Origin of the sequence: Maridesulfovibrio ferrireducens, assembly GCF_900101105.1 — a bacterium.
Taxonomy (GTDB): Bacteria; Desulfobacterota; Desulfovibrionia; order Desulfovibrionales; family Desulfovibrionaceae; genus Maridesulfovibrio; species Maridesulfovibrio ferrireducens.
Genome location: NZ_FNGA01000002.1, coordinates 115,344 through 173,014, shown reverse-complemented (window position 1 = coordinate 173,014; position 57,671 = coordinate 115,344). Strand labels below are relative to the sequence as shown.

Annotated in this window: 54 protein-coding genes (2 of these 54 cut by a window edge); 34 read left to right on the top strand and 20 right to left on the bottom strand. The window is 42.5% G+C overall.

Features of this window, described 5'->3' with window-relative positions; translation table 11 throughout:
- Nucleotides 1-944, top strand: partial view of a methyl-accepting chemotaxis protein gene (locus BLT41_RS05570; protein ID WP_092159165.1) — the 3' portion only. 1,195 nt of this gene lie to the left of the window's left edge; 944 of the gene's 2,139 nt are visible here — the last part of the coding sequence; the start codon falls outside the window, past its left edge; the stop codon is at nt 942-944.
- A 10-nt stretch (nt 945-954) separates the two neighbouring features.
- Here BLT41_RS05570 and BLT41_RS05565 read toward each other — a convergent pair whose 3' ends face one another.
- The 13 genes from BLT41_RS05565 to BLT41_RS05505 form a co-directional block, all read right to left on the bottom strand.
- Nucleotides 955-1,791 carry a hypothetical protein gene (locus BLT41_RS05565; protein WP_092159163.1) on the bottom strand — a complete coding sequence of 279 codons (837 nt, stop codon included), beginning with the start codon at nt 1,789-1,791 and terminating at the stop codon, nt 955-957.
- Nucleotides 1,792-1,799: 8 nt separating this feature from the next.
- Complete coding sequence (locus BLT41_RS05560; protein WP_092159161.1) at nt 1,800-2,210, bottom strand: hypothetical protein; 411 nt, start codon at nt 2,208-2,210, stop codon at nt 1,800-1,802.
- 44 nt (nt 2,211-2,254) lie between these two features.
- A complete protein-coding gene (locus tag BLT41_RS05555; protein WP_244512200.1) occupies nt 2,255-2,479 on the bottom strand; it encodes a hypothetical protein in 225 nt (74 codons plus the stop codon).
- A gap of 106 nt (nt 2,480-2,585) precedes the next feature.
- Entirely contained in the window at nt 2,586-3,275 is a 690-nt protein-coding gene (locus BLT41_RS05550; protein WP_092159157.1) for a flagellar basal body-associated FliL family protein, read from the bottom strand.
- Nucleotides 3,276-3,383: 108 nt separating this feature from the next.
- Complete coding sequence (locus tag BLT41_RS05545; RefSeq protein ID WP_092159155.1) at nt 3,384-3,773, bottom strand: chemotaxis response regulator CheY; 390 nt, start codon at nt 3,771-3,773, stop codon at nt 3,384-3,386.
- A 10-nt stretch (nt 3,774-3,783) separates the two neighbouring features.
- Nucleotides 3,784-4,575 carry a FliA/WhiG family RNA polymerase sigma factor gene (locus BLT41_RS05540; protein WP_092159153.1) on the bottom strand — a complete coding sequence of 264 codons (792 nt, stop codon included), beginning with the start codon at nt 4,573-4,575 and terminating at the stop codon, nt 3,784-3,786.
- Nucleotides 4,517-5,344: a MinD/ParA family protein gene (locus BLT41_RS05535; RefSeq protein WP_092159151.1), complete on the bottom strand. Its 828-nt coding sequence runs from the start codon at nt 5,342-5,344 to the stop codon at nt 4,517-4,519. Before BLT41_RS05535 ends, BLT41_RS05540 begins: the two co-directional genes overlap by 59 nt.
- A gap of 113 nt (nt 5,345-5,457) precedes the next feature.
- Nucleotides 5,458-6,546, bottom strand: coding sequence for a flagellar biosynthesis protein FlhF (locus BLT41_RS05530; protein WP_092159149.1), 1,089 nt, complete (start codon nt 6,544-6,546; stop codon nt 5,458-5,460).
- A gap of 13 nt (nt 6,547-6,559) precedes the next feature.
- On the bottom strand, nt 6,560-8,659 hold the full coding sequence (gene flhA / locus BLT41_RS05525) for a flagellar biosynthesis protein FlhA (protein WP_092159142.1): 2,100 nt from the start codon (nt 8,657-8,659) through the stop codon (nt 6,560-6,562).
- A gap of 69 nt (nt 8,660-8,728) precedes the next feature.
- Nucleotides 8,729-9,790, bottom strand: coding sequence for a flagellar biosynthesis protein FlhB (gene flhB, locus BLT41_RS05520; protein WP_092159141.1), 1,062 nt, complete (start codon nt 9,788-9,790; stop codon nt 8,729-8,731).
- A 6-nt stretch (nt 9,791-9,796) separates the two neighbouring features.
- A complete protein-coding gene (gene fliR / locus BLT41_RS05515; RefSeq protein WP_092159139.1) occupies nt 9,797-10,600 on the bottom strand; it encodes a flagellar biosynthetic protein FliR in 804 nt (267 codons plus the stop codon).
- A 185-nt stretch (nt 10,601-10,785) separates the two neighbouring features.
- Nucleotides 10,786-11,691, bottom strand: a complete 906-nt coding sequence (locus BLT41_RS05510; RefSeq protein ID WP_092159137.1) for a M23 family metallopeptidase — start codon at nt 11,689-11,691, stop codon at nt 10,786-10,788.
- Between the two features lie 72 nt (nt 11,692-11,763).
- On the bottom strand, nt 11,764-12,513 hold the full coding sequence (locus BLT41_RS05505; protein WP_092159135.1) for a tRNA lysidine(34) synthetase: 750 nt from the start codon (nt 12,511-12,513) through the stop codon (nt 11,764-11,766).
- Nucleotides 12,514-12,727: 214 nt separating this feature from the next.
- On the opposite strand from BLT41_RS05505, the gene BLT41_RS05500 reads away from it, so the two are divergent.
- From BLT41_RS05500 to moaC, 4 genes are read left to right on the top strand one after another with little or no spacing between them, the layout of a single operon-like run.
- Nucleotides 12,728-14,038 carry a DUF4340 domain-containing protein gene (locus BLT41_RS05500; protein ID WP_244512199.1) on the top strand — a complete coding sequence of 437 codons (1,311 nt, stop codon included), beginning with the start codon at nt 12,728-12,730 and terminating at the stop codon, nt 14,036-14,038.
- A gap of 48 nt (nt 14,039-14,086) precedes the next feature.
- Entirely contained in the window at nt 14,087-14,308 is a 222-nt protein-coding gene (rpoZ, locus tag BLT41_RS05495) for a DNA-directed RNA polymerase subunit omega (RefSeq protein WP_092159133.1), read from the top strand.
- 2 nt (nt 14,309-14,310) lie between these two features.
- Nucleotides 14,311-15,420, top strand: a complete 1,110-nt coding sequence (dnaJ, locus tag BLT41_RS05490; protein ID WP_092159131.1) for a molecular chaperone DnaJ — start codon at nt 14,311-14,313, stop codon at nt 15,418-15,420.
- Nucleotides 15,421-15,423: 3 nt separating this feature from the next.
- Nucleotides 15,424-15,900 (top strand): cyclic pyranopterin monophosphate synthase MoaC, encoded by a 477-nt coding sequence (gene moaC, locus BLT41_RS05485; protein WP_092159129.1) that lies wholly within the window; start codon nt 15,424-15,426, stop codon nt 15,898-15,900.
- Nucleotides 15,901-15,958: 58 nt separating this feature from the next.
- Here the strand turns inward: moaC and BLT41_RS05480 are convergent, their stop codons facing one another.
- Nucleotides 15,959-16,906, bottom strand: a complete 948-nt coding sequence (locus BLT41_RS05480; RefSeq protein ID WP_092159127.1) for a UDP-glucuronic acid decarboxylase family protein — start codon at nt 16,904-16,906, stop codon at nt 15,959-15,961.
- Between the two features lie 149 nt (nt 16,907-17,055).
- Here BLT41_RS05480 and BLT41_RS05475 point away from each other — a divergent pair, with 149 nt between their 5' ends.
- From BLT41_RS05475 to BLT41_RS05405, 15 genes are all read left to right on the top strand, one after another.
- Nucleotides 17,056-18,393: a GGDEF domain-containing response regulator gene (locus tag BLT41_RS05475; RefSeq protein ID WP_092159125.1), complete on the top strand. Its 1,338-nt coding sequence runs from the start codon at nt 17,056-17,058 to the stop codon at nt 18,391-18,393.
- 555 nt (nt 18,394-18,948) lie between these two features.
- Complete coding sequence (locus BLT41_RS05470; RefSeq protein ID WP_092159123.1) at nt 18,949-19,326, top strand: NADH-quinone oxidoreductase subunit A; 378 nt, start codon at nt 18,949-18,951, stop codon at nt 19,324-19,326.
- The gene (locus tag BLT41_RS05465) at nt 19,305-19,841 is read left to right on the top strand and encodes an NADH-quinone oxidoreductase subunit B (RefSeq protein ID WP_092159121.1); all 537 of its coding nucleotides are present in this window, start codon (nt 19,305-19,307) and stop codon (nt 19,839-19,841) included. The genes BLT41_RS05470 and BLT41_RS05465 overlap by 22 nt, the downstream gene beginning before the upstream one ends.
- Nucleotides 19,841-20,371 (top strand): NADH-quinone oxidoreductase subunit C, encoded by a 531-nt coding sequence (locus BLT41_RS05460; protein ID WP_092159119.1) that lies wholly within the window; start codon nt 19,841-19,843, stop codon nt 20,369-20,371. Before BLT41_RS05465 ends, BLT41_RS05460 begins: the two co-directional genes overlap by 1 nt.
- Before the next feature lie 11 nt (nt 20,372-20,382).
- Nucleotides 20,383-21,534: an NADH-quinone oxidoreductase subunit D gene (locus BLT41_RS05455; protein ID WP_092159117.1), complete on the top strand. Its 1,152-nt coding sequence runs from the start codon at nt 20,383-20,385 to the stop codon at nt 21,532-21,534.
- Between the two features lie 17 nt (nt 21,535-21,551).
- Nucleotides 21,552-22,523, top strand: coding sequence for an NADH-quinone oxidoreductase subunit NuoH (nuoH, locus tag BLT41_RS05450; protein WP_092159115.1), 972 nt, complete (start codon nt 21,552-21,554; stop codon nt 22,521-22,523).
- 16 nt (nt 22,524-22,539) lie between these two features.
- Complete coding sequence (locus BLT41_RS05445) at nt 22,540-23,109, top strand: 4Fe-4S dicluster domain-containing protein (RefSeq protein ID WP_092159113.1); 570 nt, start codon at nt 22,540-22,542, stop codon at nt 23,107-23,109.
- A gap of 2 nt (nt 23,110-23,111) precedes the next feature.
- Nucleotides 23,112-23,627 carry an NADH-quinone oxidoreductase subunit J family protein gene (locus tag BLT41_RS05440; protein WP_092159111.1) on the top strand — a complete coding sequence of 172 codons (516 nt, stop codon included), beginning with the start codon at nt 23,112-23,114 and terminating at the stop codon, nt 23,625-23,627.
- On the top strand, nt 23,624-23,932 hold the full coding sequence (gene nuoK, locus BLT41_RS05435) for an NADH-quinone oxidoreductase subunit NuoK (RefSeq protein ID WP_092159109.1): 309 nt from the start codon (nt 23,624-23,626) through the stop codon (nt 23,930-23,932). Before BLT41_RS05440 ends, nuoK begins: the two co-directional genes overlap by 4 nt.
- A 4-nt stretch (nt 23,933-23,936) precedes the next feature.
- On the top strand, nt 23,937-25,430 hold the full coding sequence (locus tag BLT41_RS05430) for a monovalent cation/H+ antiporter subunit D family protein (RefSeq protein WP_092159107.1): 1,494 nt from the start codon (nt 23,937-23,939) through the stop codon (nt 25,428-25,430).
- A gap of 12 nt (nt 25,431-25,442) precedes the next feature.
- Nucleotides 25,443-25,703 carry a hypothetical protein gene (locus tag BLT41_RS05425; protein WP_092159105.1) on the top strand — a complete coding sequence of 87 codons (261 nt, stop codon included), beginning with the start codon at nt 25,443-25,445 and terminating at the stop codon, nt 25,701-25,703.
- Nucleotides 25,693-27,465, top strand: a complete 1,773-nt coding sequence (locus tag BLT41_RS05420) for a Na(+)/H(+) antiporter subunit D (protein WP_092159103.1) — start codon at nt 25,693-25,695, stop codon at nt 27,463-27,465. Before BLT41_RS05425 ends, BLT41_RS05420 begins: the two co-directional genes overlap by 11 nt.
- 15 nt (nt 27,466-27,480) lie before the next feature.
- Entirely contained in the window at nt 27,481-29,016 is a 1,536-nt protein-coding gene (locus tag BLT41_RS05415) for a complex I subunit 4 family protein (protein ID WP_092159101.1), read from the top strand.
- Between the two features lie 18 nt (nt 29,017-29,034).
- Nucleotides 29,035-30,459: an NADH-quinone oxidoreductase subunit N gene (locus BLT41_RS05410; RefSeq protein ID WP_092159099.1), complete on the top strand. Its 1,425-nt coding sequence runs from the start codon at nt 29,035-29,037 to the stop codon at nt 30,457-30,459.
- A 163-nt stretch (nt 30,460-30,622) separates the two neighbouring features.
- Complete coding sequence (locus BLT41_RS05405; protein ID WP_211477651.1) at nt 30,623-32,101, top strand: MFS transporter; 1,479 nt, start codon at nt 30,623-30,625, stop codon at nt 32,099-32,101.
- A 43-nt stretch (nt 32,102-32,144) separates the two neighbouring features.
- Here BLT41_RS05405 and BLT41_RS05400 read toward each other — a convergent pair whose 3' ends face one another.
- On the bottom strand, nt 32,145-32,597 hold the full coding sequence (locus tag BLT41_RS05400; protein ID WP_092159097.1) for a MarR family winged helix-turn-helix transcriptional regulator: 453 nt from the start codon (nt 32,595-32,597) through the stop codon (nt 32,145-32,147).
- Between the two features lies 1 nt (nt 32,598).
- On the bottom strand, nt 32,599-33,093 hold the full coding sequence (locus tag BLT41_RS05395) for a methyltransferase family protein (protein ID WP_092159095.1): 495 nt from the start codon (nt 33,091-33,093) through the stop codon (nt 32,599-32,601).
- Nucleotides 33,094-33,336: 243 nt separating this feature from the next.
- Between BLT41_RS05395 and BLT41_RS05390 the strand changes: the two genes are divergently transcribed.
- Nucleotides 33,337-33,945, top strand: a complete 609-nt coding sequence (locus tag BLT41_RS05390) for a type I restriction enzyme HsdR N-terminal domain-containing protein (protein ID WP_092159093.1) — start codon at nt 33,337-33,339, stop codon at nt 33,943-33,945.
- Between the two features lie 104 nt (nt 33,946-34,049).
- On the opposite strand, the gene BLT41_RS05385 is transcribed toward BLT41_RS05390, so the two are convergent.
- Together BLT41_RS05385 and BLT41_RS17410 are read right to left on the bottom strand one after the other, a co-directional pair.
- Nucleotides 34,050-35,648 carry a sodium:solute symporter family protein gene (locus tag BLT41_RS05385; protein ID WP_092159091.1) on the bottom strand — a complete coding sequence of 533 codons (1,599 nt, stop codon included), beginning with the start codon at nt 35,646-35,648 and terminating at the stop codon, nt 34,050-34,052.
- Nucleotides 35,649-35,804 carry a symporter small accessory protein gene (locus BLT41_RS17410; protein WP_170830311.1) on the bottom strand — a complete coding sequence of 52 codons (156 nt, stop codon included), beginning with the start codon at nt 35,802-35,804 and terminating at the stop codon, nt 35,649-35,651.
- Between the two features lie 576 nt (nt 35,805-36,380).
- Here BLT41_RS17410 and gdhA point away from each other — a divergent pair.
- Both gdhA and BLT41_RS05375 read left to right on the top strand, forming a co-directional pair.
- Nucleotides 36,381-37,727 (top strand): NADP-specific glutamate dehydrogenase, encoded by a 1,347-nt coding sequence (gene gdhA, locus BLT41_RS05380; RefSeq protein ID WP_092159089.1) that lies wholly within the window; start codon nt 36,381-36,383, stop codon nt 37,725-37,727.
- 101 nt (nt 37,728-37,828) lie between these two features.
- On the top strand, nt 37,829-40,813 hold the full coding sequence (locus BLT41_RS05375) for a PEP/pyruvate-binding domain-containing protein (RefSeq protein ID WP_092159087.1): 2,985 nt from the start codon (nt 37,829-37,831) through the stop codon (nt 40,811-40,813).
- Nucleotides 40,814-40,911: 98 nt separating this feature from the next.
- On the opposite strand, the gene BLT41_RS05370 is transcribed toward BLT41_RS05375, so the two are convergent.
- Both BLT41_RS05370 and BLT41_RS05365 read right to left on the bottom strand, forming a co-directional pair.
- Nucleotides 40,912-43,998 (bottom strand): efflux RND transporter permease subunit, encoded by a 3,087-nt coding sequence (locus BLT41_RS05370; RefSeq protein ID WP_092159085.1) that lies wholly within the window; start codon nt 43,996-43,998, stop codon nt 40,912-40,914.
- Nucleotides 43,999-44,000: 2 nt separating this feature from the next.
- Complete coding sequence (locus tag BLT41_RS05365) at nt 44,001-45,218, bottom strand: efflux RND transporter periplasmic adaptor subunit (RefSeq protein WP_092159083.1); 1,218 nt, start codon at nt 45,216-45,218, stop codon at nt 44,001-44,003.
- Between the two features lie 244 nt (nt 45,219-45,462).
- On the opposite strand from BLT41_RS05365, the gene BLT41_RS05360 reads away from it, so the two are divergent.
- The 11 genes from BLT41_RS05360 to BLT41_RS05310 all read left to right on the top strand — a co-directional run.
- Nucleotides 45,463-47,265 carry a DAK2 domain-containing protein gene (locus tag BLT41_RS05360; protein ID WP_092159081.1) on the top strand — a complete coding sequence of 601 codons (1,803 nt, stop codon included), beginning with the start codon at nt 45,463-45,465 and terminating at the stop codon, nt 47,263-47,265.
- Between the two features lie 611 nt (nt 47,266-47,876).
- A complete protein-coding gene (locus tag BLT41_RS05355; protein WP_092159079.1) occupies nt 47,877-48,605 on the top strand; it encodes an amino acid ABC transporter ATP-binding protein in 729 nt (242 codons plus the stop codon).
- Between the two features lie 56 nt (nt 48,606-48,661).
- Nucleotides 48,662-49,477, top strand: a complete 816-nt coding sequence (locus BLT41_RS05350) for an ABC transporter substrate-binding protein (RefSeq protein WP_092159077.1) — start codon at nt 48,662-48,664, stop codon at nt 49,475-49,477.
- Between the two features lie 85 nt (nt 49,478-49,562).
- Nucleotides 49,563-50,264, top strand: coding sequence for an amino acid ABC transporter permease (locus tag BLT41_RS05345; protein WP_092159075.1), 702 nt, complete (start codon nt 49,563-49,565; stop codon nt 50,262-50,264).
- Between the two features lie 11 nt (nt 50,265-50,275).
- Complete coding sequence (locus BLT41_RS05340; RefSeq protein WP_092159073.1) at nt 50,276-50,971, top strand: amino acid ABC transporter permease; 696 nt, start codon at nt 50,276-50,278, stop codon at nt 50,969-50,971.
- A gap of 217 nt (nt 50,972-51,188) precedes the next feature.
- Nucleotides 51,189-51,854, top strand: a complete 666-nt coding sequence (gene deoC, locus BLT41_RS05335; protein ID WP_092159071.1) for a deoxyribose-phosphate aldolase — start codon at nt 51,189-51,191, stop codon at nt 51,852-51,854.
- Entirely contained in the window at nt 51,847-52,524 is a 678-nt protein-coding gene (locus tag BLT41_RS05330) for a precorrin-8X methylmutase (protein ID WP_092159069.1), read from the top strand. The genes deoC and BLT41_RS05330 overlap by 8 nt, the downstream gene beginning before the upstream one ends.
- 234 nt (nt 52,525-52,758) lie before the next feature.
- Nucleotides 52,759-55,575: an EAL domain-containing protein gene (locus tag BLT41_RS05325; protein WP_092159067.1), complete on the top strand. Its 2,817-nt coding sequence runs from the start codon at nt 52,759-52,761 to the stop codon at nt 55,573-55,575.
- A gap of 464 nt (nt 55,576-56,039) precedes the next feature.
- Nucleotides 56,040-56,345, top strand: coding sequence for a 4Fe-4S dicluster domain-containing protein (locus BLT41_RS05320; protein WP_092159066.1), 306 nt, complete (start codon nt 56,040-56,042; stop codon nt 56,343-56,345).
- A 10-nt stretch (nt 56,346-56,355) separates the two neighbouring features.
- The gene (locus tag BLT41_RS05315; RefSeq protein ID WP_092159065.1) at nt 56,356-57,507 is read left to right on the top strand and encodes a 2-oxoacid:acceptor oxidoreductase subunit alpha; all 1,152 of its coding nucleotides are present in this window, start codon (nt 56,356-56,358) and stop codon (nt 57,505-57,507) included.
- 2 nt (nt 57,508-57,509) lie between these two features.
- Nucleotides 57,510-57,671: the beginning of a 2-oxoacid:ferredoxin oxidoreductase subunit beta gene (locus BLT41_RS05310; RefSeq protein ID WP_092159056.1), read on the top strand. 675 nt of this gene lie beyond the right edge of the window; the window shows 162 of its 837 coding nt (coding positions 1-162); its start codon is at nt 57,510-57,512; its stop codon lies beyond the right edge, outside the window.

Sequence of the window (57,671 nt, the reverse complement as noted above, 5' to 3'; positions counted from 1 at the left end):
CTGAGAATCTTGAGGGCGGAGATAAAAAGTTTGATGAAGTTGACCATCTTGTAAAATCTTTTCATACAATGCTTATAACTCTTAATTCGCTTGTAAGTCAGGTTCAACGGTCAGGTGAAATGGTTACAGGATCGGCACTAAAGCTTGGTTCTGCAATTGGACAGCTTGAAGTTGCTGTTGAAAACCAGGCTGCGGCTACTCAGGAGCTTGGAAGTACCTCCCGTGAAATATCTGCAACGTCTCAGGAACTTGCCCACACAATGAATGAATCTACGGAAGTTGCGGTTTCCACAGGAAATCTGGCAGATCAGGGATTATTGGATCTCGATGTCATGAGTCAAAGTATGGAAACCATGCGCGATGCTTCCGGAGGAATTTTTTCTAAGCTCTCAGTAATTAATTCTAAGGCCGCGAATATCAGTTCTGTAGTTACTTCTATTTCTAAAATATCAGAACAGATAAATCTGCTTTCCCTTAATGCTGCAATTGAAGCCGAAAAAGCCGGCGAATTTGGTCAGGGTTTTTCAGTAGTTGCACGCGAAATTAGAAAGCTTGCAGATCAAACAGCCATGTCTACTCTTGATATTGAGAAGATTGTTGCTGAAATGCTTTCAGCTGTTTCATCCGGTGTTATGGAAATGGATAAATTCCGTCAGCAGGTTGAAACGGGGGTTAGTAATGTTGAAGTGCTTGGTCGCGGAATTACTGGAGTTGTGGATCAGGTCCGTTCACTTACTCCGCAGTTTGCTTTTGTTAATGAAGGAATGCAGAACCAAAGCGAAGGAGCTGAGCAAATTAGTAGTGCAATGCTTCAGTTAAGTGAAACATCGATTCAGACTAAGGATGCTCTTGAAGAGTTTGTAAGTATTACTGAGCAACTTTCAAATTCTGTTGACACTTTGGAAGAGGGCGTGGCTGTATTCCGGGTAGAAAAAGAGTCGTAAGTCAAGTTAGTTAGGAAGATCCTAGTAGCTCTGACAAGAAGCCTCCGGCAAAGTATGCCGGAATCTTTTCAATACCCAGATATTCAGGAAAAGATTCTTTTAATTTCGAAGACAGTAACAAGCTTGTACCCTGAGAATCTGCAAGAAGTTTAAAGCCGCACTGCGGTTTTTTATACATAATCTTGAATCTCATTGGTGACGAAGGGGAAAGGTCAAAGGCGTAAAACAGTTCATAGAACGAATTGTCAGGGTTTTGATCGTCTTTTTTTATTTTGAGGACGATTTCCTGATTTAACGCAATAGGCATCAGCCAAGGCATGTAATGAAGAGTTGCTGTTTTTAAAGATGAATTAAGTAGCGAGACACATTTAAGTGTTTCAAAAAGAAGAATAGTGCTTTGAGTGTCCGATTCAATAATTTTTAAAAATGATTCAGCTTTGTCCGGGCAAGTTGCTTCAGCCTGTCTATAAAATTTATTAATAACAGTTCGCGATTGAGCTTCAAAAGCCGCTCTTTTAGTCACAAATTGTCTTGTTATGTCAACAGGGTTGAGAAATAGTCCCTCGGAACTTATATCATTGGGATCGATTTCTTTAAGGATTATATCGGGGTAGAGCTGGTGGACTATAAAAGCCAGAGTGTCTCCCGGAACAGGTGACGAAGAAATATCGGCCAGTAATGTTTGAGAATTAATTTCAACCCAGCCTAATGTCTGCCGTTCCCATTTCAAGAGTTTGCCTTTTAAAATTTCTCCTACGCGATATTTATTTCGAAAAGATGTGGCTCTGGAGGATGATCTAGAGTTATCTTTTCCGTATTGTCCGCTGCCGTATTTTGAAATTTTCATGAGAGCTGTCAGTTGTATTGATCTAATATAAGTTCAACTTCTTCCGTAGATAAACCTGTTGCTTTAGCTAAGCGGCTTACAGGTTTGCCTTCTTTGTGTCCTGTAATAATTATCTGACGTAGGAATTGGGGCGAACGGGAGAATTCCTCAGCTTGAGCAAGAATTCTTTTAAGTTTCTTGGTCTTATTGTCAAGCAAGAGATCAAGCTGAGCCAGTTCAAGCTGTCTTTGCTCAAAAGTGGAAACAATTTCATTTTCAAGCTGAGCATTGAAATGAAGTTTGTTTATGAATTCTTCTTGTTTGGATTGCAGTTGATTCAGCAACGATTCAGATTTTTTGAGACGTAAAAAGAAGAAGATAATAGCAATGAGCAGAATTATCTCGGTAAGTGAGAAGAATATGAGTAGAAAGATAGTCATTAGTAATCAGCTTTTTTGTAATCCGCAGTTGTTAGTACGATTAATCATATTTTAACGTTTATAATGTTACCAGACCATTGAGAGCCCTTAGGAGTTTCTTCTTCCGGTTCTGGATCAGGTTCTTTATTTTTTCTTTTTTGTGACCTAGCTTCCTGTCGAGTATTTTTTCCACCCTCATCTTGAATCGCACTAGACCCTTCGTCTTTATCTATTTTTTGTATTTGTTTTTGCGATTCTTTATTTTTTTCCTGTTCGGCTGGATTGATCATCAACATTTGCTGCAATTCCGACTTGCTGATTTCGGAATTGGAAATTTTTTGAACGTTCGCAAGTTGCGATATGATCAGAGGCATGTCCATAGGGCCGGGCATAAAATTACCTCACGAGGTATTTTTCAAACAGAATTGTGTCGAACTGGCCTGCAACTAGATATTGGTTTATAACCATAAGCAGGTCTTTTTTTAATCTCTCCGCATTATTCTTATCGGATAAAAACTGTAAATCTTTATTTTTAAGGTAGTAGTATACCGCGTCCCTTAGGATCAGAGTCTTTCGACCATATTCACCGACAATTCGTTCATCGGTAGTTGTCATCGCAAACCTGGCTACTAGAAAACGGATGTGTCCTTTATCATCTTTCTGTTCAACCCAGAAAGGGTCCATTCTAAGTAACGTTACACCCGGTTCTTCCGGAGGTGGAGGAGGCGCTTCTGTTACTTCAGGGATTTCTACTACTTTTTCAACAACCGGAGCTGGTTCTTCTGCGGGGGGTGGAGTACTGAAAAAAAATACTTTAACAAGAATTAGAGATAAAAGCAGAATTACGATACCAATTCCGAGATAAATAAATTTTTTGGAACCGGAGCTTTTTTCTTTAGTTGTCTCTTCTTCCAGAGCTTCCAGTTCTTGTGGTTCTTCGTCTGGAAGATCGTCTTCGTCTTCATCTTCTAGAAAAGGAGCATCATCAAGATCCAGATCAACTTTTTGGGTTGCCTTGCTCGGGGTTTCTGGTGACTGAGTTTCCTCCTCGGAATCGTCAATATCATCTATAGCGAGGAAGATCATGCGTGCAACCCTTTGCTAAAGTCTTTGCGCTTAAGAATGATTTTTCTACCAGTTTCAATGAAAAAACAATTATTCAGCGGATACATAAATATATCCGCTGAATAAAAATTATAATTTTTCAAAAATTTTATTAATTTTTTGACCGAGAGTGTCAGGGGTAAAGGGTTTAACTATGTAGTTTGAAACCTTTGCCTGAACAGCCTCAATGATGTTTTCCTGTTGTGCTTCAGCTGTAACCATCAGGAAGGGTAGGTCAGCAAATTCTTCGCTGGCTCTGACTTTACGTAAAAATTCAATTCCGGTCATCTGTGGCATATTCCAATCTGAAACGATGAACTGAATGCTATCATCCTTATTCAGCATTTCCCATGCGGTTGTGCCGTCATCAGCTTCAACTATATTGGTAAAACCGATCTGACGAAGGATATTTTTAATAATGCGGCGCATGGTCGCGAAGTCATCCACAACTAGAACTTTCATAGAGTAATCAATGGCCATTTGTTTCTCCTTAGGGTTCCGTACTATATTTTTCCTGGAACATTTTTCTTAATTTTGTCAAGGCTTGGGAGTGAAGCTGAGAAACTCTGCCTTCCGTAATTTCCATTACTTCAGAAGTTTCTTTCATGTTCAGTTCCTCTCCGTAATATAAAGATAATACCAACTTTTCTCTTGGCGTCAAATTATCAATTAGATTTGCAACCTTGTCCACTGTTTCTTCAAAAACAGCTGACTGATAAGGCTCATTGTCAAACTGAGCATCATGACTGCTGGGAATATTATCATTAAATGCGTCAAGGCTTATGCAAAATTGAGTTTGTAGAGCTTCCAAGCCCTGCTGAACCTCTTTTGCCGAAAACCCTGTAGCTTCTTCAATTTGTTCACTAGTCGGTTTTTCACCGGTTTCGTGTTCAAGGTTTCTTATACTGCTTTCAATGGTTTTAACTTTTTGGCGAAGGCCGCGTGAAAACCAGTCCAATCGTCTGAGTTCATCAAGCATTGCCCCTTTTATGCGGCTTTCAGCATAAGTTTCAAACTTGATTTTAAGTTCAGGACGAAATTTTCCAAGTGATTCAACAAGCCCCATGCTTCCGGCACTGATGAGCTCACCAAGTTCCACGTTTTGTGGTAGCTTGGCTTTCATTCTGAGTGCAATGATACGGATCTTCGGAGAATAATGCCGTACTATTGCCTCGCGATCAGAGGACGAAAAATCTTCCCAGCCAGTAGCCCCGGACTCAAGTTTAAGCCACGGACTGTTCTTGGAAGAGAAGCTTTTTCCAGAAGAACTTAATGTTTCCATCTAATTCAGAGGTTGATTTCCATGTTGTAATTTTTTTAGCAGCTTCCCCGATTTTTATGCATGCGGGGCTGGAAGGAGACAGCTTGCACAGAGGAGTCTGGTTAATGACAGCTTCACGCATTTTAGGGTCGCGGGGAATTACTCCCGTTAGTTCCAAAGAAACACCGCTTAGGAAGTGATCGCATGCCATATAGAGCTTTTTGAAAATATCTTTAGCTGTGACCATATCAGGAGCCATGTTTACCAAAATTTTAAACTTGTCAACTCCGTGGTTCAGTTTCATCACCTTAATAAGTGCGTAGGCATCGGTAAGAGATGTTGGTTCCGGTGTCAGCACCAGAAGTCGTTCCTGAACTGCGAGGTTGAAGTATAATACGTTTTCATTGATACCGGCTCCGGTGTCAACAATAAGATAGTCAATTTCTTCTTCCAGATGGTCCATTGCTTCCAACAGATCAAGCTTTTGTCCTGTTGAAAGAGAAACCATATCACTGACTCCTGAAGAGGCAGGAAGGATATCAAAACCGAATTCTGTTTTATATAAAACGTCTCTGATGCTGGTTCCTTCGTGAAAAAGGTGGAACAGGTTGTACTTAGGAGCTATTCCGAGAAGTACATCCACATTTGCCAGTCCCAGATCGGCATCCAAGACTAAAACCTTCTTGCCCATGCGGCTGAGATGGCAGGCCAAGTTTACAGAAATATTTGTCTTGCCTACGCCTCCCTTACCGGAGGTGACCGAAAAGACCATGGGAAGATTAGAACTCATTTGCATCACCTGTTTATATTTAATCTTTACTGTTTACGTTGCTAGCGACATTTATGCAACGAGTATCACACCCAAAATCGTTCAAAAATAGCTGATTTATCAAAACTTACTGGTTAAATTGCTTTAGCGAATACAGCTTCATCCTTTTCTGGCAACTGGTGTTTGAAGATAAGTCTCCAGAAATCTTTTTCAACAGCACCTTTCAGGCTGTTTCGCAGTCCTGATCCGTATGACAGCAGGGATACTGGCAGTCCACTTTCAAAAGAGGTGTTAACCAGTGCACCGTAAGAGCAGGATTCATCAAGTTTGGTCCAGATAAGACTTTTGAGTTTTGAAGATCTATATTTTTTTAAAAATGCTGTATATTGCGCTGAGGCAAAGTAAGGATTCATTACAAGGTGGACAGCTATATCGCATGTGCCGGTCAGTCCGCAGACTGCAAGCCAGGTTTCAAGTTCAGAATTTCCGGAAAGTCCGGGCAGGTCGATAAATATTCTGTCAAACTTATGACTTTCGCCTATAAGTGTTGCAAAATCTTCCCTTGTTGCAAGATCTTTAAATTCAAGTCCGGAAAGGTCTGCGTAATGGCGCAGCACGAGTCGTCCTTTGCCTTGTCCCTGATCCGCAGAAGCTACACAGATGCGTGCTCCGGGATTGTTTTTCTTTTCTTTAAGAGCAAGTCTTATGATTGTAGATGTCTTTCCTACTCCGTGCGGGCCTGCGAGTGCATGAAATTTTTGAGGCCAACGTCCTCCGTCAAAAGAGCAGACAGGGGCGATGTTTTCAAGGACAGGTAGAATCGCTTTTGACGGGTCTTGTCTAAGCTCGTGAAATAAACTCATGATGACCTTGCTTTCAACTCCTTCACGCTCAAGATATTCAAGAGCAAGGCGTTGGCGGGGGGCAAGGAGATTCAGGTTCATTTGCGGTTTTAAAAGAGCCATCATATGCCCCTTTATCTGATTCCATTCTTGATTCCATTCGGGGATATTATTCATGGCATCCCCAAGTACGTCGTCTCTGGTGGACCGTGTCTGGGCAGGAGCTTCCTGACCTTCGACACCGACCATGATTTCGTGGATTTTACGTCCACTTTCCTCAACTGATTTATTACTGAGGATTACAGCGCTGTCGCCGAATTCTGCTTTGATTTCGGCGAAGACTGTTGCAGTGCTGCTTCCTCTGAATGTTTTTACCCGCATATTACCAACCTTTTTAGAACTCTACAGTACCGGCAGACATGATTCTTACACTGGCAGGAATCTCAGCTTGTGATATTATAGGGATTGTAGGCAAGAACCGTACCATCAGTTGTGCCAAGTGACTTCGCATCTGAGGTGCACAGAGCAGGACGGGTTGACCGTCAGTATCCAGTACATTTTCAGCTGCGACGCTGACGGTTTGAATTAACTGCTGAGCTGCTCCCGGGTCAAGTGCAAGAAATCCTCCGCTTTCAGAAGATCTGATTGCCGCATTAAGTCGTGCTTCCACATTCGGGCCGAAGGTCAGAATAGGTAAGCTTCCATCGCTTGCAAGATAAGGCTTAATAATTGTTCTGCTCATGTGTGAGCGAACATATTCAGTTAATTGACCGGGGTCTTGAATGGATGGACCGTAGTCAGCTAAAGCCTCAACCACTGTCAGCATGTCTCGAATTGAAACATTCTCTTTGACGAGATTTTGCAGAACTTTCTGCACTGTTCCAAGGTGTAAAATATTCGGAACCAGATCCTCAACGGCTTTCGGGGCACGCTTCGCAAGGTTGTCCAGCAGCTCCTGAGTTTCCTGCCTTCCAATGAATTCTCCAAGGTTGCGGCGGAATACCTCAGTAAGGTGTGTTGCTATGACGGTTGAAGGATCGACTACTGTATATCCAGCAAGCATTGCTTCTTCTTTCTGGCTGTCCGGAATCCAGATAGCAGGCAGATTAAAAGCAGGCTCGACAGTTTCGATACCCTTAATTCTATGTTTCGCATCACCCGGGTCCATGGCGAGCTGATGATCGATAAGGATTTCAGCAGAAGTGATGACGTTACCTTTAATAAGGACTCTGTATTCTCCGGGTTTGAGCTGAAGGTTGTCACGCAGGTGCAGTGACGGAACAATGACACCCATATCCAGAGCGAACTGCCGACGTATAGAGCGGATGCGGGAAAGAAGATTTCCGTTCTGCTCTTCGTCTACCAGCGGGATGAGGCCATATCCGACTTCCAGTTCCAATTGGTCCAGAGGCAACAAGGCTTGCACTTCTTCCGGGCTGTCCAGAGACGGAATATCTTTCTTCGATTTTTTATCTTTAGCTTCCTGCTTGTCCTTTGCTTCTTCGTCGTCGCGTCCGAGGGTGGAAACTGCGTAAACAAGACCAGCAAGAAAGAGGAAAGGTATTGTCGGCATTCCGGGGACGATACCGAAAATTACAAGTATGACGGATACAAGTTTAAGAGCGCGTGAGTGATAAGTAAGCTGACCGAGAAATTCTTCGCCCATCTTGGCTTCAGCTGCGGCGCGTGAAACAATGATACCTGCGGAAGTTGAAATAATCAGTGAAGGGATTGTAGAAACAAGACCGTCCCCGATAGTCAGGAGTGTGTATGTTTGCGCTGCGTCAGCCCAGTGCATACCTTTCTGCAGGACACCGATTAGGATGCCACCAATGATGTTGACGAAGGTAATCATCATACTGGCGTTAACGTCTCCCTGTACGAACTTACCGGCACCGTCCATTGCTCCGTAAAAGTCAGCTTCTCTGCGGATCTGGGTTCTTTGAGTTTGAGCTTCTTCTTCATCAATCAGGCCGGAATTGAGGTCGGCTTCAATTGACATCTGCTTACCCGGCATTGCATCCAGTGTGAACCTTGCGGCTACTTCAGCAATACGGGTTGTACCAGCCACGATAACTTTTTTGTTCAGGATGAAAAGAATGAGGAAGATAACAACCCCGACAATGTAGTTACCACCGACGACAAATTCACCGAAACTTTGAATAACGCTACCAGCTGCAGATGTTCCTTCATCTCCGTGCAAAAGAATTGCTCGGGTTGTCGCAACGTTTAGAGCCAGTCGCAAAAGAGTTGTGACCAGCAAAAGTGATGGAAAGATTGAAAATTCAAGAGGCGACTGCATAAACATGGATGTAATAAGAATAATTAATCCAAGGGAGATACTTACAGTCAGCATAAAGTCAATTATGAGTGTCGGGAGAGGAATCAGCATGACGAAAAGAATAATTACTACGCCTGCTGCGAGAAGAATATCGCCATGCTTGGCAAATCTTTCGTAATTGATATTTACTGCTTTCGACTTTGATGCGGCCATAATTTTGACACCCCTTTCAGGTCTTGTAATTGAGGTAACGATAATCGAGGAAGAGGGGGGCTGAATCCTTTATTTACGCGTAAATCTATTAAGTTTAGCAAGGATAGCAGCTACAGCTTGATACAGTTCTTCCGGAATTACGTCACCGATCTCAACCTGTTTATACAAAGCCTGTGCCAAAGGTTTATTTTCGCGAATGGGAACGTTATTCTCACGGGCTACTTCTTTGATTCTTTCAGCTACTTTATTCATGCCTTTTGCCAGAACTTGCGGAGCAGGAGCTTGAAGAGTGTCATATCGTAATGCAATTGCGTAGTGAGTCGGGTTGGTAATAATTACATCAGCCTTAGGGACATCACTCATCATTCTTTGCTGTAGAATTGCCATCATTTTTTGTTTCATCTGCATTTTAACTTGAGGGTCACCTTCAGATTGTTTCCGTTCATCTTTGACTTCGTCTTTGCTCATTTTGAGATTTTCCTGATAATCCCAGCGGGTATACACAAGGTCGATGATAGCTATAACCATCATTGGCAGCATGGCATAGCTGACCATTTTGTATCCAACTTCGAGCATGTATACTGCAAGCCTGTGTGCATCTGAATGAAAAAGTGGAATAAAGTTGGGCATTTCCTGTTGAATTACAATATATGGAGCAATTCCTACAACTGTAGCAAGTAAAAGGCTTTTAACCAGTCTGACCAGTGTTTTTACATCGAAAAGAAGTCGTTTGACCCCTGCCATGATGTTAAACATTTTGCTGAATTTAGGTTCGAACACTTTTGTAGTCCACAGGCTTCCTACCTGAAGTCGAACAGTCAGATATGCTACAAGAGCAATGAAAAGAAGCAAGGGAAGCATTATTATTGCCAGTTTCTGAGAACACCAGATAAAGAGAGTGTATACCGAATTTTTATCTAGCTCTAAATAAAACCCTTTGGTTAAAAACCATTGGAAAATTTCATAAAATTGTTCGTAATAGAAGTCTATCAGGTATTTAAGGGCAAGAACTCCGGCTAGCAGAGTCATTGTTTTACCCATTTCCTGGCCTTTAGCTACACTGCCTTCACCTCTGGATTTTTTTAACCGCTTGGGGGTCGCTTTCTCGGTTTTACTTGGATCTTCCTGCATGTCGACCTATTTTAGAGGAGGCATGTCCAGCGGACTGGCTGCCTTGATGATGTTTAGCATGTATGCAGGAAGTGTGTGCACAAACTCAGCTATAAAGATGGATAAGATACTGAAAACCATACTTAAGAAGAAAAAACCGACCATAATTTTTAGAGGAAAGCCAAGCATAAGCACATTCATTTGAGGAGCCATTTTGCTGATTAAAGCTAGAGCTAAGTCTACAACAAAGATTGATGCGATGATTGGTGAGGCCACTTTTACGGCTAAAACGAAAAGCTCCTCGGAAATGGTCATTATTTGGTAGACGAGTGTGTCATTGATAAAAATTTCACCCGGAGGAATATATTTGAAACTGTCAACTAGTCCTGAGATGAGATATAAATGCCCATTCATGCTGAGAAAGACCAAAATAGAACACATATATAAGAAATGGGCGGTTACTGCTTCATTTACTCCAGTCATGGGGTCAAGAACGTTGACCATTGATAACCCCATATGCACGCCTATAAAGTTACCACCGGTTTGAATTGCGGAAAAAATGACATGAATAATAATTCCAAGGGTTAGCCCCAAGACTAATTCGCCCAAAATCATGAGGGCAATATTATATGGATTTGCCGGCATAAGGGATCCATCAAATGAAACCTGTGGCCATATGGCAATTGTCATAACTACGGCAAGTGCCGCTTTGACCATGTTTGGAATAGAATTTGCGCCAAAAAAAGGCAGCATAAACAGCACAATACTTACCCTGAAGAAGGTAAGATAGAAGCTCATAAGATCGCTTGGATTAAAGTTGAAAATATTCATGCTGTTCTCTTTTTGTCGTCTATTGCAAGAAAAGACCCATTATTAAAATCTTATTAACATCAAGCTTTGAATAGAGCAAAGGTTGTCAAGGTGTTGTTAATACTCGTATGAATCGTCTTTAAGCATGAAAAAGGCCCGTCAGGATAAATTCCTTACGGGCCTTTTAGTTGTAATAAAACTGAGTTTTAATTCAAAATGTAGCGCATCGGGCTGACCGGAACTCCGCCAAGTCTTACTTCATAATGAAGGTGAGGTCCTGTTGAGCGGCCTGTGTTACCGGCGTAGCCGATAAGTTCGCCGCGGGTTACGACCTGTCCCTTTTTAACTGTAGGACGTTTAAGATGTGCATATCTTGTTGAAAGATTTGCGCCGTGGCTCATTTTGATCATGCGTCCATATCCACCTAAAACACCTACAAAGGCGATAGTTCCTTGTGCCGGTGCGTATATAGGTGTGCCGGCGGGACAAGATATATCAAGTCCTTTGTGATATTCTCTTTTGCCTGTAAAAGGAGAACTTCTCCAACCGAAGGGAGATGTTACCCATCCTTGGAGGGGCCAAATGGAAGGTGTTGAATCCAGTGCATCCTGCTTGGAACGCATGGAGTGAATTATTTCCTGTTGTCTTACTTCTTCCAACTTTGCTTCAGTACTGAGTTGAGCAAGAAAATCATGCATTTTACGGACAAGAAGCTCTTGTCTGTAAAGCGGGAGATAATTTGTAGAAAAATCAGGTTCAGTAGATCCCCCTTTTGGGGCTACATTTTGAACATTTCCCTGATCCAGATTAATCATAACCCTTAATTTAGAGTCAAAATTTCTAACCCGGTCCAGATCCTGCGAAATATTCTGCATTTTTTGAGAAAGAGACAGCAATTGTGCTTTTTGTTCTTGAACAGCTTTTTCAGCGTGGGCCAGATTTATCTCTAAACCTGAATAATTTTCGTAATATTTCCAAAGTAATACATTGCCACCGGCAAGTCCTGCTACAAGGGCAAAGATGAAGAAAAACGTCCATCCCCTGATTTGGAATTTGCGAGCATTGTCACAAGGATTTTTAAATATAACTATATGGTATTTTTTGAATAGCATTGTTTCCGTAGGCCTGTTTCTATGAGGTTATAATTAGCTCTGAGTAGAAGGCACAATGATTTTGAAGGATTGTTATTGCTTTTTCATGTTTAAGTCAAGCTGCCAGCGTCTTAAAGCGTTGAAAGTGTTGTTTCTAGTGACTGGATTTTTTTGCCACTCTTCTTGAAGGCGATCATAAATATAGCTTCTTTTGGTGGCATCGTTGGAAGGGCAGTTGTTTTTCCAGATGGGCAATTCCCATTGGCGCGCAGCAGCTTTGATATACTTTTTCTCAAGCATGAGAGCTGGGCGGATCATTTGTAGTTTTCCTTTGAAAAAAGGCTCACTGGCGGAAAGTCCCTGAACTCTGCCGTTTTGAGTTATGTTCATATGAAAGGTAGTAACAAGATCATCTGCTGTATGTCCGATAGCAAGATGTGTCAGGTTATATTGACCGCAAAGTTCATAAAGTCTTTTGCGGCGAAGTTTGCTGCAAAAAAAACAGGCTGATTTGTTTCTGTTTTCCGGTCCGTGAGCTCTTGGGCCATAGTCAGTCAGTTCTATATGAGATGACAACCCGTATTCTTCACACCATTGTATAAGCGGTTTATGACTTTCCGGGTCAAATCCGGGGTTAACGTGAAGTACCATTAGTTCAATATTCATTGGAATGATGGCTTGCCGGATGAGCATTGCTCTGATCAATACAAAACTGTCAACTCCACCGGATACGGCAATTCCGAGGCGGGCGCCTTCGTGAACCATCTCTGTCTTCTGCATGAGCATGCCGATGGTTGAGACAGTCTTTTTTTGCGCATAGCTCAATTTTCCCCATTTGCCCATTCTGAAACTCCGAATCAGTTTATTTGTTTACTTGAGAGGAAAAACTGATTTTATTTATTATTTAGTGTAGGTGTTTTTTTAAAAAACATATTGATAGAAAGAAGTGGGCACTTTGCCTCAAAATTAATTGACATGCAAGCCTATTCCCTTTATATTAACAAATTGCTCCATTGATGAAAAACGTCGTGAGTATATTAATCCCAAGGTGCTGTTTGTGCTGAAAAGGTTCTTAATTTTTCTGGCTCTGGTTGCCATTATCTGTGGAGCCTTCTATTTAAGTTCGCCTGAAATGCCAATGTTGCTGTCTGAACCGGTTTGGCCGGTTGTACAGTCTCAGCAGGTTGACAGGGTCGATGTCTGTCGGCGTGGAAAAGATTGTTTTTCACTGGTGCGCAAAGTTGACGGCTGGAATGTCGTTCAGCAAGGGTGGTTGACAGCTCCCTTTGCAGAGACTGCGAAGGTCGGTGCACTTTTAGATGTTTTGTCGCAAGGACAGGCTTTAAGGTACATCGGGCATATAACCGAAAAAGATGGGCAGCAATACGGATTGCTTGCTCCTAAAATCCGCATAGCAACGGGTGGCGGGCAGGCTCTTAGTCTTACTCTCGGTGAAGAAGCTCCATCCGGTGAAGGTTTTTTTGCTTTGAATTCTCAGGATCAAGGCGAACTCTTTATATTGAGCAATGATTTTGTTCGTCAGTGTGATTTTCCTGCAGGTTATTATTTTAATCTGCAATTACTGTCAGGTAGCTCTGATAATATTTCTTCTATTTCTCTTGGACATGGTGGAGCTTTTTTATGGACGCTTGTTCGTCAGAAAGACCAGTTCGCCTTTTCTTTCCCTGCTCCTTTGGCTGGAAAAACAGCTAGTTCCGGAGAAATAGATTTGTTTTTGCATTCTTTGATGGAAACCCCGGCAAAAGGTCTTGTGCCTGAAGCTTCAGATCTTCCTGGTATTACGGTCTGTAGTGTTGAGGTTGTCTTTAATGATAAGAGTGTTAAAAAACTTGAAGTTTTTGAGGTGGAAGGCGGTAAGGATTATTACTTAGCAAATTCCACTGTTCAAAATGGTTTTTTTGTTCTTAGTAAAGAACATGTAGATCAGTTGAATAAAACAGCATTCGGTATGCGTAAGCGTTCCGTTCTTTCTGTAGAAATCGGAAAGGTCGGTTCTATTCGTGTTTTGCAGGGTAATCAGACTTTTGTCGGAATTAAATCTGATAAAAACTGGGAGAGCTTTGAGGACCGAAAACCGTTGTTGGGTATTGACATGTCCTTATGGCGACTTAATGAATTAAAATTCGAGGCGGAACCGATTAGTGAGCTTTCAAGTTCTGCTGTAAAAGTAATGGAACTTGAACTCATGAATGTGGATGGCAGCAGGATCGATAAAGTTTTATTTTTTTCAGATCCTGAACTTCCATCCGAGCGGTGCTGGCTTTCACTTGGTGACGGCAGCGGATATTATCATGTATCCAACAAGTTGCTCGAAGATTTGCAAGGTCAGATTCCTCTCAGAAAATAGTCGTAAAGAGATTTTCTCTTTCGGCAAAACCATCGTTTTGGAGATAATATGGCAAGGATTACAATTGAAGATTGTCTGGCTGAGGTCGGTAACAGATTCCTGATTGTCCAGATGGCCATTAAAAGAGTTAAGCAGTATCGTGAAGGATACCCGCCTCTTGTTGAATCCAAGAACAAAGAAATTGTAACAGCCTTGAGGGAAATTGCCGCCGGTAAAGTTATCCCTGAAGATTATCACACATTTTCTGGAGCAAACCCGGATAGTGAATAAACATGTCTAAACGCGATTATTATGAAATTCTACAAGTCTCCAAGGAATCTCCGGAAGGTGAAATAAAAAGAGCTTATCGCAAGATGGCTTTTGAATATCATCCTGACCGTAATCCTGGAGATGATGAAGCTGAATCAAAGTTTAAAGAAGCAGCTGAAGCATATGAAATCCTTCGTGATCCCGAAAAAAGAAGTCGTTATGACCGATTCGGGCACGAAGGAATGAACGGTGGATTTAATGGGTTTAAATCTTCCGACGATATCTTTGGTGCATTCGGAGATATTTTCGGAGATATTTTCGGATTCAGTCAGGGACGCGGCGGAAAACGCATGCAGGCTGGATCAGATCTTAGGTACAATCTTACAGTTTCTTTCCGCGATGCGGCTAAGGGGACTGAGGTTGAACTGAATCTTCCTATTACTGATACCTGTGAGGAGTGTAACGGAAGCGGTTCTGCTCCCGGAACATCTCCTGAAACATGTTCTCATTGCGGTGGCAGGGGTACAGTTGTACAGAATCAGGGATTTTTCCAGATTTCTGTACCATGTCCTTCTTGTAACGGACGAGGTCAGGTTATCACCGATCCTTGTTCCGCTTGCCGTGGTGCTGGTTATGTTCGTAAAGATAAGAGCCTTAATGTTCGTATTCCTGCCGGTGTAGATAACGGATCAAGACTTCGTTTACGCGGTGAAGGTGAAGCCGGAATGAACGGTGGACCTCACGGTGACTTGTACGTTGTTATCACTGTACAGCCTGATAAGGTTTTCAGACGTCAGGGACAGGACTTGGTTCTGACCACTGATATCTCTTTTGTTCAGGCTTCACTGGGTTACAAAATGAGTGTTCAGACTCTTGATGAGCCGATTGATATGGACATTCCCAAGGGAACGCAAAGCGGTGAAGTTTTTCAGCTTAGAGGTTTAGGTCTGCCTTATCTAGGCAGTTCACATAAGGGTGATCTGTTGATTGAAGTAAAGGTTATCACTCCTATAAACCTTAGTCGTAAGCAGGAAGAGCTTCTTGAGCAGTTCGCGGCTCTTGAGGAAGATAAACCCATGAAAAAAGTTAAAAAACTTTTTAAAAAAGCTAAAGACAAGGTGATGGGTGATTAAAAAATGAGTGAATTCTCCCACTTAGACGCTGATGGGAATGCCGTAATGGTAGACGTGTCAGCTAAAAAAGATACTATTCGTACAGCTATAGCTAAAGGAAAAGTTCTTCTTAACCGGGAAACTTTTGAATTGTTGCAGAAAAAAGCTCTCCCTAAGGGAGATGTTCTGAATACAGCTAAAATTGCCGGGATAATGGGAGCAAAAGAAACTCATAGGTTAATCCCTTTATGTCATCCTTTGGCAATCAGTTATGTTGACGTCCGCTTTAATATTGATGAGAAAAATTATACTGTTGAGATTGAAGCTGAAGCTCGCACAACCGGTAAGACCGGAATCGAAATGGAAGCGTTGATAGCTGTTCAAATTGCAGCTGCGACTATTTATGATATGTGCAAAGCTGTTCAGAAGGATGTTGTTATTACAGATTGCCGTCTTGTTTATAAAGAAGGTGGTAAGTCCGGTATTTTTAAAGCCGATTAATTTACCTTCGCTGAATATACAAAAAAAAGCCCGTCCTGAGTACTCAGGACGGGCTTTTTTATTTGCGTAATATTTTGTCGAAGTATGCGATGGTCGGTTTAAGTCCTTCTTCCAGCGGAGTGGAAGGGGTCCAGTCTATAGTCTTTTGTGCAAGACTGATGTCTGGACTTCGTTGGCAGGGATCATTTTCCGGTAGTGGTTTGAATTCAATTTTAGATGATGATCCCGTCATATCTATTATTATTTCTGCAAGCTGGCGGATTGTGAATTCACGTGGATTGCCGAGATTCACAGGGCCGGTGAAAGAATCGTCAGTATTCATGATTTTGATGAATGCGTCGATTAGATCGTCTATGTAGCAGAATGATCTTGTTTGTAATCCGTCTCCGTAGAGTGTGATTGGATCATTTTTCAACGCTTGCACAATAAAGTTTGAAACTACTCGACCGTCATTTACAGCCATACGAGGACCGTATGTATTGAATATTCTGGCAACTTTAATGCGTAAATTATGTTGTCTGTGATAGTCAAAAAAAAGTGTTTCAGCGCATCTTTTACCTTCATCATAACAGGCTCTAGGGCCGATGGGATTAACATTACCCCAATAGTCTTCACGTTGCGGATGACAGGCCGGGTCTCCGTATACTTCAGAAGTTGATGCTTGAAATATTTTAGCTTTAACTCTTTTCGCCAGTCCAAGTACGTTGATTGCTCCATGGACCGAAGTTTTTGTCGTTTGAACCGGGTCAAACTGATAGTGGATCGGTGATGCGGGGCAGGCTAGGTTAAAGATGTTATCTGTTTCTAGATAAAGCGGAAAAGTTATGTCATGGCGCATCATTTCGAAGTACGGGCTATCCATCATTTTTATGATGTTTGCTTTTTGCCCGGTGTAGAAATTATCCACACATAAAACTTCGTGTCCTTGTTCAAGTAATTTTTCGCAGAGTCTTGATCCAAGGAATCCGGCTCCGCCTGTAACCGTATAGTGCTGCATTTTGCTCATTATTTCTCCGGAAACTATGCATAAATTTTATTTGTTTATTAATTACTTGGAAAGTCCTGATAAAACAAGCAACAAAAATATAATCTTAATTTGCTAAAAAACATTATTCTGGGGTTTTAACTTTTATAGAAATGTATTAAACGGAAGTTATGGATAATCCCTTAAAAATACTCCTTGTTGATGATAATGTCGTTAATCTTATGTTGCTCGATAGATTATTGCGTAACGAAGGTGCTGAGATATTCAAGGCAGTAAACGGTGAAGAGACGGTTGAACTTTGTGAAGAGCATGATTTTGCTCTTATACTTCTTGATGTTCAAATGCCCGGCATGGACGGTTATGATACCGCAAAAGCTATAAGGAGAATCGACTCGTGCCGGTTAGTTCCGATAATATTTTTGACAGCTATATATAAAGATCCTGCTTATGCCCGTATGGGATACGAGGCCGGAGCTGTAGATTTTCTTACCCAGCCGATCGACCCTCCGACGCTACGCAGTAAGGTAGGTATTTTTCTTCAATTAAAGAGGCAGAAGGATTTGCTTGAACGAGAGATTGCTCAGCGGATTAAAACTGAGAAAGCTTTACGCGTTGCAAAAGAAAAGTATCGTAATATTTTTGTTCGGGCGGTTGAGGGTATTTTCAGGTCAACTCTTGACGGAGAGTTTGTTGAGGTTAACCCCGCTCTTGCCCGGATTTTAGGATTTGATTCTCCTGAAGAAGCGTTAACTAAAGGTTGCGGATATGAGAGGTTTGCAGAACCGGACGAAAGATTCCGTTACATTGAATTTCTTAAGCGCGATAAATATTTAAATGATTATGAAATCCAGATAAAACGCAAGGACGGAACGCTTGTCTGGATTTCGGAAAGTTCAAGGCTTTTTGAAGAGGATGGAGAATTTTATATAGAAGGAGTTGTTGAAGACGTTACTCAGCGAAAGATATGCGAGTTGGATCTTCAGCAAAAGGCAACCTTGGATGCACTTACCGGAGTTCCTAACCGGTATTTATTTTTTGACCGGTTGGAAAGTTCAATTGCGAGCGCTCGAAGATATGGTGAAAAGCTTGCATTGCTCTTTATTGATTTAGACAATTTTAAGTCTGTTAATGACCGGTTCGGGCATCATGCCGGAGATGTTTTGCTTTTGAACGTTGCTACTCGTCTTAAGTCAAGACTTAGAGCTTCTGATACTCTTGCCAGATTGGGGGGGGACGAGTTTTGTGTTTTGCTTGAAAGACCTTCCGGTAGAGATGATGTTCAAAAGGTTGCAGAGGATCTTGTGTCATGTCTTACAGATTCTTTCAATATAGACGGGATGATTTGTAATGTAGGTGCCTCGGTAGGTATAAGTCTTTTCCCCGATGATGCTGCAATTGCTGAAGAGTTAGTACAAAGAGCTGATTCTGCAATGTACAAGGTTAAAGAAGGATCTTTTAAGCGGTATTGTTTTTTTAGCGGGGATGAATGTTGTGAGAATATTGAATAGTTTTATAGCGGTTTGTTAGCCGTAGGTCGGGATAGTCTTGTTTCTATTTTTGAGCTCTCACAGCATGCTGTGAGAGCTTTTTTTGTTTTTCCCATAGATAAAATTGATAACATTATTTTGAGAGACTTAGGCTTAAACATTATTGTGTGAAAAATGATTTTGAAGATTTAGCCTAACACTTGGGAAAAAATAGAGGAAATTTCAAGTTGAATAACCTCCTAAATAGCTAGGTAATTATTGACGTGTAAAGTTGTGCGGCGAAATTTTTTTGCGCTTTTTTTTTGGCCCTAAATATTTTTTTTAACAGTCTGTTTTTATGGTATAAAAGATTGTTACTTTTTTAACAAGGTTTAACGTTTCAGGGTGTTTCGCTGAGGTGGTAGTCATAACGTCTTGACACTCTGAGTGGCTGGTGAGATAAACTTTTAAGAAAATATCCCGTTCAGGTTGTTTTTATTGATTCTTTTTTTTGTGGCACCGGTTGCGCGTGGTATGATTTTTTGTTAATTGCTCTTTCTGTGTTACTAAATACTAAAAAGTAAGCGAGGGTGAAAAATGGTATTTACTTGGCTTCAGTTAGCCATTTTTCTTTTCCTGTTTGGCGGATTGCTTTTTGCCGGGGGACCGTTGATCCTTTCTTGGATCATTGCTCCGCGCGCTAAAGGCGGCGACATTGGAATGTCTTACGAGTGCGGTATGAAACCGCATGGTCGGGCATGGAATCAGTTCGGAATAAGTTATTACGTCTACGCTTTGCTTTTTTTGGCATTTGACGTTGATGTGCTGTACCTCTTTCCTGTTGCTGTTTGGTATCCGCATGCCGAAGGAATGATGTCATTTTATAAAGTGGCGATTTTTATGGGCGTTTTGGCTCTTGCAATAATCTACTTCTGGAGAAAAGGGGTATTCACATGGCCGAGAAAGATATCCTGACATCCGGCGGGCACCATATAGAAGATGGTCTCGTCCGGCTTCAACTTGCAGAGGATGCAATGGATATATGCAGGTCCATGTCCCTCTGGCCTATGACATTCGGACTGGCATGCTGTGCTATCGAAATGATGGCGTGCGGTATGGCCCGGTTCGATATGGCCCGTTTCGGAGCTGAGGTTTTTCGTCCTTCAGCGCGGCAGGCCGACTTAATGATTGTAGCGGGCACAGTTACAAAAAAAATGGCTCCTGTGGTTGTTAGATTGTATGAGCAGATGCCTGCTCCCAAATGGGTTATGGCTCTTGGAAATTGTGCAATATCAGGTGGTCCTTTTAAATTTAAAAATCAGTACGGCATAATTGAAGGTGTTGATAAACTGATTCCTGTTGATGTTTTCGTGCCGGGGTGTCCGCCTCGTCCGGAAGCTTTGCTCGAGGGATTATTCGAAATTCAGAAAAAGGTATCTGGCAAACGTTGGTGGCCTGTTGCTGAAGCTCTTGAAAAGGAGAATGCCTAATGTCGGTGAGCGAGAAATTATTGGAATCTGTTACTCCTTTGATGGTCTATAAGTGTTCTTTTGACAAAACCGGAATTAATTACAATGTATTTTTGTCTACAGATGATATTTCCACCGCAGCTAAAGAGATGCTTCGGAAAGAATATTACCTTGAAGACATTGATGCACTTGATGTCTCCGAAGGCTTTTTGATTACCTATCATTATGCGCGTTTCGATTCATCTGAGCGAGTGGCTCACCGGGTAATGCTTACTCATGATGAGCCAGTGATTCCTACCATTTCAGATGTGTATCAGGGCGCGAACTGGCATGAACGTGAATGTGCCGACTTTCACGGTATAAACTTCAGTGGTCATCCCAATTTGATTCCTCTTCTCCTTGATCCCGATACTCCGCAAGGTGTCCTGCTTAAGGATGTTAAGTCTCGCATGCCTTTGCGGGATCTGATTAATCCGGGGGAGTCCATTTTTACTACTGAGGGTTTTACGCTGTTTGATGAGGTTCAGGCCGAACCCGAAGAACCGAAATAGGAAGCACAGATATGAATGCATTTCCTGAAGGCGATTTTTATACCAATCATTTCGAGAAAGGGGCCAAAGAGAACACCATGATATTGAACATGGGTCCTCAGCATCCTTCCACCCACGGAGTCCTGCGGGTGATTCTCGAACTTGACGGTGAGTATATTGTCCGCGCTGAGCCGGTCCTCGGCTATCTGCACCGTATGCACGAGAAGATGGCAGAGGTAAAAACATGGGTTCAGTATATGCCCAATATGGGCAGAGTTGATTACCTGCACCCTCTTGCCTGGAACCATGCGTATGTCGGAGCAGTTGAAAAACTGGCCGGGATCGAAGTTCCTGAGCGCGCTGAATTTATCAGAGTAATTACCACCGAGCTTAACAGAATTTCTTCACATCTGCTCTGGTGGGGAGCTTATCTTCTCGATCTCGGAGCTTTTACTCCGATTATGTATGCCTTTGATGATCGTGAAAGAATCATGGATATGATGCAGAAACCGACCGGATCGAGACTGACTTACAGTTCTTTCCGTATCGGTGGAGTTGTGCATGATCTTGATGACGGTTTTCTCAAAGAGTGTGCCGAATTAGTACCTTACCTGCGAAGCCGTCTACCTATCTATAAAGATCTTGTTACTGACAACATTATTCTTCGTAAGAGACTCGAAGAAGTCGGGACCATGGATAAGGATATGTGTCTACGTTACGGGGCAACCGGACCGCTGATTCGCGGAGCCGGAGTTAAGCACGATACCCGTAAAGCTGAACCGTATTCTGTGTATGACCGTTTTGATTGGGATATTCCGGTTTACAAAGAAGCTGATTCGATGGCTCGTTATATGGTTCGCATGGATGAAATTGAGCAGAGTCTGCGTATAGTTGAGCAGGCGGTGGCAATGATTCCGGAAGGCGAACATATCATCAAGAAGTCTCCGAAGCCGGCTTGGAAAGCTCCTGCCGGAGAAGCTTATTTTGCATCGGAAGGAGCCAGAGGTAAGGTCGGAGTTCATATTGTAAGTAACGGTAGTAAAACTCCTTACAGGGTTAAGCTTCGTGCTCCCGGTTTTTCAAATTTAAATCTTTTCGCTGAATGTGCGAAGGGGACGATGCTGGCTGATGCTGTTGCCATTCTTGGTAGTCTGGACATGGTAATCCCTGAAATCGACAGGTAGAGCGAGGAAATATCGATATGTCTCAAATACCCGTTGAACTGGTAAAATTACTGATTGCTCTTGTGGCGATTGCTGCTTTCGTAGGGCTGAACGGACTTGTTCTGGTTTACCTTGAACGAAAGGTGGCAGGACACATTCAGCGTAGGCCCGGACCTTTTGAAGTCGGCCCGCATGGTCTTTTACAGCCTCTTGCGGATGCCGTTAAGTTGATTGGTAAACAGCTTTTCACTCCTAAAAATGCAGATGGATTCCTTTTCTGGCTGGCTCCGATTATTTCTTTTTTGCCAGCACTCTTACTTTTTGTCCCAATTCCTTTCGGTCCGGTTGCTACCGGAATGGAAATGAATCTGGGCTTGCTTTTGATTCTTGCATTTTCAGGCCTTAATGTTTTGGCTCTCTGTCTGGCAGGGTGGGGGTCTAACAATAAATACGGAGTTCTCGGGGCAGCGAGAGCAGTCGCTCAGTCGGTTGCTTATGAAATTCCGTTGTTATTGGCTGTTCTGGCAATAGCTTTCCAAACCGGAAGTCTAAATTTGTCAGAAATTGTACAGGGGCAGGGCGGCTGGCCGTGGCAGTGGAATGCAATGGTGCAGCCTTTAGCATTTATTATTTATTTTGTAAGTGCTCTCGGAGAGACAAACCGCGCTCCATTTGACCTTCCTGAAGCGGAAAGTGAACTGACAGCAGGTTTCCATACTGAGTATTCAGGCATGGGATTCGGACTGTTTTTCCTCGCTGAATACGCCAACATGATTGTTGTCTGTTCGGTTGCGGTAGCTCTTTTCTTAGGTGGATGGCACGGGCCTTTCTTTGACGGAAGCTGGTGGTTCCTTGCAAAAGTATATGTTCTCCTTTTGATAATGATCTGGCTGCGCTGGACTTTCCCCAGGGTTCGCTTTGATCAGCTTTTAAATATCAACTGGAAGTGGCTCATGCCTCTTGCATTGCTCAATTTGCTGATAACTGCCTTTGTAACCAAGCTTTCTTGAATCAGGTGGTGATATAATGACCGCAATTAAAAAGATATGGGAAAACGTCTCCGGACTTTGGAGTCTTATTGTTGGACTCAGAATTACGGGGAAGAACTTTATGGATAAGCAGATTACACTGCATTATCCGCGTGAAACAGTCAGTAAATCGCAACTTGAAGGCTTTAGAGGCCCGTTGGAACTGGTGGGTAAACCAAAAGATCCCGGAACTCCTAAGTGTATCGCATGTATGATGTGTGTGACAGCTTGCCCTAGTAATTGTCTGACAGTTGTTAAGGCTAAAGCTCCAGTGCCCACAGAAGAAGAACTTCAGGCCATGAAAGATGCCGAGGCTCGTGGAGAAAAAGTAACGAAGCCAAAGGCTCCAAAGGAACCGATTAAATTTATTTATGACTTTACGCTTTGTTCACTTTGTGGATCGTGCGTTGAAAACTGCGCGGTTAAATCTTTGAGATATTCCAGCAATGTGTATCTCGCTTCCACTGACCGCAATGATTTCAAGATGGATCTTCTGGCTCGTCTAGCCACGCAAGCACAGGCAAAGACGCCTCCTAAGGAACCTGAAAATTCAACGAGGGAAGATTGATTATGGAACTGTTGGCTAAAATCGCTTTCGTTGTGTACACGCTGCTGGTTCTCGGCGGAGGGTGTCTTGCGGTCGGGGCGCACAGTCTGGTTCGGGCTATGGTCGGGCTTATTACTTCTCTGCTCGGTGTAGCGGGAATGTATCTGCTGATGGCCGCTCCGTTTATGGCTTTCATGCAGATACTTATCTATGTGGGGGCTGTCTGTGTCCTAATCTTTTTTGCCATTATGCTCAGCAAAGCCGATGAACACGGGATTGAATCTGGCTCTCGCAGACCCGGAAAAGCTTTGCTTTCTGCACTGGCATTTATTTCACCGGCTTTCGTAATCGGCTGGGTTGTCGTTAATTATCAACCGGAAAGTATTAACCTTCCGGTAGAAGTTCCTCTTGCTGTATTAGGTAAAGGTCTGCTTGATAATTACTCACTTGCCTTCGAACTTATTTCAGTGGTTCTGCTGGCGGCAATGGCCGGAGCTGTGCTGCTTGCTTTTGAAAAAAAAGGGAGGGCAGCTGAATGAGTCCGCTCATGATGTATCAGCTTGTAGCTCTTGGACTGCTGGCAATAGGCCTCTATGGAATTGTCTGGCGCAAGAGTTTGGTAGGGATGCTGATTTCAGTGGAATTGATGCTCAACGGAGCAGGCCTTTCCATTGTAGCTGCATCGCAATTGACCGCAGCCGATAGTGCGACAGGGCAGATAGCTACTCTTTTTGTCATGGGACTGGCTGCTGCCGAGGCTACATTAGTGCTCGCAATTATTGTGGTCGTTGCAAAACGATTCAAAAGTACTGAAACAGATGTTGTTTCAAGGCTGAAGGGTTGATCATATGACAGTTAGCAATGAATTCATCAACAGTACTCGTATGCTCATTCCGTTGGCAATTACCATGGCTGCGCCGATCCTGATCTGGCTGTTTCGTGAAAATGAAAATAGACGTGAAGCCGTTTCAGTTTGGGCCGGAGTATTAGCATTTATTTCCGTTTTATCCATGGTGCCGGCAGTTCTTGAAGGGACAATAAGAGAATATACGCTCTTCACCATTATGCCGGGCATAAATGTTTCTTTCGCCGCTGACGGACTGGCGTTTGTCTTTGCTCTGGTAGCTTCACTTCTGTGGATATTCGCTACCAGTTACAACATCGGTTACATGAGAACTCTTAATGAACACGCGCAGACCAGATATTATTTCTGTTTTGCCGTTGCGATTTTCGGAGCGCTCGGTGTTGCCTTTTCCGCTAATATTTTCACATTGTACCTTTTCTATGAAGTCATTTCAGTATTCACTTACCCTCTTGTAGCTCATCATCAGGATGATGCTTCTTTCAGCGGGGCAAGAAAGTACATGATCTACCTCATGGGTACATCAAAACTGTTTTTCCTTCCGGCAATGGTTCTTACCTATGTGCTGGCGGGAACTCTTGATTTCAATATCGGGAATATTCAGCAGGGGATCTTTCCTGCGGACGCAAACCCGACTCTCGTAACAATTACTTATGTTCTTTATATTGCCGGTCTTGCAAAGGCTGCCCTGATGCCGCTGCATAACTGGTTACCATCGGCGATGGTTGCTCCGACTCCCGTATCAGCTCTGCTGCACGCAGTAGCAGTTGTTAAGGCCGGTGTGTTCTCTGTTTCACGCGTAATCCTTTCAGGGTTCGGTGTGGATCTTATGGACAAGCTGGGACTTGGGATGCCTACCGCATATCTTGCAGCGTTCACCATTATTACCGCTTCACTTATTGCACTAACTAAAGATGATATTAAGGCTCGATTGGCATATTCAACAGTCAGTCAGCTTTCATACATCATTATCGGTGTTTCAATGCTGACGCCGGAAGCGGTTCAGGGTGGGTTGATGCATATTGCCCATCATGCCTTTTCAAAGATCACATTGTTCTTTGGAGCAGGGGCAATTTTTGTGGCAACAAATCTTAGGCTGATCAGCAAAATGGATGGACTTGGGCGACGAATGCCGTGGACTTTCGGGGCATTTGCCATTGCGTCATTATCTATGATCGGGGTTCCACCCGTCTGTGGTTTTGCAACTAAATGGTATCTGGTCAAAGGGGCTGTAACTATTGGCGAATGGGGACTTTTAATTGCACTTTTAGCAAGTACTCTGCTGAATGCCGGATATTTCGCTCCTATTATATATAGAGCGTTTTTTAAAGCTCCGGCTGAGGGTGCGAATATCGAGCAGTATAATGAAGCTCCGCTCACGATGGTTATTCCGCTATTTACTACGGCATTGATCTCCGTCTGGCTGGGCCTTTATCCCCAGACGTTTTTACAGTTTATTAACGTCTTCGGAAAATTTTAAGGAGCGTTAGGCATGAATAGCAGTTTAGGAAACTGGTTTGAAACCCAGCGCACAAAGAATCTCACAACATGGAAATGGGCATTTATTGTTTTCCTTGTTGTATTAGTGGTATTGAACGTCTTCATTCATCCACACCATCCTGAGTATGTTTATGATAAATATACTGGATTCTGGGCATTATTCGCCCTTGTAGTCTCAGTGGGAATGGTTTTTATGATGAAGGTTATTGTACAACCTTTCCTTGTGGGACCGGAGGAAGATGATGGAAATTAACGGATTTCTTCATCCGGCTGTCGCCTTTATAGCTCTGGCTATGGCGTTGCCTTTTTTCAGGGGACAACACTGGAAATGGCTGCTTCTTGTCCCGCCCATTATTGCTATTGCGGTTGTATTCACCGCAACAATGGGTAGTTTCGGGGTTATTCCTTATCTTGGAAACACCCTTATTCTGGGCAGAGTAGATAAGCTTTCACTGGTGTTTGCGAATGTTTTTGCCATCCAATCTTTGATAGGTATGATTTATGCCTTTCATCTGAAAGATAAAGCGCATCATGCGTCAGCGGCATTATATGTCGCGGGAGCATTCGGTTGTGTATTTGCCGGAGATTATCTGACTCTCTTTATCTTCTGGGAACTGATGGCTGTAGCCTCGACATTCCTTATCTGGCTGCATCGCACTAAAACTTCAAGCGCAGCCGGTTACAGATATTTTCTGTTCCACATGCTCGGCGGGCTGTTCCTGCTTGGCGGATTGCTGCTTAGATATCATGAAATCGGTACATTCGCGTTTCTACCTGTCGATCCATCGGCAGTTCAGTATTACGACTGGCTGATTCTAATAGGATTTTGTGTAAACGCCGCAGTTGTTCCTCTGCATGCGTGGCTGCCGGATGCTTATCCTGAAGCTACCATCCCGGGCGCGGTTTTCATGTGTGCGTTTACAACAAAAACGGCAGTTTATGTACTGGCAAGAGGGTTCTCCGGTGTATATGTACTCGCGATTGCCGGAACATTTATGGCGGTCTACGGAGTGCTTTACGCGTCCATGGAGAACAATGCGCGCAGGATTTTATCCTATCACATTGTCTCTCAGGTCGGGTACATGGTGGCCGGTATCGGCATCGGTACTGCATTGTGTTTGAACGGAGCTATCGCTCATGCTTACGCACATATCCTTTATAAAGGGCTGCTCTTCATGAGTGTCGGAACAATCCTCTTCGCAGTGGGAACGGCAGATCTTGATAAGCTTGGCGGTCTGGTCGGTAAGCTTCCATGGCTGGTCATACTCTATATGGTCGGGGCGGTTTCCATTTCGGGAATGCCGTTCTTCAATGGGTTTATCAGTAAAACCATGACCATCACTGGTGCGGCTGAGTCTCATAATACATTAATTGCGATAGGGCTTGAAATTGCCGCGGTCGGTACGTTCCTTTCGGTGGGTATTAAGTTGCCGTACTTTGCTTTCTTTCATAAGCCGGCAAAGACAGAACTTAAGCTTAATCCGATTCCTAAGAATATGTACGTAGCCATGGCAATTGCAGCGACACTTTGTTTCGCACAGGGTGTTTATCCGCAGATGCTTTATTCACTGCTTCCATTCCCTGTGGAATATACTCCTTACACTCCATGGCACTTGTTGCAGTCAGCAATGCTGCTTGCATTCACAGGCGCAGGATTCTGGATCATGAGAAAGGTTATTGTACCTCATCATGGCAGAAACCTAGATTTCGATAAGCTTTACAGGTGGATCGGAAATACCGGAATTAAAGTTGTATGTCGTCCTGTCGCATGGGTGGATTCAGTCTGGACCACTGTTTACAGAGTGATCGGACTTAGAGCTCTTATGGACTTCGCTGACGGATCATCATGGTTCGACCGCAAAGGGATTGATACGGTTGTGGATGGAACTGCTTACACGGTAAGAAATATCGGCAGGACCGGTGCTAAGATACAAACCGGACGAATACAGGATTACCTTGGTATGGCTGTATTTTTCGCGCTGTGTATCTACGGACTTGTCTGGTACTTTGGATAAATTGGAGAGATCTAAATGCAAGAAGTAGCTTATCCGGTTCTGACCAGCCTCGTATTCTTCCCGCTTTTGGCGGCCTTCGGACTGTTTTTCTTCCGGGGGGATTCTGCGGTACGGATTTATACGCTGATTGTGTCAGTCATAGAACTCATGCTTTCTTTCCCTCTTTTCACTAACTTTAAACTAGGCTCGGCAGAGTTTCAGTTTGTGGAAAGAATACAGTGGGTGAAGCAATGGGATATTGAATATTATTTAGGAACGGACGGCATCAGTTTCCTTATGGTTATACTGACCATCGCTGTTCTTCCCTTATGTGTGCTCTGTTCGTGGAGCTATATACAAACAAGGGTTAAAGAATTTCACTTCTGTCTGTTGTTTATGACAGCGGCCTGTGTGGGAGTCTTTACCTCTCTTGATCTGGTTTTATTCTATGTGTTCTGGGAAGCGATGCTGATACCTATGTATCTGCTCATCGCTGTATGGGGCGGACCGGAGAAGAAATATGCTTCTCTCAAGTTCTTCCTTTACACACTTGCAGGTAGTGCTCTGCTTCTGGTTGCTATTGTTGCATTCAGAGTTGTGGGCGGAACATTTGCAATACCAGAGCTGATGGAAAAAACATTCTCATTCGGCTTCCAGTTCTGGGCTTTTCTGGCTCTTGCCTTGGCATTCGCAATCAAGGTTCCCATGTTTCCTTTTCATACATGGTTACCAGCCGCGCACGTTCAGGCTCCGACAGCAGGTTCAGTTATTCTGGCGTCAGTTCTGCTTAAAATGGGAACTTACGGTTTCCTAAGATTCAATCTGCCGTTAACACCGGCAGCGAGTGAATATTTTGCTCCTATGATGATCGCGTTTTCCATAGCTTCAATAATCTATGGCGGAGCGGTTGCACTGGGACAAAATGATATTAAAAAAGTTATTGCTTACTCTTCTGTGAGTCATATGGGTTTTGTAACTCTGGGTATTTTCCTTTTCAACCTTCGCGGGCTTGAAGGGGCGCTTTTCCAGATGCTTAACCATGGTATCGTAACCGGTGGTCTCTTTATGATGATCGGGGCGATTTATGAACGCAGTCACAGTAGAGATATTTACGACAACCTAGGTCTTGGAAAATATATGCCTGCATATATGGGATTCTGGGGACTGTTCGCACTGTCTTCATTCGGTTTCCCCGGAACCAACAGTTTCGTCGGTGAAATGTTGGTTTTCATCGGAGCCTTTGAGAAGAGCCCATGGATCGGAGCTATGATTGTTCCCGGTGCTATGATTGCCGCCGCTTACATGCTTCGTATTTCGCTCAAGCTTGCATGGGGCAGACCTTCAACCTGGAAAGGCTGGAAGGATTTAAATCTGCGTGAGTGGACTTATCTTGCGATTCCGGCTGTGTTTGTCTTTTATATAGGCCTTGCTCCTGGACTCACATTCAGAGTTATGGATGCCTCTCTTATTAAGTTGCAGAATGATGTCCATACCAAGGCTCAGGCTGTCAATATTGAAGATGAGAGACCGTTGGAAATGGCTTGGAACTCCATCAAGAACATAGTCAAATAAACAACTGGAGAGACTGAAGTGACTTTCAATCCGAATCTGATTTTACCGGAAATCTACCAGTTTCTTGTTATTGCCGTGCTTTTTATTCAAAGCATAGGCACCGCCAAGATGCGTGTTAAAGTCGGGCCGTGGCTTCCAATGGCTGCAGCTTTAGGCGTGGTGGTTGCGGTTGTGTCTGTTGGAGCGCAAGGTCTTGTTTTCTGGGATTCATATCGTGTTGACCATTTATCCCAGTTTTTTAAGGCCGCCATTGCCATAGGGTTTTTTATAACGGTTCTCAATGCTTCACGTCAGCCTACTCTGGATAAAGAAAAGACCGTAGATTACTTTCTGTTCCTCGCGCTCAGTGCATGGGGACTTATGCTCTTATCTTCCGGAGTAGAACTTATTACTATGTATCTCGCTTTGGAGCTTTCCTCTTACAGCCTTTACGCACTTATTGCTGTGCGGGCTAAGAGTAAAGATGCTGCCGAAGCCGGTATTAAATACATTCTGTTCGGAGCAGTGGCTACAGCCCTTGCTTTGTATGGATTCTCTTACATCTTGGCAGGAATGCACACCACTTACCTTAGTGAATTGGTCAAGGCGGATTGGAGCTTTGCAGCTTCTCCGATGGCTGTCACAGGTATGGCGTTGTTCCTTGCCGGAATGTTTTACAAGCTCGCATTGTTTCCGTTTCATTTCTGGTGTCCTGATGTTTATGAGGGCGCAAGCAATGAAACCGCAGCGTTTGTTGCAACTCTGCCTAAGCTAGGTGCAATTGTTGTTTTGATCCGTCTGGCTACAATGTTTAAGCCCGGCTACGATATAACAACCATGCTGGCAGTGCTTGGCGCGCTGTCCATGACATTCGGTAACCTTGCCGCGCTGGTGCAGACCGACGTAAAAAGGATTCTCGGTTATTCGTCTGTCGCTCATGCCGGTTACATTATGATCGGTCTGGTTTCAGGAACTCCCGAAGGTCTGGCTGCCGCAAGCTTTTATGCTTTGGCATATGTAGCAATGAACCTGACTTGTTTCTGGGTAGTCAGCAGAGTAGCTGTTGATGGTCGTAATCTGAAACTTAAGGATTTGGACGGGCTGCACAAACGTGCTCCTGCTCTTGCCTTTGCGCTTGCGGTCGGAGCTTTTGCTCTCGTAGGTTTGCCACCGATGGCAGGGTTTATGGGTAAGCTGTTCCTCTTCTCCGCAGGTTGGAATCACGGTTACAACTGGCTGATCATCATTGCGGGTCTTAACACCGCGATTTCGATCTATTACTACTTAGGTCTTGTTCGCCATGCTTATACCAAGGATGCCGAGGATGATGTTCCGTTGCCTGATACCTCACCATTCAGTCTTGTAGGCGCAGGTCTGCTTTCCGTGCTGGTACTGGCTTTAGGACTTATGCCTTCAGGTGTCTTTGATTTAGCTTTAAGCGCCGGAGGATCACTCCTGCCATAAAAGGCAAGTGATTGAATTGGATTATTATCCTCCGTACATCTGATGGTGTACGGAGGATTTCTTTTAATTAAATTAATGTAAATGTGGATGCAACGGGACAATTGTTCTCCCTGATGATACAGAAGTCATTGTATTGATATAAATTTATTAGGGAGCAGTGTTTATGTCTAAAGTTGACGGGGTTGATAAAGCCGTTGCTAGAACTGTTCAGGATTATATTGATGAAACGCCTTATTGGGCCGATGGTACACTTGCTCCGTCATCTCCTATGACCGCTATGCAATGGAGAATATGGGTTCTGGCTTCTGCAGGTAAATTTTTCGAAGGACTCGTGGTTTTCATGACCGGAGTTGCTCTTCCTCTTATTGTCCGTGAATTTGGTCTTGGAGCTTTTGAGAAAGGAGCTGTGAGCGCCGCCTCATTATTTGGAATTTTGGTAGGAGCATTTGCTCTAGGAAATCTTGCGGATCATTATGGCCGAAAAAGAATGTTTATCATTGAGATGGTTCTTTTTGCAATTTGTTTGATTTTTCTCATTTGCAGTACGAATTATACCATGCTGGTCATTTTCCTTTTCGGTGTCGGGCTTGCACTTGGTTGCGATTATCCCACTGCCCATATGATTATTTCTGAAAGTATTCCCAGTATTGATCGCGGCAGGCTTGTACTCAGCGCTTTTGCTTTTCAGGCAGTCGGTGCATTATTCGGAACAGCAATCGGGTATCTAATTTTATATAAAAATCCTGAACTGGGTGCTTGGCGCTGGATGTACGCCACTGCAATAATTCCAGCTATTTTTGTTGTTATCGGAAGGTTTCATATTCCCGACAGTGGGCACTGGCTTGTGTCTAAGGGGCGGAGAAAAGAAGCGGAAGATGCCTTAATGCGATTATTGTATCGTAAACCCAAATATCCACCGTTTATTAAATTGGCTGTTCCTAAAACCACAGACAGCAATGGTGATAAAGTAACTCCCGGAACTTATTTAGATTTATTCCGTGGAAAAAACATCAAAGCAACCATTCTTGCGTCCGTTCCATGGTTTATTCAGGATTTGAGTACATATGGTATTGGAATTTTCACGCCGACAATTCTCGGTTCAGTTATCGGCGCAACATCTGTTTATCCAAGAAATGTTGCTGACCTTATTCAAAATGATATGATCGCCGCGAAGGGTGCGGCCTTTATTGATGTGCTTCTGATTGTAGGCGTCATTTGCGCGGTAATGCTTGCTGATAAAGTAGGAAGAATTAAACTGCAGGTGTTCGGGTTTATCGGCTGTGCAGCAGGGTTGTTTCTAGCTACTCTTTCGATGGGGGCGGGACCAGAAATGAAGATAGTTTATCTGTTCAGCGGTTTTATGTTGTTCAGTTTCATGACTAACATCGGTCCAAATGCCATTACTTATCTTATTGCCGGTGAAGTTTTTCCCACAAAAATAAGAGGGAAAGGGGCCGGGTTTGCGGCCTCCATTGCAAAGATTGGAGCTGTTATTACAGCTTTTTTCTTTCCTTTTCTGCTTAAGGATTTAGGCACAGAAATAATATTGTACTTTCTGGTCGGCTGTTCACTTCTCGGGGCAGTGGTAACTTGGTTTTTCAGAATAGAAACAAGCGGCATGAATCTGGAAGATCTTGAATAATATTCTTTTTGTCACAAGATATTCATTACTATGCCTGTATCTTTCACGTGTTCTTTTTATTTATTTTCACCCGGATGGACGCAAGCAACTCGTAGGCCGCCTTGACTTTGGTTGCGTCCATATCAGGTAGTTTTTTCTGGATGATGGCCTCTTCATTTTCGCGGACCTGATTCAATACATCGCGGCCATGTTCGGTAAGTTTCAGCAGCTTTGAACGCTTGTGGCGCGGGTTTTCCTGAAACTCAATCATATTTTGTTTTTCTAGCTCATTGATCGCAGTCTGCACAAACTGGCGCGATATTTTCATGGCATAGGCGATGTCCGGGACGGTTGCCTGACCAAGTTCTAAAAGTGTGTTTGCCAGCCTGACTTGAGAGGTGCGCATACCCGCTTTTTCATGAACTTCGTCCACCACTTCGGACAAAGTTGATTGCAGGTTGAATATCTCTTTGAATAAAGTGTGTAAATTAGCGCCTGAAGCGTTTTTTTCAATCATGTTAAAGCCATTTACGTACGTATTTGCAATATGTTTTAAATTCTGCGCCAAAAGTTCTGAGAAGGTATGCTTCTTCTTTGGGGATTACATAGAATGAAAGATACAGAGTCATCGGTAAGGCGGAAACTAGCATCCACACACTGTCGACGGCAATCCCTAATCCCAAAAGTATGGCAATAAATCCTACATACATTGGGTTGCGGCTGTATTGGTGCGCTCCATCTGTTACCAATTGTGACGCCGGCATGTCAGTGGGTACGTTGACTCCCAGAGATTTGAAACGGGCATGTCCCCACATCATGAAAGATATACCAGCCGCTATGATGATTATGCCGGTAATTAACAAGGCTAACCAGTTTTCGGGCATAATCTGCCACGTGAAAAAAATGTTAAGTGTGATGCCACTGATCAGACAGCAGAAGAAAATGGATGGCGGCATTATTTTTACGCCGGCTGAGTCAGTTTCAGGAACGTTAGGGATGGCTTGCTTTTTCATTGTAATCTCCTTGGTGTGTGTTTTAAGTAATATGTCAGAATGACAATCTAGTTGTCAATACGTAAATTAGGTTGTCAATAATAAAAGTTTTAACTGATTTGTTTTCTTATTTTTTTTATTTGTAATTACTCTTGATCAGGATGAGTTTTTTTTGTGGGGATGGTTGCAATAGAACAAAATATGCTTATATATATTAGTAATGTGAATTTAATTTAGCTGTGAAAATATATTATGGAGGCTGGAATGCACGAAGTCAGTATGGGCGGAACTCTCAGAGATTATTTAAGCGGAGAGGAAATAGTTGAGACGACTTACGAAGAATTCAGGCAGACTCTGGCTAAGATTCTTGTTGAAGAGCACGGCTACCCTAAGGAATCTCTAAAAGCTAAAGTAGACCTGTGTTTTAATATTGACGGTGAAGAAATGTGCCGGACTATTGATCTGGTTATATATGACACAGCAGGGGCCCCGATTCTCATGGTAATGTTCTGTGCCGGAGATGTGGGGAGTTATGAGCGTGAAGCCGTCTGTGCCGGCAAGCTTCTTCAAGGTGGACCTGTTCCATACGTAATCATAAGTGATTCAATGGATGCTTTTTTGTTAGATGCCATTTCAGGTAAAACGATTGCTCACGGTATGAGATCCGTCCCTGATTACAAAGAGCTTCTTTCTATGGTTGAAGGGTATAAAAGAGAACCCTTGCCCGCAGAAAGAAGGGCGAAGATTGAAAGAATTTTTTATACTTATACTGGATTTTTACAAGGCACATGTTGCAGTGACTCTTGTTCCTTGCCTCCAATTAGAAAAGTTGAATTGAAGAAAATGCCTAAAGGTAAAAGTATGAAAAAGTAAGACAATTATTTTATACTTTATACAAAAAAGGTCCGAATTTTTGCTGATGCAGAAATTCGGACCTTTTTTGTTACATTAATTTAGAGAAGATAGGATCTTAAAGCTTATATGTTGCTCCAGCAAAGCTTCAGATGTTCTTTGTCTATTTTGGTAGTAATGAATGAGACTCCAATTGCTAAAAGGAGAGATATCGGAAGAGCTACCACGTTGGGGTCGACCCATTGAAGCAACCATATCCATGAGCCTTTTGTCGCATTGGTGACGAGAGTCGGCTGACCGAATAATGTCTGGCAAAGACCTATCGGCACTGCTTCTTTAGCGTGAACAAAAAGCAGCCAGAACATTGAGGCACTGAATCCACCGACTAAAGATACTTTTGCGGCTTTCTTTGTCATTCCTTTCCAGTAAAGGCCCAGAAGATAAATAGGCAGGAAGGACGCGGCACATAGGCCGAAGAAGAACGCAGTAGCTCTTGCAATGATGGACGGAGGAAGAACCCATGCCCATGCAATAGCGGCAAGGAGCGTTATGGATACACCTATGCGGGTGATTTTAACTGATTTTTCACTGGAAACTTTAACGAATCTTTCAAAAAAGTCTCGTCCCAGTGCTGTTCCGCCTACGTGGTACTGAGATGAAAGGGTAGACATACCCGCAGCAAGCATTGCTAGTAGGAAGAGTGATGAGAACCACGGAGGCATCATCTGTTCAATATACATTGGAATAATTTTATCCATGTTGCCGCCTGCTACGGCAATGGATATTTTTCCGACAGATTTGTAAAAAACCGCATTAGAAAGTGCTCCGACAGTAAAAGCAACACCTGTCATCAGCGGAATAAAAATACCGCCGTAAAGAACTGCACGATTAAGTTCGCGGTCGGAAGGAACGGTCATAAATCTTACTGCAAGCTGTGGCTGAGCCAGAACACCGACACCTACACCGTAAACGATGGTGGTGTATATTACGAGCCAGAGCGGGGTGCCGAATCTGGTTCCTTGCGTCCAGCCGATCATGCCGCCTTTCACAAGTTTTTCCGGCATCAGATTAACCATGTCAGTAAGAGCCTGATGCGCTTCAGTCACGCCGCCGAGCATTACGTATGTTGAAATGACAAGTATGAGCATCATTACCGCCATAATAACTCCCTGAAAAGCATCAGTATACATTACAGCTTTCATGCCGCCTGTAACAACGTACAGGGCAAGGATAAGACTGATTATGATCAATGCCGCTCCGTAAGGAATGCCGAATGAAATCTCCATCATACGTGAAATCCCAATGAGGACAGCTGCCGCATAGATGGGAATGAATAGAAAAATAATTCCGCCGGCAAAACCTTGAATAAATCTTGAATCGTAACGTCTGCCGAGCAGCTCGGGAAAGGTGTGACTTTCGAGGGCAAGTCCCATGCGTCGGGTTCTTTTGCCAAAGAATACCATCGCAATAAAAACTCCTATGACAATTGTGGCAAGTGTGAGCCATAGAAGTGGAAAACCGAACAATCCCGCCGCTCCGCCGAAGCCGATGATGGCAGAAGTGGAAACAAACGTTGCTCCGTAAGACATTGCCATGATGAAAGGATTCATCTGTCTGCCTGCAAGCATATAATCTGTGGACTTTTTGGTAGACTGCCAGCCCTTGAATCCGAGGTAGAAAATTACTGCGAGGTATATGACGATAATTACTATTTTGGTGATCATCTATTTATCCTCAGCCTTTATATCAATTACTTTCGCAGTAGCATCCGGCTTACCTTTTTTATTCCAGTTGATAATGCCGTAAGCAACGCAGCCAAGCGCTGCCAGCAAGCAAAGCCAAAAAACTAATACTATCTCAATACTTCCTAAACCTAACATCAGACACCTCCAAAATGTTAATTTTGTAAAAACAGGATTGTTTTTAAAAAAATCCCAGTTGGGGCAGCAAGCTTTCGGTGGGCTGGAGACAAAAAAAAGGCCGCCAGCGTTAAGCTGCGGCCTTGTGTGAAACTCTTTTATTTGCTTTTACGCGAGTGAACACCACCAGGCCACAGGGCTGGTAAATATAAAATAAGAATAAAAGAAAAATATGGGTAGCTGGGTGTTCATTGACTTTATTAGTAATTGAGCAATTACTTTTTGTCAATGTGCTGGTTTTAATTTCGATAAATGTGTAATGGGGATAGGGAGCTATCAAGCCGATTGAGTAAATTGTCTAAATAATGCGACTTGTTGGTTATATGATGAAAAGTTAAGTGGTTGTTATTAATGTTTTTAATGATTAATACTGAGTGAGGGATAGCTGTTACGTAAATGTAAAAATAATAATAATAAATTTAGTCTTTTTTTCAAAAGATGTATGGACTTAGCACGTTAGTGATGAAATAAATAAAATAATTTTATGAGCTGAGTTCTTTTTTATCAACGTTCAAGGATTATGAGGAGGCTTTAAGAATGGATATATTGGAATTGATTAAAAACAGAGATCCTAATGAAAGAGAATTTCATCAGGCTGTAAGCGAAGTCGTGGATTCTATCAAACCTGTTTTGGATCGTAATCCTGAGTACCGCAGTGCACGTATTCTTGAACGTATTGTTGAACCTGAACGTGTAATAATGTTTCGCGTTCCCTGGGTTGATGATGATGGCGATGTGCATGTTAACCGCGGTTTTAGAATTGAGATGAACAGTGCAATCGGACCTTATAAAGGCGGTCTTAGATTTCACCCTTCAGTCAATCTCGGAATCTTGAAATTTCTTGCTTTTGAACAGGTATTTAAAAACTCACTTACTTCTCTCCCTATGGGTGGCGGTAAGGGCGGATCTGACTTTGACCCTAAAGGCAAATCAGATATGGAAGTTATGCGCTTTTGTCAGAGTTTTATGATGGAACTATGCCGTCATATCGGTCCTGATACTGATGTCCCTGCTGGAGATATCGGAGTCGGCGCTCGTGAGATCGGTTTCCTTTTCGGTATGTATAAAAAAATCCGTAATGAGTTTACCGGTGTTTTGACTGGTAAAGGTCTTAATTGGGGCGGTAGTTTGGTTCGTCCTGAAGCAACTGGTTACGGCGCTGTTTATTTTGCAGCTGAAATGCTTGATACCAAAAGTAAGACTTTAGACGGGACGACCAGTCTTGTTTCCGGTTCTGGGAACGTTGCTCAGTTTGCCATGGAAAAACTCATTCAACTGGGAAGCAAAGCCATAACTTTCTCTGATTCTTCCGGTTATATTTATGATGAAAAAGGCGTTGATCGTGAGAAACTTGATTTCATCATGAATCTTAAGAACGTCCGGCGTGGACGCGTCAGCGAATATGCCGATAAATATCCGGAAGCAGTATATACTCCGGTTAATCCTGACGCTGGTTTTAATCCTCTCTGGAATCATAAGGCAGATTGTGCTTTCCCTTGTGCCACTCAGAATGAAATTAATGATAAAGATGCCGCACATATGGTAGCAAATAAAGTTAAAGTCCTTTCTGAAGGTGCCAATATGCCTACTACTCCTGACGGTGTAGAATTATTCCTTAATAATGGACTGCTTTACGGTCCTGGAAAGGCGGCTAATGCCGGTGGTGTTTCTGTTTCAGGGCTTGAAATGAGCCAGAACAGCATGCGCCTTGGCTGGTCGAGAGAAGAAGTAGATCAGAGACTCAAGGCTATTATGAAGAATGTTCATAAGACTTGTAAAGAAACAGCTGATCAATACGGCACACCTTTTAATTATGTAAATGGTGCTAACATTGCCGGTTTCGTAAAAGTTGCGGATGCAATGCTTGATCAAGGTATTGTATAGTTAATTATTGTTTTTTAGTATAATTACACCCTAAGGGCGGATTGCGTTTTTCGCTTTTCGCCCTTTTTTAATGAAATAATTTTAATTCGGGTGGGAATTTTATGGAAAGCAGGTTGATGTTTACTGGTAATCAAGGGCGAAAGTTCAGTCTTTATCATGACCTTATGAAAATAAAGGTCAAAGAGATTCTTTTGATTTCCAGCCCATATGATGCCTGGGTTATGGAGGAAGACAGTAAGATTTCCGAAAGAATAGTCAGTGAATACCGGGGGCTTAATCTCAGCCGTCCGCCACGTCTTACATGGGTCTCAAATATTGATGAGGCCCTTGAAATTCTGGAGTCTGATTCGTTTGATTTAGTTATTATTATGCCACATCTCTCAAACATGGATTGCTTTGATATGGGGTTGAGAATTAAGGAAAAAGTTCCCGGAATTCCTGTAGCATTGCTTAGCCACAGGCAGGTCGAAGTTGCTGAAGGCGGGGTGCTCGGGGGTGTTGACAGGCAGTTCGTCTGGTCTGGAGATGCAGAATTGTTGGTAGCGATGGTCAAAAATCTTGAGGACTTGCTTAATGTTGAGCATGATACGTTGTCAGTCGGAATCAGGGTAATTATTGTTGTTGAAGACTCACCTCGTTATTTAGCTTCATTTCTGCCTATTTTATATAAGGAACTTGTAAGACAGACTCAGGCTCTCCTTGAAGAAGGACTTAATTCTGAACATCGTCTTTTAACCATGCGCGCCCGTCCTAAAATTATTACAGCGCAAACATATGAAGAAGCTTTAGAACTTTTCAAAAAGTATGGGCCGTATATTCTCGGTGTTATTTCTGATGTCAGATTTCCTAGAAATGGCAAGTTGGACGGAAGTGCAGGCATTGATTTATTGAAAGAGATTAAAGTTAACAGGGAAGATATTCCGTTGCTTCTAGCCAGTAACGAACCTGCAAATGAATCTAGGGCCGTAGAAATACCTGCTTATTTTGTTGATAAAAACTCACCGGATTTGATGTCTGAAGTTCGGAATTTTGTGACAGAGCATCTTGGTTTCGGTGACTTTGTTTTCAGAGATCTTGAAGAAAATGAAATAGCCAGAGCATCCAGTTTATATTCTTTAGAAAAAACACTCCGCAATATTCCTCACGATATTTTCATAAGGCACTGTGAAAGAAATGATTTTTCACGTTGGTTTTATGCCAGAACAGAGATCAGGCTTGCTAATAAAATCAGACCTTTAAAAGATAAAGATTTTCCAAATATCGAAGCTCATCGACAGTACATGATGTCTCTTATTGCCGCTCGTCGTACACGTCGTCAGCAGGGCGTGATTGTTTCATTTAATCCTAAGGATTTTGATCCGCAGACGGAGTTCTTGAAAATAGGCTCAGGTTCACTCGGTGGAAAGGCAAGGGGGTTGGCTTTTATTCAGTCGATGCTGAATCGTAATTCATGGATACATGAAAAGCATTCAGAAATGAAAATAATTGCTCCGAAGACCCTGACTATCGGAACATCCGGGTTTGATGATTTTATGGAAATGAACAGTCTGTTTTATCTCGCTTCTGCTGATATTGACGATAAGCAGGTCGCGCAGCTCTTTTCAGATGCTTTCTTTCCCGGTTGGATTGAAGCGCAGCTCTGGGCATATTTGAAGGAAGTTAAGTATCCACTCTCAGTTCGTTCATCCAGTTTACTTGAGGATGCTCAGTATCAGGCATATGCCGGACTTTACAGCACATACATGATCCCAAATGATAATGCGGATTTGGAAAAAAGGCTTGAGCAACTGGTCAGCGCAATTAAACTTGTGTGGGCTTCTACCTATTACAGGGCTCCTAAATCTTTTTCTCAGCGAGTTAATCAGCGCACTGACGAAGAAAAAATGGGCGTAATTATTCAGCAGGTTGCAGGGCAGCAGTATGGGGATTATTTCTTTCCAGCCATTTCAGGGGTGGGGCAATCTTATAATTATTACCCTTTCGGAAAGATGAAACCTGAACACGGTGTCGCAACTATAGCTATGGGAATAGGTAAATCCGTTGTGGATGGTGAGCAGTGTATTAGATTCTCACCTCGTTACCCTAATATTCTACCTCAATGCCCAACATTAGCCGATTCACTTAAAAATGCTCAGACTCGTTTTTACGGGCTTAAACTGGATCGAGGTCAGGATATAGATATTCACGGGGATGCAAATTTAGAAAGGTTAAATATTGCTGATTTTGAAGATATTCCGCCCGTAAGGATGCTCGCTTCAACGTATCAGGCGCAAGAGGGCAGAATCAGAGATACTGCGGCTATTCCGGGACCGAAAATAATTTTGTTTGCACCTGTTTTGAAACACAAATCAATACCTCTATCAGCCGTTTTAAAGGATGTACTTCTTATTGCTGAAAAAGGTATGGGCGGTCCTGTTGAGGCAGAGTTTTGTATAAATATGTATGAGGACGGCCGGTTACCTGAGTTTAATCTTCTTCAACTAAGGCCCATGAGTGCCAGAGCTGATCTTAATCAGGTTAACATTACTGATGAAGATTTAAAAAGTGCAGTGTGCATCTCAAATCATGCTTTGGGAAATGCTGAAAAAAATGACGTTGAGGATATCTTGTTAGTTCGGCCGGACTCATTTGATGTTGCAAAAACCCGTGAGATTGCGATGGAAATTTCTAAGATGAACGGGAAACTAGTTGCGATGAAACGTAAATATATTCTTTCCGGGCCGGGCCGGTGGGGTTCAGCTGACCACTGGCTGGGTATTCCTGTTGAATGGCCCGATATTTCAGGAGTTTCGGCAATTGTTGAAACGTCTACTGAAACTCTTAAAGTAGAGCCGTCGCAGGGATCACATTTCTTTCATAATATCACAACGCTGGGCATTAATTATTTTATGGTTTCTGATAAAGAAGATAATTTTATGAACTGGGAATGGTTTGCAAAACAGCCTGTAATTGAAGAAGGAAAATTTGTAAGTCATTTAAGAGTACCTGTGTCGATGGTTCTTAAAGTGGATGGCAGAAGTTCGCAGGGAGTGATTCTTCCGGCAAAGGGAAGCAGTGATTATTGTTTGCTTGGTAAAGGGGATTAACTGGAAATTTGTTTTTTGCAGAGTTGATAATAGTAGAAGCGGGGAAAGTCATAATGACTTTCCCCGCTTATTTTTTAATGTCTGTTTTTAGATCTTACTTACTTGTCGTGTTTATGCGGGATTCCCAAAAGATCACGCTTGGCTCTGCCGCGTTCATACAACCATTTCTGGAAGGTATCCATGTATGTGTAGAATACTGGTGTCAGGTAGAGTGTTACAACCTGTGAGAGTATAAGTCCGCCGACGATTGCAAGCCCCATCGGCTGTCTGGCTTCCGCGCCTGCGCCTAATCCCAGAGCGATAGGCATGGCTCCTGCGATTGCAGCAACAGTTGTCATCATGATCGGTCTGAACCTTTCAAGTGATCCTTTTATTGCCGCTTCTTCAGGAGACAGGTTCTCTGCTTCCTCCGCTTCAAGGGCAAAGTCGACAACCATAATTGCGTTTTTCTTAACAATACCGATCAGCATGATAATACCTACGATTCCGAAGAGGTCGAGGTCCTTGCCGAACAGTGTCAGGGTTAAAAGTCCCCCGATGGCTGCCGAAGGAAGACCTGAGATAATCGTGATCGGTTGTATCCAGCTTTCATAAAGAATGCCCAGAATTATGAAGATGATGAATATAGCAATGATCAACAGGAAGAATACACTGCTCATTGATTTCTGGAATTCATCAGCTGTTCCTTCAAAGTTTGAAACGACTGTGTCCGGTAAAGTGTCCAGAGCCAGTGCGTTGATTGCTGTTGTTGCGTCGCTCAGTGAAAATCCGGGAGCAATATTAAATGAATAGGTTACAGACGGCAGCATACCGGTATGGTTAACCTGCATCGGCCCCGGTTTTTCTTCAAAAGTGGCAATATTATCAAGGCGGACAAGTTGCCCGTCTTTGTTGGCAATATACAACTTCATGAGATCTCTTGGATCTTTTTTATTGGATGGAATAACTTCTAGAATAACCCAGTACTGATCTGTGTCGCCGTAAATTGTGGAGACCTTTCGTTCTGAGTAAGCGGAGTTAAGGGTGTTTTCGATGTCGTGAGCGGTAACTCCGTAATATGAGGCTTTGTCTCTGTCTATTTTTACCCATAATTCAGGATTGTTATCTAACAGGTCTGAGTTAACTCCGGTCAGGAAAGGGATTTGATGCAAAGCCATTTCAAATTTGGGAGCTATTTCAAAAAGTTCCATCTGGTCGGGAGCTTGAATGGTATACTGATACAAATTCTTTGAAGTTTTAGCCGTAAGCCTGATCATGGGTGGATTCTGAATCCAGACCATAATTCCCGGGTTCTGATTTAGTTTTTGCATTAAAGAGCGTGCAACTTCATCCGCGCTCATTTTGCGGTCATGCGGTTCGACAAGCATCGGGAAAATGTAACCCTGATTAAGAACCGGTGCCCCTGCAACAATAATGACATGTTTTATGTTTTCGTCCGCTGCCAGTATAGGCTCAAGTCCTTTGATATGCTCCTTCATGGAATTGTATGAAATACCCTGCTTGCTTTGTGCAAAACCCTGACAGTAACTCATGTCATCTGTGGGCAGAAATCCTTTCGGAATAACCATAAAGAAGTGGATAGTTGCAAGCAGAATTAGTCCTGCGGCGCCCATCGTCATACGGCGATGACGCATGACAAAATGAAGCGAGCGCTCATAATTGCGCAGTAGGAAGTCATTAAGTTTATCAGATCCGGAAAGTTTGCTGCCCGGTTTAAGAAGTCTGCTTGCGAGCATCGGTGTCAAAGTCAGCGAAACCACGCCCGAGGCAAGGATTGCAACTGTGATTGTCATGGCGAATTCATGTAGAATGCGGCCGATAATACCGGACATGTACATTAGCGGGATAAAAACTACCGATAATGACAACGTCATCGAAACAATGGTGAAGGTTATTTGCTTGGCTCCTTCAAGAGCCGCGTAATATGGCTTTTTACCCATCTCCAGATGTCGGACAACGTTTTCGATCATGACGACAGCATCATCGACGACAAATCCGACTGAGAGTGTGAGTGCAAGCAGTGACAGGGTATCCAGTGAATACCCCAGTACGTACATTATTGCGAAGGTGAAAACAATTGAGACTGGGACCGCCACTGCGGCAATAAGTGTTGCAGATATATTTCTGAGAAAAAAGTAAATAACACAGATAACGAAGAAAACAGCCAGCAGCAGGGTAACCTGAACATCATCAACAGCTTCTTTAATTGGGATTGAACGGTCATAAAGAACGTCCATATCTATTCCGGCAGGAATCTGCTGACGAATGGTCGGAAGCATCCCTAAAATAGTTTTACATACTTGAATGGTATTTGAACCCGGCTGTTTCTGGATTGCAATAATAACGGCTCGTTTGCCGTTAACCCATGATCCGGATTTATCGTCTTTAATAGAGTTTACTACAGTTCCGACATCTGAGAGACGTACTGTCCTGCCGTCTTTAGATTCGAAAATCATCGGTAAAAAATCTTCAGCGGTTTTCAGCTGTCCTGTGGCTTCAATTGTTACGGATTGGAGTTTGTTGTCTAATGTTCCTACAGGTTCTTTTACATTTTGCTCGGCAACAGCCTGACGTACTGTATCAATATTAATGCCTCTGGCGGCGAGCTTTTCGGGATCAACACGAACCCTTACTGCAAGCTTTGATTCTCCGTAGATGACAACTTTAGATACGCCGTTAACCATAGAAATGGTGTCGGTAAGAAATGTTGTGACATATTCATTTACCTTATAAATAGGCATAGAATCGGACCACAATGCCATATAGAGAATAGGATCATCAGCCGGATTTACTTTCTCATAGTAAGGTTGCTGAGGCAGATCAGACGGCAAATCTCCACTGGCGCGTGAAATCGCAGCTTGAGTATCGGAAGCCGCTCCGTCAATGTTGCGGTCCAGATCAAACTGAAGTGTTACAAGGGTTTTCCCGAGAGAGTTGATGGAACTCATGCTGCGGAGGCCCGGCATTGATGTAAATTGCTTTTCAAGCGGGGTGGCTACGGACGCAGCCATTGTTGACGGACTTGCTCCGGGAAGTGTTGCCGTTACCTGAAGTGTAGGAAATTCTACAGCGGGAAGGTAACTGACAGGTAATTTAAAATAGCCGACAATTCCAAAAAAAACCATGGCAATGACCACAAGGACGGTCATAACCGGGCGTTTAATAAATAGTTCTGTTACATTCATAGCTACTCACCGGTTCCGGCAGTTTTGCCAGTCGAATTGTCAGTTGAGTTGCCCTTTGAGCTACCAGTCGAGTTTGTGTTTCCAGTGGAATTTGTACTGCCGTCTTTTACTTTGACGACAGCTCCGGGGAAAAGTCTCAGCTGACCATCAGTAATAATTGTCTGACCATCTTTAAGGCCGGACGTAACTATATCAAGTTTACCTGATCTGCGATTTATATCGACATGTTGCATTTCAACCGTTTTATTCTGGTGCATAATCCAGACAAACTTTCCGTTAGGTCCGTCGCATGTTGCTTGCATGGGGATTCGCACTACATTTTCTTCAAACAGTTTTAGCCTGATATCAACGTAGTTACCCGGCCAGAGTGTGCGTTTTTTGTTTGGAAAAGTTGCCTGCATCCAGACTGTTCCGGTCTTGGTATCAACGTTATTGTCGATGAATGTCAGTGAACCTTCGGCAGGGACAGGATTTCCTTCACTGATAGCCAGAACACTGAGTGTGCCGTTAGCAGCGTATTTTTGCACTTCTACCAAATATTTTTGAGGGAGGTAAAAGTTTACCGCTATAGGAAAAATCTGGTTGATGATGACAAGTTCATCTTTGTTTTCTTCAATGAGATTGCCGGCTGTGGGAAAGATGTATCCGGCAAGACCATTGATGGGAGATTTGATAAAACAGTAATTGAGATCGTTTTTAGCATTAACAAGTTTTGCTTCAGTCACAGCGATTGAATCACTGGCAGTTTTCATTTCTAAACGTTTCTGTTCGAAATCTTCGGAACTTACAACTTTACGCCTGACAAGGTCACGGTAGCGATCATAATCTCGTTTTGCTTGTTTATACTTTGTAATGTCAGAAGCACGCTCGGCTTTATATTGACGGATACTGGCTTCAAACTGAGTAGGGTCCATAGTGAACATTTGCTGACCGGCAGTAACAAAGTCTCCGTTTGCTATTGAGATCTTGCTCAAATAGCCGGTGATTCTGGAACGAACCGTGATAGTGTTGATAGCCTTAACAGTACCGATTGCAGTAAGGTAGTATGGAGTTGGTTTTTGTTCCGCATTAGCTATTGTAACTGGTGCAGGAGGGATTTCTCGTACTGTTTCTTTATTATTTCCACAGCCTTGTGCAACAAATCCTGTGCTGATTATCAAAGTTATATGTATAAAGTGTATAAATATATTTTTTAATTTTAATAAGTTGTTTGAAATCATAGGAATTTGCTCCTTGCGCATGGTATAATTTTCTTTTCTAGTACCCTAACTGATTAAAACTTAAATGACTATTTTTTTTAATTGCTCTCTAAAAGATAAATTTAAAAACGCTGATAAATTTATTTATATAATAACTTGATCAGAAGTTGTTTTGCATGCAAATACTAGCCGTAACTTTATTTAGAAAGTTATATAAACTTGTTCTTTTTAAAAAAAAACCAATAAAATAAAGATAAAATATATAATGCAATTAGAAAATATCACTAGAATTCAGTATGTTGACGGGGTGCGGTTTAGAAGGGGCGTAGTTGCAGCCGCAAGTCGTCTTATTGCGAATTCTCCGCATCTGGATGCAATCAATGTTTTTCCAGTTCCAGATGGTGATACCGGTGCGAATATGGCCGGAACTATGCGCAGTATTGTGCGTTCTTCTGGAGATTCTCTGGAGAAATCTCTTGAGAAGATGAGTGCCTTGATTGCTGAGTCTGCTCTGAATGGTGCAAAGGGTAATTCCGGAGCCATCTTGGCGCAATTTCTTTGTGGTTTTGCTGAAGGCGTGAAGGATATGCCGAGGCTTTCTCCTTCTGATTTTGCTCGGGTAGCATCTCTTGCCGCCCGTCGTTCCTGTGAGGCTATTTCTGATCCCAAAGATGGAACAATAATAAGTGTTATCAGGGATTGGGCTGCTCATCTTAGTTCTAAGAGTCATGAATATAAAGATTTTCATGAACTTCTTTCTGATTCATTGCATTATGCTCAGAAGTCAGTGAAAGCTACGACTGAAAAATTGGCTGAGCTTAAATCAGCTGGGGTTGTCGATGCCGGAGCGTTGGGTTTTGTGTACCTTCTTGAGGGAATTGTTGATTTTCTCGAAAATGGTAAAATTGAGAAAAGCGTTATTCCTGATTCAGCTCCATTATATAATGTAGAAGGCGTTCAAAGTAAGGTTGCTGTTGATAAGCTGGACTTCAGATATTGCACAGAATTTCTTCTTAAAGGGTCAGATATTGACAAAAGATCAGTACGTGATGCTATTTCCGGTATGGGTGACAGCCTTATTGTCGCAGGATTGCCGGATTGTGTAAAAATTCATATTCATACTAATGATCCTGATGCTGTAGAAGACATAGTTTCCGGCTTTGCAAGGGTGGATAAGCGTAAGGTTGACGATATGCTGGTTCAGCATAAACGTTTACTTGCAGATGCATGTAAAGTCGGAATTGTAACAGACAGCACTTGTGATATTCCGGCTGAGCTTATTGCTGAATATGATATCCGGGTAGCCCCGCTCAGGCTTACAATTGACGGTCAGGAGTATATTGATCACGTTACCCTGACTCCTGAAGATTTTTATAAAATGCTTCCCAAAGCGGAAAAAGCACTTACCTCGCAGCCTTCTCCCGGTGATATGAAAAGAGTTTATGCAAGAGCTTGTGCTGATTACGAAAATGTCGTTTCTTTACATGTTGCCAAGGTTTTAAGTGGAACTTACCAGAATGCGCTTACTGTCAGCAAAGATTATGAAAATGTGTCAGCTTTTGATGGCAAGCAATTGACTGTCGCTCTAGGGCTTTCTGTTTTAGAGGCTGCGCGTGCGGCTCAAAGAGGGGCATCTGTAGCTGAAGTTTCAAAAATAGCTAAAAAAGCCATTGATAATGTAAGAATTTTTGTCACTCTTGATACGCTTGATTATGCTGTCAGAGGCGGCAGGGTCAGCAAAGGTCAGGGATTGATTGCCAAGGCTTTAAATATTAAGCCTATTCTGGCTTTTGAAGGTGAAGGGCATCCTCGTACTGTTGCCAAATCTTTTGGTTATAAACGGCAGGAAGCTGCCTTAGTCAGGCTTGTTAGTGAAAATTTTTATGGCAAGAGTAATTTGCGTTACGCCATAGCCCATGCCGCCGCACCTGAAGTCGCCCGTAAGTTTGTTCGCATCATTAAACGGGAGTTCGGGGTTGATCCCGTCTTTATTACCGAAGCATCTCCTGTGCTCGGCCTGCACAGCGGTCCGGGTGCATGCGCGGTTGCATTGCTTGCTGACGATTAAAATCATGTCTTTCGTGCTGTGAAGTTTGCCTGTCTTCAGGCTGTTGTAAACTCAAAGTCCGAAACTTAGTTCGCAAATGCGTGCTTGAGTTTCGGACTTTTTTGTTTGTTACAAACTTGGTTAATGTCACTGTTAATGTATTAATAGTTATGGTGATTTGAGCTGCCTAAGTGTTTTTTTGTCTTAAATAACGCCTTAATTCCTAGTATTTGAAAAAAAAATTGAAATTTAGTTAAAAAATATGTGTCGTATTTTATTAAATTATCTTTTTTGTAGATTTCATAAAAGTCTATAAGTCTTATTGTTATACTTGTGATCACGTCAGTAACCGTTGTTGTATCCCATTAAATAAGAATATATTATTCTGAATTTAATAGGTCGTTTCAGATTTACTGCCCAAAAAGCAAGACCCTTAATTTGTTTATACATAAATGGAAAACAGAGCCATTTTCTTGACTTTTGTTCGTTTTGAGATATGACTATTGTTCTTTCTTGAATTCTGAAAGTTTGTATTTAGGATTCAAAAAAAGGTTGCTGAAATTAAAATACCTCTCTTTAAATAGTAGCCTGTCTTGAATTGATAACCAGTACGGACGTTGGAGTTAAGCTATATGCCGATGATTGAAATTAAGAATCTTCACAAATGGTATGGAGATTTTCACGTACTTAAAGGTATTAATGATCATGTAGATAAAGGTGAAGTACTTGTTATCTGCGGCCCTAGCGGGTCTGGGAAAAGTACATTCATCCGCTGTATAAACAGGCTGGAAGACTACCAGAAAGGTACCATCACCTTTGATGGAACAGACATTCTTGACAAGAGTGTCAATATTAACGAATTGCGTGCCGAAATAGGCATCGTTTTTCAGCAGTTTAATCTTTACCCCCACCTTACTGTTCTAAATAATGTAACTCTTGCTCCGCAGAAGGTGCGCAATACTCCGCGCGCCGAAGCAGAAGAAACAGCTCTTAAGTTGCTAGAAAGAGTAGGCATTCATGATCAGGCTCATAAATATCCAGCAGAATTGTCCGGCGGACAGCAACAGCGTGTCGCAATTGCAAGAGCTTTGGCAATGAAGCCTAAAGCTATGCTTTTTGATGAGCCTACATCTGCGCTTGACCCTGAGATGATCAACGAAGTTTTGAATGTTATGAAAGACCTTGCCCGTGAAGGAATGACCATGCTCTGCGTTACGCATGAGATGGGTTTTGCCCGCGAAGTGGCAGATCGAGTTATATTTATGGATGGTGGTGAAGTTATTGAGCAGGCTCCTCCCGAGGAGTTTTTCAAGAATCCGCGCCATGATAGGACTAAATTATTTTTGAAGGAGATATTGTAGCCGTTTACTTTGTCGACGGCATGGGGAAAACCTTAAAAAATGTTCTAGGAGGATCTATGAGAAGACTTTCAATCATGGTTGCCATGGTTTTGGCTATGGCTCTTTGCGCTTCTACCGCTTTTGCAGACAAATTGCAGGAAGTAAAAGACCGCGGAGTTCTTATCTGCGGTGTTAAAGATGCAGTTGTTCCTTTTGGTTACATTGATGAAACCACAAAGAAACTTGTCGGTATGGACATTGATGTTTGTAATTACATCGCAAAACAGCTTGGTGTGAAAACAGAGTTCAAACCAGTAACATCCTCTACACGTATTGCTATGCTTGCTCAGGGTTCAATTGACCTTGCTGCAGCTACAATGACTCATAAGATTGCTCGTGATGATACCATTGATTTCAGTATCACTTATTTCATGGATGGCCAGAAACTTCTCGTAAAGAAAGGTTCCGGCATCAAATCCGCAGCAGATCTTAAAGGTCAGAAAATCGGTACTGCGAAAGGTTCTACTTCCGAGCAGAACATCCTAGCAGCACAGCCTGATTGTAAAGTTCTTTCTTTTGAAGGTTACCCACAGGCTTTCCTTGCTCTCAAGCAGGGTAAAGTTAAAGCTGTAACTACTGATTCTACTATTCTTCTTGGCCTTAAAAACTCTGATCCTAATCCATCTAATTGGGAAATCGTTGGAGATTTCATTTCTCCAGAGCCTTATGGACTCGGTCTTCCTGAAAACGAATCTAACTTCCGTGACGCTGTAAACTTTGCTCTTATTGAAATGTGGAAGAGCGGCGATTATAAAAAAATCTACGACAGGTGGTTCGGTGCTGACACAAAATACGCACTGCCTTTGACTTGGCAGATGGAAATTTGGCCTTAGCCGGTTAGGTTACTAAGGTTGTATTGATTAGCAACGGAAGGGCTGTGCCTGTCACAGTCCTTCCGACAAACAACGGATAAACGCCTTGAATTATCAGTTTGATTGGAATCTAGTTTTAACCGGGCAATACGGGCAGTGGATTCTTGATGGAGTCAAAGTTACTCTTCAAATTTCTGCGGTATCCATTGGTTTTACACTGATTCTCGGTACCATTATTGCTGTAATGCGCATGTCAAAGTTTAAACCTTTTGAATGGTTTAGCTTTGCTTTTGTTGAATTTTTCAGAAACACACCTCTACTGATTCAAATATTTTTCTGGTATTTCGGATCATATGCCATACTGCCGGATTCGTGGAATACGTGGTTGTATGATCATGATTTTGAATTTGCGGCAGGGGTAATCTCTCTTACTTTTTATACATCCGCATTTATTGCCGAAGAAATCAGAGCTGGAATTAATTCAATTCCTAAAAATCAGCTTGAAGCTTCCCGTGCAACAGGCCTTTCTTTTATGCAGGCCTACAGGTTTGTAATTCTTCCACAAGCGTTCAGGATTATTATACCTCCGCTTATTTCACAGTCTCTCAACCTGATTAAAAACTCTTCTCTGGTAATGACCATCGGGGTTATGGATCTTACCTACATGGCTCGTCAGGTCGAATCTTATACATTCCATGGATTCGAGGCGTTCACGGTAGCGACTTTGATCTATTTGGTTATTTCGCTGATCGTGTCGTTCTCAATTAATATGTACAATAAGCATTATCTGATTCAAATTAAATATTAGGGGTGGCCTCTGTGCAATGGGATGTAGTTTGGAACAATTTTGATTATTTTCTTTGGGGCGCATTTCCCAACGGACCTCTTGGCGGTTTGGCTGTCAGTATTCTCTTGGCTGTGCTCGGGATTTTCGGTGCATTCTGGATAGGACTTGCCGCTGGCTTGATGCGACTTTCCAGAAATAAGCTGGTTAAAATTACTTCGGTTATCTATATTGAAGTTATCCGCGGTGTGCCCTTGCTTATGCTTATTTTTTGGTTCTACTTTCTTGCTCCTGTTGTTCTAGGTACATCTTTGCCGGAATTTCACTGTGCACTCATTGCATTTATAGTTTTTACCGGTGCATATATTGCAGAAATTGTTAAAGCTGGAGTTGTCGCTCTGCCTAGCGGCCAGATGGAAGCTGCGCGTGGAACCGGACTTTCTCATTATCAGGCTATGCGGTTCGTCATTCTTCCGCAGGCTCTTAGAAATATGATTCCGTCGTTTGTTAATCAGTTTGTTTCACTTACAAAAGATACTTCACTTGCATATATTATCGGAGTTAATGAGCTTACCCGTACGGCTACTCAGGTAAATAACAGGACGTTATCTGCTCCGACAGAAATTTTTATTACTATCGCAGTACTTTATTTTATTGTTTGTTATGTTCTAACTTACACCAGCCGCAGGATGGAAAAACATCTGGCTCGTTATCAGGCCCGTGACCGGTAGTCCTTTTAATTGGGTTTTTATTTAAGCTTATTATAGGCCCCGAGTTTTCGGGGCTTTTTTTGTTTTCTTTTGACCCTTTGCCCTTATTAACTTAATATTTATTTGCTGGTAAATTTGTGCTGTTATTACAATTTTAATGAATGTTTTTATTTCCATGAAGACTATTGAATAATTTAAGGATGTTGCTTTTTTCCCTTTAAAAATTTGGGAGGCAGAAATGGATGTTATTAAAAATTTAGCTTCTTATGTTGATCATACCCTTTTAGATATTTCCGCCGGTCCGGTGGATATTGAACAACTTTGCAGGGAGGCTGTTGAATACGGATTTGCTTCTGTCTGTATCCATCCCTGGCATGTTGCTCAGGCTTCAGAACTTTTGCGGTTTGAAAAGCCGAAGGTCTGTTCCGTAATCGGATTTCCATCAGGGGCCACACTTACTGAGGTTAAGATGATTGAAGCGATGCGGACTGTCGAGAAGGGCGCGCAGGAACTCGACATGGTCGTAAATGTGGGAGCCTTGAAAGCAGGGGATATTAATACTTTTTTAAAAGATATTTTCATGACAGTTGAAGGAGCTGGCGGTGTTCCCGTCAAAGCTATTATTGAAACAGGTCTTCTTGATGACGATCAGAAAAAACAGGCTTGCGCGCTGGCTGTTAAGGCCGGAGCTTCTTTTGTTAAAACCTGTACAGGATTTAATTGCGGTTCTGCCACAGTCGAGGATATTAAACTTATGCGTGCCAGCGTTGGAAAGTCGGTCGGAGTGAAAGCCAGTGGCGGAATTAAAACTTATGATCATGCTTGCGAACTTGTTGCGGCCGGAGCCACTCGTTTAGGTACATCTTCTTCCATAAAAATTATTCAGGAGGCCATTGGTGGCTGATAAAGTTAAGCTTCTTGCTGTCGCTAAACCTAGAGATATTGAAACAAAATCCTTTGAAATAATTGACTCTGAAGTTCCTGAACCTAGAAAATTTCAAGGGATAGAATGGCAAATAGTAAGAAGAATGATTCATACAACTGCCGATTTTGAATTTATTGATCTTGTTCGTTTTCATCCAGAGGCTGTTGCCAGCGGTTTGAATGCACTAAGAAAAGGGTGCACAATTGTAACTGATACCGAGATGGCCCGGTGTGGAATTCCTGTGCGAAGAATGAATCCACTCGGGTGTGAAGTCCGGTGTTTGATCAATGATCCTGAAGTAATTGCTTCCGCAAAACAAAACTCAACGACCAGAGCCCATGCCGCTCTTGAACTTGCGGCAAATAAACTTAAGCCGGCTATCCATGTTATAGGGAATGCTCCTACAGCATTGATTCGGCTTGTTCGTCTTATTGAAGCAGGCAAAATGGATATTCCTGCTTTGGTTGTAGGCATGCCTGTAGGGTTTGTTAATGCGGCTGAATCAAAAGCCCTGCTTATGGATTGCGATTCGTTACCATATATTACAATTTCAGGAAGAAAGGGTGGTTCTGCTCTTGCCGCTTGTGTCATTAATGCTCTGGCGGAAGTTGTTTTATCCGAAAAAAAATTGTCCTCGGATTGCAGTTGAGTCGTAAGTATAATTAATTTTTATTATAATATATTCCAGTCCTTCCAGCGTAGTACATTTTTTATCGGAATTGAATCATCAACTGTTGCTGATGCTCTGACAATTTTCGGTTTATTGGTATTAAATTGTCTGCGCTGTAGAAGAAATAAGTTTGTCCTTGTGATTTAGACATGTGGTGAGTAATTTAGTTATTTTGTAATAACATTTAGTATTTTTGGTTTGGTGCAATAAAATATGTCTGGGCATAATCCTTCTTCAATAAAATCATTCTTCCGTTTAAATACAGGTGAGAGATCAATTTCTCGAGATCTTTCAGCATGTCTTGTTTTTGCTCTTGCCGTAATTATCGGAATTGTAACTGCTTATGAGTATTTTGGACGTTCCAAAATGCTTCATCAGGAGATAGAGGATAAAGCGGATACATATATAGAGCAATTAACCAAGTCAGTAACCTTTCCGATTTGGAACTTTGACATGGTTTCTTTGAAGCATGTTTGCAGTGCCTATACCCAGAATGATCAGTTCGCCAAATTTAAAATTATTGATGCAAACGGTGATGTTCTTTTTAATTTTGTGAGAGCGGGTGAGGATAATGATGACCCTATAATCAGATCTCGCGACTTATACATTGGAAAAGAAAGGATTGGATCACTTAGTTTTGAGCTTTCAAACAAAGCATATCTTCGAAATCTTGACTGGATTCTTTTTGTTTCAAGCTTGACCTTTTTAACTTCTGTTGCGGTCATTTATATTATTACCGGGATCTTGCTGGATTATTTTATTCGAAAACCCATGAGCAGGCTGCGAAAAGGGCTTGATAAAGTAGCTATGGGAGATTTTTCGTATAGATTTGAAGAGATACCATATGCGGAACTTCTTGCGATTGGTTCCCGTTTTAATCGTATGACTGAAGAGATTGCCAGTCGCGAAATGCGGTTGGAAGAAGTTAATAAAAAATTAAAAGGTGAAGTTTTTAAAAGGGAAAAGGCTGCTGAATCTCTTATAAAAAGCGAGAAACGCTACAGAGCTTTGGTTGAAACCACCTCCGAAGGTTTCTTGATGGTCGACGATAATCAAATTTTACTTGATGTGAATCCGGCTTTTTGTCGTATGGTAGGTCTCCCCCGTGAGGAAGTATTGGGAGAAAAACTTTCGAGCGTATTGGGTTCTGCTGCCTCGGAGAGGCTTGATGATAAAAAAATCGGGGATCATCGTTTTGAAGTCAGCTTTCGCAATCAGGAAGGCCGCGATTTAGATATTTATGTCCATGCAACTAATTTGTATGAAAATGGTTTTACTCATTTTCTATTTGCTTTTGTCACAGATATTTCGAATCACAAATTACTTGAAAAGGCTTTAAGAGCCTCTGAAGAAGAGTACCGGACTATCGCGGATTATACTTTTGATTGGGAAATGTGGATAGGAACGAGCGGTGATCTTAAATATGTAAGCCCCTCGTGTGAAAGGATTTCCGGTTATCCAAAAGGGTATTTTATGGAAGGTCCGGGGCGGGTGGAAAATCTGCTCCATAAAAATGATAGAGAATTTTGGCAAAATGCTCTGTCTGGAAAATTTCTTTCCGCAGACGGAACCGATCTGAGACTTTTTCGCAAAGATGGTTTGATGCGTTGGGTTTCATTGACTGGTCATAAAGTTTTTGCTGAAGACGCTACTCCGCTTGGAGTCAGGGTTTCTCTTCGTGATATTACAAAGCGTAAATTCATGGAAAAACAGCTTCAATACGAGGCTCTCCATGATCCGTTGACCGGACTTGCCAATAGAACTTTATGCTGTGACAGAATAATGAAGTCTCTCGAGCGTTCACGAAGGCGCAATAATTATTACTATGCTGTTGTTTTTATGGATTTGGATCGGTTTAAGGTCATTAATGACAGTCTTGGGCATAATATCGGAGACAAACTTTTAGTGAAAGTTTCCAAAAGATTACTGCAAGCTGTCAGGGATCTGGATACTGTTTCCCGTTTTGGGGGGGATGAATTTATTGTTGTTCTTGAAGAACTGACCAAGCCGCGTGAAGCTATTCGTATTGTTAGCCGCATAAAAGAAAGCCTCAGTACTCCGATGCTGATTGACGGTCATAAGATAAGCGTTGCGGCTAGTTACGGAATTATACTCAGCCCCACAACATACGAAAAGCCGGAAGAATTAATTCAAAACGCTAATGTCGCCATGCATCAGGCTAAAGAAGCCGGCCGTGATAAGATGAAAGTTTTTAATAGGCGGATGCTTGATAAGGCGATGCAGGCAATGAAGCTGGAAAGCGATCTTCGCGCCGGCATATTGAATGATGAGCTGTATCTCGATTATCAGCCGATTTATTGTCTTGAAAGTAAAGAAGTTGTTGGCTTTGAAGCGTTAATTCGTTGGAATCATCCTGAGCGCGGTCTTGTTATGCCCGGGGAATTTATTCCTATGGCCGAAGAATCAGGTTTGATTTTTGAGTTGGGAAGGTGGGTTATAACCCAGGCTTGCCGCGAAGTTAAGAGCTGGCTTAATAAGTATGAAAGCGCGACAAATATGGTTGTCTCTATTAATATTTCAGGTCGTCAATTTTCGCAGCCGAATCTTGTTGATAATATTCTTTCAACACTCGTAGAGTATCATTTACCTCCTAAAAATTTAAAAATTGAGATCACAGAAACCGCAATCATGGAACGTGCTAATCAGGCCGTAGAGATGCTCACCAAGCTTCAAAAAGCGGGGGTTTTAGTTTCGATAGACGATTTTGGAACTGGATATTCTTCCATGAGCAACTTGCAGGAATTCCCTCTCGATCAACTTAAAATAGATATCAGTTTTGTCAGAAGGCTGGCAGAATCTCCTGAAAATGTGGAGATTGTTAAAGCGATAATTAATTTGGCGCATAATTTGGGCCTTTATGTTGTGGCAGAAGGGGTAGAAACAGAACAGCAAGAAACTCTTCTGAGAAATATGGGCTGTGAATTCGGTCAGGGATTTTTATTTTCAAAACCTATGAAGCTAGCGAAGGTTGAATCTTTTTTGAACGGGGATATTTCTTTATGTTTATAAATAATAATTATTATAGGTAGTTTAGATTGTCCGCGCGTTTTGCGTTATTTGATGAATTTGCTGAGTTAAAATCTTTGCTCGAAGCTTGCAATGAAAGGCATTACAGGTTGTAAGCAGTATTTGTGGATATTATAATGTTTTTATTTTAAAAAGAGCCAATATTCTAAATGGCTCTTTTTTTGTTTTTTTAAGGTGATTGAGTAATCAGTATGACGGTGTTGCAGTCTTTTATGTTATCAAAAGTAAAATTTAGAGTTAATGTATTGTCTTGGCAGTTAAGATACTTTAAAAATGTAATATTGCACAAAAAGTATCGATTACTGTTGCATGTGCGGTTCTGGCGTGCTAGGGCCGAATTAACATTCTGAATTTAGGTCTTTTTCAGGATGAAGTTTGTAGAGGCGCGTTTGTCTCCCGTGAGAGAGGAGACTTATGGAAAAATTACCCCAAACCTGGATCAGGTTATGAGTGTCAAACGCAAGGGACAAAGCAAGGTTACGATTTTTCCGGACTGGTGCAAAGGCTGCGGCATTTGCGCTGCCTTTTGTCCGGCGAAGGTCATGGAACTGAATGATCAAGGCAAAGCGGTCGTGATCAGAGAGGAAGAATGTATTAATTGCGGATTTTGTGAGCTTCATTGCCCGGATTTCGCAATTATGGTTCAGCCTAAAGTGGATGATGAAATTCCGGCGGCATGCAGAGCTCTGCTGAAGAAGGCTGCAGGGCCGGATGCCGGAAAAGATGAAGAATCCATTAAGGAAAAGGGATAAGGTGTAATCCATGGCCAGACCCAAGAAGAAACATAATAAAGAAATTTTTGCCCTTGGCAATGAGGCTGTTGTTGAAGGTGCCCTTTTGGCTGGATGTAATTTTTATGCCGGTTATCCCATTACTCCTTCATCGGAAATAATGGAGATAATGGCTCAAAGATTGCCGACTATACCAAATGGCGCTTTTGTCCAAATGGAAGATGAAATCGGAGGGCTTGGTGCTATTATCGGCGCTTCGCTAGCCGGACGTAAAGCTTTGACAGCTACTTCCGGTCCTGGTTTTTCTCTTATGCAGGAAAACTTAGGTTATGGTTGCATAACAGAAACTCCTCTTGTCATCGTTAATGTCATGCGCGGTGGTCCAAGTACGGGTCTTCCTACGTCACCCGCTCAGGGCGATGTTCAGCAGGCCAGATGGGGAACACACGGCGATCATTCAATCATTGTCCTTTCAGCTTCAAATGTTCAGGAATGTTTGGAGATGACAATTGAAGCGTTTAACCTCGCTGAAAAGTATCGTACTCCGGTAATTCTTCTTATTGATGAGATTACTGCTCATACACGCGAAAAGATAATAATTCCCAACGAAGATGAGTATGAAGTTTTCAATCGTACTCTTCCGACTATGCCTCCGGAATGGTATAAACCTTACGAAGAAACGGTCAGGGGAGTTCCTCCTATGCCCGCAATCGGTTCGGGGTATAGGTTTCATGTCACGGGGCTTACCCATGATGTGAACGGTTTTCCTACTTCCCGTCCTGATGAAGTTCGTGAACTTAACGAACGTTTATTCCGTAAAATAGACCAATTTCTGCCTGATATCCAACTTGTTGATGAAATTGATACTGAAGATGCGGAAGTTGCAGTCATCGCATACGGAACAGTCGCTCGTTCAGCAGAACTTGCAGTTAAGCAGGCTCGTGCCCTTGGTGTGAAAGCCGGATTGCTGAAACTCAAAACTCTGTTCCCGTATCCGCGTAAGGCAACTGAAAAGCTTATGTACAGAGCCAAGACGATTATTGTTCCTGAAATGAATATGGGACAGATATCAAGAGAAGTGAAAAGAGTTAATAATGGTCAGGTGAGCGTACGGACTATTAATAAAGTTGACGGGCAGATCATAACTCCCGCCGAAATCCTCAAAGTCTTAACACGGGTATAGCCATGGCAGATATAAAAGGAACACAACTTATTCACGAGTATCTGAGGCATAACAAAAAGTTTCCGCATGTTTTTTGCGCCGGTTGCGGACATGGAATTGTGCTTGGTTCGTTAATCAGAAGTATTCATGGACTGGGGCTTGCAAAGGATAACGTTTGTATCGTT

Bases quoted from the DNA above. Each gene is read 5' to 3' on its own strand.
- BLT41_RS05510 (WP_092159137.1), bottom strand. From the start codon at position 11,691: ATGCTATTCAAAAAATACCATATAGTTATATTTAAAAATCCTTGTGAC.
- BLT41_RS05360 (WP_092159081.1), top strand. From the start codon at position 45,463: ATGCAATTAGAAAATATCACTAGAATTCAGTATGTTGACGGGGTGCGG.
- BLT41_RS05460 (WP_092159119.1), top strand. From the start codon at position 19,841: ATGTCGGTGAGCGAGAAATTATTGGAATCTGTTACTCCTTTGATGGTC.
- BLT41_RS05565 (WP_092159163.1), bottom strand. From the start codon at position 1,791: ATGAAAATTTCAAAATACGGCAGCGGACAATACGGAAAAGATAACTCT.
- BLT41_RS05545 (WP_092159155.1), bottom strand. From the start codon at position 3,773: ATGGCCATTGATTACTCTATGAAAGTTCTAGTTGTGGATGACTTCGCG.
- BLT41_RS05425 (WP_092159105.1), top strand. From the start codon at position 25,443: ATGAATAGCAGTTTAGGAAACTGGTTTGAAACCCAGCGCACAAAGAAT.
- BLT41_RS17410 (WP_170830311.1), bottom strand. From the start codon at position 35,804: ATGTTAGGTTTAGGAAGTATTGAGATAGTATTAGTTTTTTGGCTTTGC.
- BLT41_RS05400 (WP_092159097.1), bottom strand. From the start codon at position 32,597: ATGATTGAAAAAAACGCTTCAGGCGCTAATTTACACACTTTATTCAAA.
- deoC (WP_092159071.1), top strand. From the start codon at position 51,189: ATGGATGTTATTAAAAATTTAGCTTCTTATGTTGATCATACCCTTTTA.
- BLT41_RS05405 (WP_211477651.1), top strand. From the start codon at position 30,623: ATGTCTAAAGTTGACGGGGTTGATAAAGCCGTTGCTAGAACTGTTCAG.
- flhB (WP_092159141.1), bottom strand. From the start codon at position 9,790: ATGCAGGAAGATCCAAGTAAAACCGAGAAAGCGACCCCCAAGCGGTTA.
- BLT41_RS05350 (WP_092159077.1), top strand. From the start codon at position 48,662: ATGAGAAGACTTTCAATCATGGTTGCCATGGTTTTGGCTATGGCTCTT.
- moaC (WP_092159129.1), top strand. From the start codon at position 15,424: ATGAGTGAATTCTCCCACTTAGACGCTGATGGGAATGCCGTAATGGTA.
- nuoH (WP_092159115.1), top strand. From the start codon at position 21,552: ATGTCTCAAATACCCGTTGAACTGGTAAAATTACTGATTGCTCTTGTG.
- BLT41_RS05320 (WP_092159066.1), top strand. From the start codon at position 56,040: ATGAGTGTCAAACGCAAGGGACAAAGCAAGGTTACGATTTTTCCGGAC.
- BLT41_RS05315 (WP_092159065.1), top strand. From the start codon at position 56,356: ATGGCCAGACCCAAGAAGAAACATAATAAAGAAATTTTTGCCCTTGGC.
- BLT41_RS05325 (WP_092159067.1), top strand. From the start codon at position 52,759: ATGTCTGGGCATAATCCTTCTTCAATAAAATCATTCTTCCGTTTAAAT.
- BLT41_RS05475 (WP_092159125.1), top strand. From the start codon at position 17,056: ATGGATAATCCCTTAAAAATACTCCTTGTTGATGATAATGTCGTTAAT.
- BLT41_RS05370 (WP_092159085.1), bottom strand. From the start codon at position 43,998: ATGAATGTAACAGAACTATTTATTAAACGCCCGGTTATGACCGTCCTT.
- nuoK (WP_092159109.1), top strand. From the start codon at position 23,624: ATGAGTCCGCTCATGATGTATCAGCTTGTAGCTCTTGGACTGCTGGCA.
- BLT41_RS05355 (WP_092159079.1), top strand. From the start codon at position 47,877: ATGCCGATGATTGAAATTAAGAATCTTCACAAATGGTATGGAGATTTT.
- BLT41_RS05415 (WP_092159101.1), top strand. From the start codon at position 27,481: ATGCAAGAAGTAGCTTATCCGGTTCTGACCAGCCTCGTATTCTTCCCG.
- BLT41_RS05540 (WP_092159153.1), bottom strand. From the start codon at position 4,575: ATGGAAACATTAAGTTCTTCTGGAAAAAGCTTCTCTTCCAAGAACAGT.
- BLT41_RS05535 (WP_092159151.1), bottom strand. From the start codon at position 5,344: ATGAGTTCTAATCTTCCCATGGTCTTTTCGGTCACCTCCGGTAAGGGA.
- BLT41_RS05550 (WP_092159157.1), bottom strand. From the start codon at position 3,275: ATGATCTTCCTCGCTATAGATGATATTGACGATTCCGAGGAGGAAACT.
- rpoZ (WP_092159133.1), top strand. From the start codon at position 14,087: ATGGCAAGGATTACAATTGAAGATTGTCTGGCTGAGGTCGGTAACAGA.
- BLT41_RS05455 (WP_092159117.1), top strand. From the start codon at position 20,383: ATGAATGCATTTCCTGAAGGCGATTTTTATACCAATCATTTCGAGAAA.
- gdhA (WP_092159089.1), top strand. From the start codon at position 36,381: ATGGATATATTGGAATTGATTAAAAACAGAGATCCTAATGAAAGAGAA.
- BLT41_RS05440 (WP_092159111.1), top strand. From the start codon at position 23,112: ATGGAACTGTTGGCTAAAATCGCTTTCGTTGTGTACACGCTGCTGGTT.
- BLT41_RS05560 (WP_092159161.1), bottom strand. From the start codon at position 2,210: ATGACTATCTTTCTACTCATATTCTTCTCACTTACCGAGATAATTCTG.
- flhA (WP_092159142.1), bottom strand. From the start codon at position 8,659: ATGGCCGCATCAAAGTCGAAAGCAGTAAATATCAATTACGAAAGATTT.
- BLT41_RS05365 (WP_092159083.1), bottom strand. From the start codon at position 45,218: ATGATTTCAAACAACTTATTAAAATTAAAAAATATATTTATACACTTT.
- BLT41_RS05505 (WP_092159135.1), bottom strand. From the start codon at position 12,513: ATGGGCAAATGGGGAAAATTGAGCTATGCGCAAAAAAAGACTGTCTCA.
- BLT41_RS05480 (WP_092159127.1), bottom strand. From the start codon at position 16,906: ATGAGCAAAATGCAGCACTATACGGTTACAGGCGGAGCCGGATTCCTT.
- fliR (WP_092159139.1), bottom strand. From the start codon at position 10,600: ATGAATATTTTCAACTTTAATCCAAGCGATCTTATGAGCTTCTATCTT.
- dnaJ (WP_092159131.1), top strand. From the start codon at position 14,311: ATGTCTAAACGCGATTATTATGAAATTCTACAAGTCTCCAAGGAATCT.
- BLT41_RS05385 (WP_092159091.1), bottom strand. From the start codon at position 35,648: ATGATCACCAAAATAGTAATTATCGTCATATACCTCGCAGTAATTTTC.
- BLT41_RS05395 (WP_092159095.1), bottom strand. From the start codon at position 33,093: ATGAAAAAGCAAGCCATCCCTAACGTTCCTGAAACTGACTCAGCCGGC.
- BLT41_RS05430 (WP_092159107.1), top strand. From the start codon at position 23,937: ATGACAGTTAGCAATGAATTCATCAACAGTACTCGTATGCTCATTCCG.
- BLT41_RS05530 (WP_092159149.1), bottom strand. From the start codon at position 6,546: ATGCGGGTAAAAACATTCAGAGGAAGCAGCACTGCAACAGTCTTCGCC.
- BLT41_RS05390 (WP_092159093.1), top strand. From the start codon at position 33,337: ATGCACGAAGTCAGTATGGGCGGAACTCTCAGAGATTATTTAAGCGGA.
- BLT41_RS05445 (WP_092159113.1), top strand. From the start codon at position 22,540: ATGACCGCAATTAAAAAGATATGGGAAAACGTCTCCGGACTTTGGAGT.
- BLT41_RS05420 (WP_092159103.1), top strand. From the start codon at position 25,693: ATGGAAATTAACGGATTTCTTCATCCGGCTGTCGCCTTTATAGCTCTG.
- BLT41_RS05555 (WP_244512200.1), bottom strand. From the start codon at position 2,479: ATGATCAATCCAGCCGAACAGGAAAAAAATAAAGAATCGCAAAAACAA.
- BLT41_RS05470 (WP_092159123.1), top strand. From the start codon at position 18,949: ATGGTATTTACTTGGCTTCAGTTAGCCATTTTTCTTTTCCTGTTTGGC.
- BLT41_RS05375 (WP_092159087.1), top strand. From the start codon at position 37,829: ATGGAAAGCAGGTTGATGTTTACTGGTAATCAAGGGCGAAAGTTCAGT.
- BLT41_RS05465 (WP_092159121.1), top strand. From the start codon at position 19,305: ATGGCCGAGAAAGATATCCTGACATCCGGCGGGCACCATATAGAAGAT.